The organism is Mycobacterium sp. AMU20-3851 (assembly GCF_043974665.1).
GTDB lineage: Bacteria > Actinomycetota > Actinomycetes > Mycobacteriales > Mycobacteriaceae > Mycobacterium.
The window spans coordinates 1871564-1929234 of record NZ_CP146371.1 but is presented as its reverse complement, the minus strand read 5'-3'; the positions used below and the strand labels follow the sequence as shown (position 1 = coordinate 1929234).

Below are 57671 nucleotides of genomic sequence, written 5' to 3'. Positions count from 1 at the left end.
GTACTCCAACCTGCCGCGCAAGTTCAAGACCGCGATCTCGGGCCAGCAGGACGTGGTGCACGAGGTCAACGACGTCGCGTTCATCGGCGTCGAGCATCCCGAGCACGGTCCCGGCTTCGACCTGTGGGTCGGCGGCGGGCTGTCCACCAACCCGATGCTGGCCCAGCGGGTCGGGGTATGGGTGCCGCTGGACGAGGTGCCCGACGTGTGGGAAGGCGTGGTCAGCGTGTTCCGCGATTACGGCTACCGCCGGCTGCGGGCCAAGGCCCGGCTGAAGTTCCTGATCAAGGACTGGGGCGTGCAGAAGTTCCGTGAGGTGTTGGAGACCGAGTACCTCAAGCGTCCCCTGATCGACGGTCCGGCGCCCACCCCGTCCACCCGGCCCATCGACCACGTCGGCGTGCAGAAGCTCAAGAACGGGCTCAACGCCGTCGGTGTCTCCCCCATCGCCGGCCGGGTCACCGGCACCATCCTGACCAAGATCGCCGATCTGGCCGAGGCAGCGGGCTCGGACCGGATCCGGTTCACGCCCTACCAGAAGCTCATCGTCCTGGACGTCCCCGACGACAAGCTCGACGAGCTGCGCGCCGGTCTGGATGCGCTCGGCCTGCCGTCCACCCCGTCACACTGGCGGCGCAACCTGATGGCCTGCACCGGCATCGAGTTCTGCAAGCTCAGCTTCGCCGAGACCCGCAGCCGGTCCCAGGTGCTGGTGCCGGAGCTGGAGAAGCGCCTGGAGGACCTGAACGCCCAGCTCGACGTCCCGGTGACCATCAACATCAACGGCTGCCCCAACTCGTGCGCCCGGATCCAGGTCGCCGATATCGGGTTCAAGGGACAGATGGTCGACTCAGGCGAAAATGGCAACGATCCTGTAGAGGGCTTCCAGGTGCATCTGGGCGGCAGCCTCGGCCTGGACAGCGGTTTCGGCCGCAAGCTGCGCCAGCACAAGGTGCTCGCCACCGAACTCGGCGACTACATCGAGCGGGTTGTTCGCAACTTCGTGAAACAACGTGAGGACGGCGAGCGTTTCGCTCAGTGGGCGGTCCGTGCGGACGAGGCCGACCTGCGATGAGCATCGACGCGAAGACCGGAAATCAGGTGATTGTGTGACTGTGCGGACCGAAGAGGATCTGATCGCGCTCGCCGAGCGCGGCGCGGCGGAGTTGGACGGCGCGAGTGCCGAGGAACTGCTGCGCTGGACCGACGAGCATTTCGGTGGCCAGTATGTGGTGGCCTCGAACATGCAGGACGCGGTGCTCGTCGAGATGGCCGCGAAGGTGCGCCCCGGCGTGGACGTGCTGTTCCTGGACACCGGCTACCACTTCGCCGAGACCATCGGCACCCGGGATGCGGTCGAGGCGGTCTACGGCGTGCGCGTGGTGAACGTCGCCCCCGAGCACAGCGTGGCCCGCCAGGACGAACTGCACGGCAAGGACCTGTTCGCCCGCGACGCGGCGGCCTGCTGCCGGATGCGCAAGGTCGAGCCGCTGGGCAAGGCGCTGAGCGGTTACTCGGCATGGGTGACCGGCATCCGTCGGGTCGAGGCCCCGACCCGCGCGAACGCACCGCTGATCAGCTGGGACGCCGCGTTCGGCCTGGTGAAGATCAATCCGATCGCCGCCTGGAGCGATGAGGACATGCAGGCCTATATCGATGCCAACGGCATCCTCGTCAATCCGCTGGTCTACGAGGGCTACCCGTCGATCGGGTGCGCCCCCTGCACCACCAAGCCGGCCGAGGGCGCCGATCCGCGCTCCGGACGGTGGGCCGGGCAGGCGAAGACCGAATGCGGGTTGCACGCCTCGTGAGCCACCGGTGATGTCGCCGGTACTGGTGTTGACCGCGCACGGCAGCGCCGACCCGCGCTCGGCGGTGACGACCCGCGCGGTGGCCGACACCATCCGCCGGCTGCGGCCGGGCCTGGACGTGGTACCCGCCTTCTGCGAGCAGACCGCGCCCAACCTGGTCGACGTACTGCGCGAGGTCGGCGACCGGGCGGTCGTCACCCCGCTGCTGCTGGCCGACGCGTTCCACGCACGCACCGACATCCCGGCGATGATCACCGCCAGCGGCGTGCGTGCCCGCCAGGCCGAGGTGCTCGGCGAGGACGACCAACTGGTGGCGGTGCTGCGCCGCCGCATCGCCGAAGTCGGTGTGGCCGTGGATGATTCGAATGTCGGTGTGATCGTCACCGCGGTCGGTTCATCGCGCCCGGCGGCCAATGCCCGCACCTCGACGGTGGCTCCTGCGGTAGCCGTCGGAACCCGCTGGGCCGGTGTCACCACCGCGTTTGCGACCGGGCCGAAACCGTCGCTGGCCGCGGCCGCACATCGCCTCCACCGGCTCGGGGCGGACCGCATCGTCATCGCGCCGTGGTTCCTGGCGCACGGCAGGATCACCGACCGGGTCGCCGATTTCGCTGCCACACATGATATTCCGATCGCCGCACCGCTCGGGTCGCACCGCCTGGTGGCCGAGACGGTGCTGGACCGCTTCGACGCGGCGCTGACGCTGGCCGCCGCCGCGTAAACACACCCCCGACGGTTATCCCCTCCCCGGAACGCGGTTCGGCCGGGCAACGGCACTCCGCCGCCCCACGCCGACATCTCTGGCAAATTTGGATGACCTCAAACCGCTGCCGGAATGTGACATCAGACTCATTTTTCAGCAAACAATTGACCTGATGATCGAGACCTCGAAGGATTGAGCGACGTCGCGCCGCGGTTCGCGGATCCGCGACGGACGGACATGGGGAGTCGGAGTTCTTCCCTGATGGCGGCGGGGACAATCGTGGCAGGCAAGCGGCACAACGGGGTGGTATCGGCGACCATTGACGGGTTCAGATCCCTGTCTGCCACCCGCCGGTTCTGGACGTTGACGATCGCACTGGCAACCAGCCTCACACTGCTCGCCCTGACCATTTTCAACACCACATCGTCAATTTCAGCAAATTTCTCTTCGCAAGGACTCCACATCGACCCCGGGCATCCCGGCAGTGTTGTGGAGATCAGCGCGCTGGCCTCCGTCAACCCCGAGATCCGTGCCGTCAGCACTACCTCCGTCCGCATCGTGTACCGCTCGACGGACGCCACGTCGGGGGAGCTCGTCGACGTGTCCGGGGCGTTCTTCCTCCCGGCCGGCCGCGCGCCCGCCGGTGGTTGGCCGGTGGTGGCCGTCGCGCATCAGGGCGAGGGCATCGACGAGCCATGCGCACCGTCGCGGACCAGCAGCCTGCTGGGCAACGCGCCCATCGTGGCCACGCTGCTGCAAAAGGGTTATGCCGTGGCGGTCACCGACTATGCCGGGCTCGGTGAACCCGGCCGGCCCAATGACTACCTCGACGTGACAAGCGCCGGACGCAACGTCATCGACTCGGTCCGGGCCCTGCGCGGGGTGTTTCCCGATATCTCGGTCCGGTGGGCGGTTTTCGGTATCGGGCTGGGCGGTGCGGCGGCGTGGACGGCCAATCAACAAGCTGACGGATACGCAGCCGAGATGGATCTGGTCGGCGCGGCAGCGCGTTCGCCGATGAGTGATCTCGGTCCGCTGCTTGAACGGGCCCAGACCGGGCCGCTGACCGTTGACCAGCGCAAGGTACTGCTCTGGTCGGTGGCCTCGTTGGCCCGCCGGCACCCTGACCTCGACCTCGACGATTACCGACACGGGATCGTCGCCCAGAACTGGGCCGATGTGACGGCGTGCTTCGGTGCCGGCGTCCGACGCGGCGAGATCGCGATCGCGGCGATGACTCCGGCAGACCTGACGCCCAAGACGCCCGAGGCCGCCGCCACCCTCGGCGACCTCATCTCGCGTCGCGCACTTCCGGATGCTCCCTTGAGTGCACCGCTGTCCGTCGTCAACGATGCCGAAGACACCGTCGTCGAACCTCAGTGGAACAACGAGGCAATAACCAAGGCATGCGGTCGGGGCGGCAGCGTCGCCTGGCGCACCAATTACGCCACGGGACGACAGAACACCATCGGCTACCACATCGAGCACTCGGTGGCAGACCAAATAAAGTGGCTCGCAGACAGATTCAACGGGCGACCGGCCTACAACGGGTGTGCCTCAATCGCAGCGAGCAGTGCCGGCGCCGGCACTGTGCTCTCGGCCGAGGACATGCCCGGCGTCGCCGCCGCATTCGGATTGCCCACTGGTTCACGGGCGGTGCGGGTGCTGTACCAGTCGACGAACGGCGACACCGGAGCGCCGACCACGGTCTCCGGGACCGTCTTCGCGCCGGCCGGCCACCCACCGCCGGGCGGTTGGCCGGCCCTGGCTTTCGGCCACGGCACCACCGGCATTCGCGAAGAGTGCGCTCCCTCCCTGTTGTTCCAGGGACCGGGATCCTGGTTGGCGGCCGCGGTCGGGCCCGCTGTCGCCAAGCTTCTCGAGATGGGTTTCGCCGTCGGCTTCTCGGACTACGAGGGTCTGGGTGCTCCGGGTATCCATCGATACGTGGACTTCCGCACGGCCGGACTGAACATGATCGACTCGATCCGGGCACTCCGAGCGACCTTTCCCGGTGTCTCGACGCGCTGGGCCGCCATCGGTACATCCCAGGGCGCCGGTGCTACATGGGCCGCAGATGAGCAATCCGACAGTTACGCACCAGAACTCGAGCTCATCGGCGCCGTCGCCTTGGCACCGCCGACCGATCTGACCGGTCTCGTCGACAAAGCCATCAGCGGTGACATCACCCAGAACCAACTCGGCGTCCTGCAGACCATTCTGGCCTCGTTCGCCCGTGCCGACCCCGGCTTCGACATCGACGAGTTCCGGCGCGGATCTGCCACCGGGAACTGGGAGTTGCTCAGCTCGTGCGACACGTCAACCACAGCGGCCCGAGCCGTCGCGCTGGAGTCGCTGACTGCCGAAGACCTGAAACCGGCAACGCCGTCGGCCGCTGGCCGACTGCGCGCGATGCTGGAGCAACGTAAGCTTCCGCAGCACCCGATGTCGGCCCCGATATTCATCGTGTACGGGGCCGAGGATCGTCTCATCGATGCCACCTGGACCTCGACTGCGATCACCCGCGCCTGTGCGCTCGGCGGCATGATCGCCTTCGAGGCACAGAACGGTCGAGGGCACGACGACCTGGACGCGAGTTCTGCGATCGGCTGGTTGCTCGACCGGTTCGCCGGAAAACCGGTCGACAGCGAGTGCCCCAGGCAGACGTGACACAGGTCGGCCGGGCCGTCCTTCAGGGTTGGACCTGGAACACCGCGTTGAACGGGGTCCGCGCAGCCTCGCGGAACCGGGTGAACCCGGCGCTGGTGACCACCTCACGGATGCGTGCCGGGCCGGCCTGGGTGCCCAGCGCCAACCCGACCGGCTGGGCCAGCGAGGACGGTGTGCACAGCAACGTCGAGAACCCGTAGTAGGCGCGCCCGACCGGCGTGAAGTTGTCCTCGACGCGGTCGCCGGCCGCCGGCTCCACGATCATCCAGGTGCCATCGTCGTCGAGCACGCTGCGCACGTGCCGGGCGGCCCCGACCGGATCACCCATATCGTGTAGGCAGTCGAACATGGTGACCAGATCGTAAGGGCCACCGGTGAACCCGTCCGCGGGTGCACATTCGAAGGACACCATCGCATCGACTCCGGCCAGCCTGGCCCGGTCGCGGGCGGTGTCGATCGACCCCGCGTGCACGTCGGTGCCGGTGAACTGCGACTGCGGAAAAGCCTGGGCCATCAGGATTGTGGAGGCGCCGTGCCCGCACCCGACGTCGGCCACCCGGGCACCGCGGGTCAGCTTCGCCGGGACGCCGTCGAGCGCCGGTAGCCATTCCGAGACCAGGTGCGCCGCATAGGTGGGCCGGAAGAATCGTTCGCACCCGATGTGGACGTCGGAGTTGTGGTCGCCCCACGACACGCCGGCGCCGGTCGCGGCGGCGTCGAAGATCTTCGTCGCGTCCCGCGCGGTGCCGTGCGCGGTCTGGAACAGCCCGATCACGAAGGCCGGACTGCTCTCATCAGCCAGCGCGGTGGCCTGCTCCGGCCCCAGCGAGTACCGACCCGACGACGCGTCGTAGTCGACGAAGTGTCCCGCAGCCTGGGCGTTGAGCCACTCCCTGGCGTAATGCTCATCGGTACCGGTGCGCTCGGCCAGTTCGGCCGGTGTGCTCGCGCCGTGACTGCTCAGCGACCGGTAGTAGCCCAGCCTGTCCCCCATCACGACCAGCGCGCAGTTCAGTGCGGCGCCCGCCTCTTCCACCGCGCGCATGACGAAGGCCATGAGCCGGTCCTGGTCGACGGCGGGGCTGCTGATGATGTCCATTTGACCTGTCCTTCCACTCGACTGCCGGAGGCCGGTCGGTCACGGAAGAGGTCGGAACATCGTGTCGGCATGCTGCGGCCCCATCACACGGCCGCCACCACCGATCAGGTCAAAACTACGCCGATGACAGCACCCACAGCGCATATCCACTCCGAGATAGTGGACCAAATTCCGATAACGGCTACTATTTGGATATGAACGATGATCCAAAACCGCGTCGCCTCACCCGTGCGGAGAGCAAGGAACTCACGCGGCGCCGACTGCTCGACGCCGCCGCCGGGATGTTCGCGCGCCGCGGGTATTCCGCCGCCACCGTGGACGAGATCGCCGAATCCGCCGGGTTCTCCGTGGGCGCGGTCTACTCCAACTTCGCCAACAAGGACGAAATGTTCGCTGCCCTGATGACCGACCGGGCGGTCGATCGGATGGATGCGGTCGGTGACATCATCCGGTCCGCCCAGGCCGAATCGGCCGATCCGCTACACGCCCTGGGCCGGATGCTGATCGAGATGGCCGACAAGGAGATCGACGCCGCGGTGCTGCGCACCGAGTTCTGGCTGCATGCGGTGCGCAATCCCGACCTGATGCAGATCGAGGCCGCGGCGTCTGCCAAGACTCTCGACGCTTTGCGCGGGATTCTGTCGAACATGTTGGAGCGCAACGGTGTCGATGTCGAGCAGGTCTCGGTCGACGACTTCGCCACCACCACGCTGGCCATGTTCGGCGGCCTGATCCGGCAGCGCCGCATCGAACCCGAACGCGTAACCGAGGAAATGTTCGGCCAGGCCCTGCGCTGGCAGCTCGCCGGCATGCCGCGCAAGCAGGACAGGGACCGCTGACATGGAATGGATCGGCAACATCGGCCTCTACGCGATCCCCGCGTTCCTGCTGCTGCTGAGCATCGAGTTCCTCGGCGACTGGCTGGAACGGCGACGCGATCGCAAGGCCGGCCGCGCACCGGACACCCGTGCGCGCGTGGGCTTCTCGGGTCGCGACACGTTCGCCAGCCTCGGCGTCTACGGGCTGGGCCGGTTCGCCAATCTGGTCGAGGATTTCATCCAGTTCCCCATCGTGCTGCTCGCCGCGGCACTGGCCCCGATGGCGCTGTCACCGACGGACTGGTGGGTGTGGGTACTGGCCATCGTCGGCGCCGATCTGGCCTACTATGCCCAGCATCGGATGCAGCACCGCGTCCGATTGTTCTGGGCGGCACACAGCGTGCACCATTCCAGCCAGCACTTCAACATGTCGACCGCGGTGCGGCTGCCATGGCTGATCCCGGGCCGGTTCCTGACCTCGGTGGTGTACGTCCCGCTGGCGCTGGTGGGTGTGCCCGCCTGGATGATCTTCCTGTCCCAGGCGGTCGTATTGCTCTACCAGTATCCGCTACACACCGAGCGGATCGGAAAACTGCATCCGGCAATCGAATTTGTCTTCAACACGCCATCGCACCATCGGGTGCACCACGGTTCCAACAACCCGTATCTGGACAAGAACTACGCCGGCATCCTGATCATCTGGGATCGGATGTTCAACAGCTATGCCGACGAGATCGAACGGGTGCGCTACGGACTGACCCACAACATCGACACGTACAACCCGATCAAGGTGAACTTCCACGAGTTCGGGTTGATGGTCCGCGACGTCTGGCGGGCCAGGTCCTGGCGGGCCCGCGTCGGCTATCTGCTGCGCCCGCCCGGGTGGACCGAGGAGCTGCCGACAGCGAAAGAGCTCTCGACCGTAGGCAACTCCCCCGGTCCCGGGCATGAAGGCTAGGTGAGGGCCTCGGCACGCACCTCGGCGCTCTGCAGTTCACCGGCGATCGGCGGCACCCGGGTGGCCCGCACGTACACCGTGTCGCCGGCGCGCAGTCCGAGCGCCTCGGCGTCGCCGCGGGTGATCTGCGCGGTGAAGGGGGTGCCGTTGACTGCGCTGGTCAGCTCGACGCGCACCTCGAAGCCCAGCGTGACGATCCGGTCGATGATGGCCTTGGTGACACCGGTGGACTCGCCCGTCCCGTCGCCGGCCGCGATGGCCAGATCCGGGTTGCGTCCCACCCGGATGTCGTGCGGGCGCACCAGGATTCCGTTCAGCAGCGACACCGTGCCCAGGAAGGACATCACGAACGGATTCGCGGGCGCGTCGTACACCTCGGTCGGCGATCCGACCTGCTCGATGCGGCCCTTGTTGAGCACCGCGATGCGGTCGGCGACGTCGAGCGCCTCGGCCTGATCATGGGTGACCAGCACCGTCGTGACGTGCACGTCGTCGTGCAACCGGCGCAGCCAGGCCCGCAGGTCCTCTCGGACCTTGGCGTCCAGCGCACCGAACGGCTCGTCGAGCAGCAGCACCTCGGGATCGACCGCGAGCGCCCGGGCCAGCGCCATACGCTGGCGCTGCCCACCGGACAGCTGGGCCGGATAGCGGTTCTGGAAACCGGCCAGGCCCACCACCTCGAGAAGGTTGTCGACCTTCTCCTTGATCTCGGGCTTGGGCTTCTTGCGGATCGACAGGCCGAACGCGACGTTGTCGCGCACCGTCAGGTGCTTGAACGCTGCGTAGTGCTGGAACACGAAGCCGATGCCGCGCCGCTGTGGCGGCACCCCGGTCACGTCGCGGCCGTTGATGGTGATCGACCCGGTGTCGGGCTGGTCCAGGCCGGCGATGGCCCGCAGCAGCGTCGACTTCCCCGACCCGCTGGGGCCTAGCAGCGCCGTCAGGGACCCCTTGGGCACCACGAAGTCGATGTTGTCCAGCGCCGCGAACTCGCCGTAATGCTTGTTCGCGCCCTTCACCGAAATGGCGTAATCGCTCACGGGCATCGGGCCTCCTTATCAGTCTTGAGTCTTGACACGCGAACGCTGGGCGTCAAACAGAATCTGGGCGACCAGCACGATCAACGCCACCGCCATCAGCACCACCGAGATGGTGTACGCGCCGTATGGGTTGCCCAGGGTGTATCGGTCGTGCACCAGCAGGGTCAGCGTCTGCGACTGGCCGGGCAGGTTGGACGACACCATCAGGACCGCACCGAACTCGCCGAGCGTGCGGGCCACGGTCAGCACCACTCCGTAGGTCAGCCCCCACCGGATCGAGGGCAAGGTGATCCGCCAGAACGTCTGCCAGGTGTTGGCGCCCAGGGTGGCGGCCGCCTCCTCCTGGTCGGTGCCCACCTCGTGCAGCACCGGTTCGACCTCGCGAATGACGAACGGGATGGTGACGAACAGGCTGGCCAGCACGATGCCGGGGAAGCCGAAGATGATCTTCAGGCCCCAACTGTTCTCCACGAACCCGAGCAGGCCGGCGGTGCCCCACAGCACGATCAACGCCACACCGATGACCACCGGGGACACCGCGAACGGCAGGTCGATCACGGCCTGCAGGGCGCTCTTGCCGCGGAACTTGCGCCGGGCCAGCACGATGGCCGTCGGCACACCGAAGATCACGTTCAGCGGCACCACGATCGCCACCACGAGTAGTGAGAGTTGCAACCCGGATTGCGCCGCGGGAGTGCTGATCGATGCCCAGAACTCCCCCAGCCCAGGGGCCAGCGCCCGCCACAGAATGGCGCCCAGCGGAATCACCAACAAGGCGAAGATGTACACCGACGCGATGAGCCGCAGGATCAGCCGAGTGGTACGGGACAGCTTCATCGGGCCGACTCCTCCCGCTTGGCGGCCCGTGCACCGAAGTAGCGGAGCACGAACAACACCACGAACGAGATCAGCAGCAGCACGATCGAGATCGCCGCCGCGCCGACACGGTCGTCGTTCTCGATCAGGGTCCGGATCCACTGCGAGGACACCTCGGTCTCGCCGGGGATGGCGCCGCCGATCAGCACGATGGACCCGAATTCGCCGATGGCGCGGGAGAAGGCCAGCCCGGCGCCGGACAGCAGCGATGGCGCCAACGCGGGCAATATCACCCGGAAGAAGATGGTGGCGTTGTTGGCACCCAGCGAGGCGGCCGCCTCCTCCACCTCACGGTCGAGTTCCAGCAATACCGGTTGCACGGCACGGACCACGAACGGCAGCGTCACGAACGCCAGCGCCAGCGCCACACCCCAGGCGGTGTGCTGGATGTGGATGCCCACCGGGCTGCCCGGCCCGTACAGCGAGAGCAGCACCAGGCTGGCCACGATGGTCGGCAGTGCGAAGGGCAGGTCGATGATGGCGTCCACCACCCGTTTGAACGGGAAGTCGTCGCGGACCAGAACCCAGGCGATCAGCAGTCCGAAGACCACGTTGACCAGCGTCACGCCCACCGAGATGGTCAGCGTCACCTTGAAGGACGCCAGCGCCGACGGGGAGGTCACGGCCGACCAGAACGCGCCCCAGCCGCCCTCGGCCGAGGTCCACAGGATCGCGGCCAGGGGCAGCAGCACGATCAACGACAGCCACAGGACCGCCACCCCGATCTGCAGGGTGGCGCCGCTGGGCCGGCGCGGCAGCCGTCCCGCAGCCGAGTCGCCCGGAGCAAGCTCCGGGCGGCTGGCCTCAGGGTTGGCGGTGCTCATGCGCGATTCGCTTCGCTTCTCGCTTGCAATGTCTCTAACCGGTTGCCTGCTTGTAGATCTTGGTGATCTCGCCGTTGTCCTTGTCGAACAGCTTCGGGTCGACCGCGGACCAGCCACCCAGATCGGCGATGCTCCACAGCTTCTGCGGTGCCGGGAACTTGTCGGCGAACTCGGCGGCCACGGCGGGATCGGACGGCCGGAAGCCGGCCTCGGCCCACACCTTCTGTGCCTCCGGGGTGTACTGGAAGTTCACGAACTCGGTGGCCTTGTCCAGGTGCTTGCTGGTGTTGACGACCGCGACCGGGTTCTCGATCTTGAACGTCTGCGGCGGGTTGACGTGCTCCAGGTTGTAGTGCAGCGCCTCGTTCTCATAGGCGAGCAGCACGTCGCCGGTGCCCTGTCGGAACACGTCGGTGGCTTCGCGGCCCGAGCCGGGACGCAGCTTGACGTGCTGGCTGACCAGTTCCTCGACGTAGGCGATGCCGGCCGCGTGGTCCTGGCCGCCGTTGCTCTTGGCGGCGTACGGGGCCAGCAGGTTCCATTTGGCCGCACCCGAACTCAGCGGGCTGGGCGTGATGACCTCGATACCGGGCTTGAGCAGATCGTCCCAGTCACGGATGTTCTTCGGGTTGCCCTCACGCACGGCGAAGGTCACCACCGAACCGAACGGCAGGCCCTTCTGGGCGCCGGCGTTCCAGTCCTCGTCGACCAGGCCGGCCTTGACCAGCCGGGTGACGTCGGGTTCGACGGAGAAGTTGACGACGTCGGCGGGTTTGCCGGATTCGACACCGCGGGATTGGTCCCCGGACGCGCCATAGGACGCCGTGATCCCGACGCCCTCGCCTTCCTGGGTGGCCGCGAACGCCGGACCGATCTTCGACCAACCCGGCTCCGGCACCGCGAAGGCCACCAGCGTCAAGGTCGTTTCGGCCTCGATGGTGTTGCCCTCGCCCGCGACATCACTGGCACCACCACTGCAGGCGGCGACGAGCGTGCTGGACAGTGCCAGAGCGGTCAGCGCGCTCCAGCGTTTGGTGGACGTACGTGCTTTGGCTTTTCCGAGGACACTGCGCATTGATGGCCTTTCCGGGCGGATGACGGGGACAGGGCTCCCGTACGTACGGAAAGGAGACGGATCAGTGCGCGACGCTGGGACATGCCGCTACCGACGCCAAACCGCAGACGGGTATGGGTCAGCGACAACAACAGACATCTGCAACAGCGGAAAAACCCACGGCAATGAGCGCCAACACATGGCTGCTCTTGTTGCCGGTCGCTGCGTGCATGGGGCGAAGAGTACCAGAATTGGCCTCCACCGCCCGTCGGGGCTACAGCGCGCGGGCCCGGCCTCTCAGCGGGTCAACAGCCACATCACGATGACCAGCAGCATCAGCGCGACCAACGCCAGCGTCACCCGCGACCGCGGCATTTGGTTCACGACGGCTCCTCATCCTGGTGTGCTGCCCGGCGCAGCAGCCGGATGCCGTTGCCGAGCGCGCCGTCGAGGACCACGGCGATCCCGTAGGCCAGCAGCAGCACGACAGGCATCACTATTGCGGTTTGAGCGACGAACCCCAGCCCGGACAGCCACAGCTCGACGCCGTCCCACCAGCTCAGAAATCCGCCCACCGAACCAACAGTAGTGCTCGACGGATCGGTGCGACCATGGAGCCATGCCGACCAGCGCCGAGCAGGACCCCTCGACCGGATGCATCGTCGCCGGCGGCGGGCCGGCCGGGATGATGCTGGGCCTGCTGCTGGCCCGGGCCGGGGTGCACGTCACCGTGTTGGAGAAGCATCCCGACTTCCTGCGTGATTTCCGCGGCGACACCGTGCACGCCAGCACCCTGACCCTGCTCGACGAACTCGGGCTCGGGGAGAGTTTCGCCGCCATACCGCACCGGTTGATCCGGTCGTTGCGGCTGTCCGTGCAGGGAGTCCCGGTCGAGATGGATCTGAGTCGGCTGCCCGGCCCGCACAAACACATCGCGCTGGTCCCGCAGTGGGATTTCCTGGAACTGCTGGCCCGGGCCGCCGAGCAGGAGCCGACCTTCACCCTGCTGCGCAGCAGCGAGGTGCTCGAACCGCTGCGCGACGGCCCCTCGGTCACCGGGGTGCGCTATCGGGACGCAGACGGCGCAGTGCACCGGCTGCGCGCACCGCTGACCGTCGCCTGCGACGGCCGAGGGTCCACGTTGCGTGAATCAATGACACTGGCGCCCAAGAGTTTCGGTGCGCCGATGGATGTCTGGTGGTTTCGGGTGCCGCGTGGCGAGGGCGACCCGGAGGGACTCGCCGGCGCGATGGGAGCCGGCCACGTGGTGGCCATGATCGATCGCGGCGACTACTTCCAGTGCGCGTTCGTCATCCCCAAGGGAGCTGACCGGAAACTGCGCGCCGAAGGCATCGAATCGTTGCACCGGCGGGTCACCGCGGTGGTGCCCTGGGTCGCCGACCGGATCGGCACCCTCACCTCATTCGACGAGGTGAAACTGCTGGACGTGCAGTTGAATCGGTTACCGCGCTGGTATGCCGACGGTTTGTTGTGTATCGGCGACGCCGCGCATGCGATGTCCCCGGTCGGTGGGGTGGGCATCAACCTGGCGGTGGCCGACGCGGTGGCCGCCGCGCGACTGCTGGCCGAACCGCTGCGGGCGGGCTCGGTGACGACCCGGCAGCTGCGCCGGGTGCAGATCCGGCGGTGGCTGCCCACCGTCCTGGTGCAGGGCCTGCAGAAGCAGGTGCACAACCGAGTGATCGCCGTCGCAGTCTCCGACGACGCCCCCGCCCAGGCGCCCGCCGGGGTCAAGCTGGTCAGCCGGATTCCCGTGCTGCGCAGGGTCATCGGATACGGCATCGCGATCGGTCCGTTGCCCGAGCATGCGCCCGAATTCGCCCGGCGTGCCCCCGAGGGCGCGCGCGACTAGACGTCGGCCCGTTCTGCACCCATGATGGGCGGCATGGTTTTGGAGCACAGCGAGCCCAGTCCGACGCCGACACCTTTCACGACGACGGCTCCCATCGCTTACGCGCCCTCCGCAGCCCTGCGAAACCCGTTCCCGCCCATCGCCGATTACGCATTTCTCTCCGACTGCGAGAACACCTGCCTGGTGTCCGCGGCGGGTTCTGTCGAATGGCTGTGCGTGCCACGTCCGGATTCGCCGAGCGTGTTCGGCGCCATCCTGGACCGCGGGGCCGGTCATTTCCGGCTCAGCCCATACGGGGTCTCGGTACCCTCGGCCCGGCGCTACCTGCCCGGCAGCCTCATCATGGAGACCACCTGGCAGACCCACACCGGCTGGATGATCGTGCGGGACGCGCTGGTGATGGGGCCCTGGCACGACACCGAGACCCGCTCGCGCACCCACCGCCGCACCCCTACCGACTGGGACGCCGAACACATCCTGCTGCGCACCGTGCGCTGCGTCAGCGGCGTGGTGGAACTGGTGATGAGCTGCGAACCGAACTTCGACTACGGGCGCAGCCCGGCCACCTGGGAGTACTCCTCATCCGCCTACGGCGAGGCGATCGCGCGGGCACGTACGGACCCTGAGGCCAACCCCACCCTGCGGCTGACCACCAATCTCCGGATCGGCCTGGAGGGCCACGAAGCGCGGGCCCGCACCCGCCTCACCGAGGGCGACAAGGTGTTCGTGGCGCTCAGTTGGTCCAAACATCCTGCCCCGCAGAACTTCGAAGAGGCCGCGGACAAGATGTGGAAGACCAGTGAGTCGTGGCGCCAATGGATCAACATCGGTGACTTCCCCGACCACCCGTGGCGGGCCTATCTCCAGCGCAGCGCGCTGACGCTGAAAGGACTGGTGTACTCGCCGACCGGCGCACTGCTGGCCGCCAGCACCACGTCGTTGCCGGAAACGCCTCAGGGCGAACGGAACTGGGACTACCGCTATTCCTGGATCCGCGACTCCACGTTCGCGTTGTGGGGCCTGTACACGCTGGGTCTGGACCGCGAGGCCGACGACTTCTTCTCCTTCATCGCCGACGTGTCCGGGGCCACCAACGGTGATCGCCATCCCCTGCAGGTGATGTACGGCGTGGGCGGGGAACGCAGTCTGGTGGAGGAGGAGTTACACCACTTGTCCGGGTACGACAACTCCCGGCCGGTCCGCATCGGCAACGGCGCCTACAACCAGATGCAGCACGATATCTGGGGCACCATGCTGGATTCGGTGTATCTGCACGCGAAGTCGCGCGAGCAGATGCCCGAGGCATTGTGGCCGATCCTGAAGAATCAGGTGGAGGAAGCCATCAAGCACTGGCGGGAACCGGACCGGGGCATCTGGGAGGTGCGCGGCGAACCGCAACACTTCACCTCCAGCAAGATCATGTGCTGGGTCGCGCTGGACCGCGGATCGAAGCTGGCCGAACTGCAGGGTGAGAAGTCCTACGCCCAGCAGTGGCGTGTGATCGCCGAGGAGATCCAGGCCGACATCCTGACCCACGGTGTCGACTCCCGCGGCGTACTTACCCAGCGTTACGGCGACGATGCGCTGGACGCCTCTCTGTTGCTGGCGGTGCTCACCCGGTTCCTGCCCTCGGATGACCCGCGCATCAGGGCCACCGTGATGGCCATCGCCGAAGAGCTCACCGAGGACGGGTTGGTGCTGCGGTATCGCGTGGAGGAGACCGACGACGGGCTGAGCGGCGAGGAGGGCACCTTTACCATCTGTTCGTTCTGGCTGGTGTCCGCGCTGGTCGAGATCGGCGAGGTGGCCGCGGCCAAACGGTTGTGTGAGCGGCTGTTGTCCTTCGCCAGTCCGCTGCACCTGTACGCCGAGGAGATCGAGCCGCGTACCGGACGCCACCTGGGCAACTTCCCGCAGGCGTTCACCCATCTGGCGCTGATCAACGCGGTGGTGCACGTCATCCGCGCCGAGGAAGAGGCCGACAGCACCGGCACCTTCCAACCGGCCAACGCCCCGGTCTGACACCGGCGCGCGCGGGGTTTTGATTTCCGGGTGCGCAAAACTATGGGCAGGACGCCCCGGGCCCGTCATCATGGCGGCATGACGCACGCACCCCGACCGCGACCGGAAGCCGATCTCCCGGCGGGGTTGCGTGGGTGCTGCCAGCGCACCGAGTTCGACCTGCTGCTCACGGTGGTCAACCGGACCGGGGCCCGGACCGCGGACCGCACCGGCAGCCACCCGGCCGCCCGGGGCGGCAACTCGACCGACTGGGGCGCCCTGTTCACCCAGCGGCAGCCGGTCTCGGTCTGATTCACCGCTTCCGGGCCCACGGCCAGGCCTGCGCCCCCCGTTCGCGTTCCACCACAGTTCGAGGAGATCGACGGTGGCCGCTGTTTCGGGCGAACATCGGCCATTTGCGTCTGCTCGCGCCTAATTCTGGGCACATCTCGGCTTCGGGAGCACCATGACGGCATGGGTTCACCCAAGCCGATCGTGCTCAACGGCTTCACGATGGATGCCGTCTCCCATGTGAACTACGGGCTATGGCGGCACCCCCGCGATCAGACCCACCGGTACAACACCATCGAGTACTGGACCGAGCTCGCCCGCATCCTCGACGACGGTCGTTTCGACACGCTGTTCATCGCCGACGCGCTCGGGTTGCTGGACACCCATGGCGGCACCGCCGACGCCTCGCTGCGCACCGGCACCCAATCCCCGGTCAGCGATCCGCTGCTGCTGGTGTCCGCGATGGCCGCGGTGACCACGCACGTGGGGTTCGGGGTCACCGTCTCGACCACCTACGAGCACCCGTATCTGCTGGCTCGCAAGTTCAGCACGCTGGATCACCTCACCAGGGGCCGGGTGGCCTGGAACATCGTCACCTCGCAGCTGGACAGCGCCGCACGGAACCTGGGGTTCGACCGGCAGATCCCGCACGATGAGCGCTACGAACGTGCCGACGAGTTCCTCGAGGTGACGTACAAACTGTGGGAGGGCTCCTGGGAGGACGGCGCCGTCGTTCGTGACCGCACCGCCGACGTGTACACCGACCCGGCCAAGGTGCACGGGATCGGCCACCGCGGGCGGTTTTTCACCGTCCCCGATGCGCACCTGTCCGAGCCGAGCCCGCAACGGACCCCGGTATTGTTCCAGGCGGGTGGGTCCCCACGCGGCCAGTTGTTCGCCGCACGGCATGCCGAGACCGTGTTCGTCGCCGGCGCCGATGCCGCGGGTATCCGCCGTAACGTGGAAACCATCCGGTCGCTGGCCGCAGACCACGGTCGCGATCCAGCGTCGCTGAACTTCGTCAGCGCCCTGTCGGTGGTGGTGGACGACACCGAGGCCGGTGCCCGCGCGAAACTTGCCGATTACCAGTCCTATTTCAGCATCGAGGGTGCGCTGGCCCACTACTCGGCCAGCACCGGCATCGATTTCGCCGGCCAGGATCTGGACGCCCCCATCCGTGCCCAACACACCGATTCCAACCGGTCACTGCTGAGCATGTTCGCCTCCGCAGATCGGGACTGGACGTTGCGCCAGGCCCTCGCACCCGCCACCGGCTTCGGGCGGTCCCGCACCCTGGTCGGAACCCCGGCCGCCGTTGCCGACGAACTCGAACGCTGGCTCGCCGATACCGGCACCGACGGGATCAACCTGATCCACATCCTCATCCCGGACAGCTTCCGCGATTTCGCCGAACTGGTTGTGCCGGAACTGGACCTACGCGGCCGACTGCGCCCCCGCCCGAAATCCCCGGCCACCTTGCGGGAACGGTTGCATGGTCATCCCCGGGTCCGCGATGACCATCCGGCGGCCCGCTACCGTGAGACACTTCGACTGCAATGAGCACACACGACATCCGGGTCCTGGAGTCCGAGGACGACCTGATCCAAGCCGGCAACCTGTTTCGCACCGCCATGATCGGGTTCCCGCCGCTGACCGAACAACAGCGCAGCCTCATCGGCAAACTCTCCGAACCCGAACGCACGTTGGGTGTCTTCGTCGACGGCAGGCTGGCCGCCACCGCCGATTCGACCACCAGCACGTTGACCCTGCCGGGTGGCGCCCGCGTGGGTCATGCGGCGGTGACCCATGTCGGTGTGCTGCCCTCACACACCCGCCGCGGCATCGCCACCGACCTGTTGGAACATCAGCTCCGCGACATCGCCGACGGCGGCGAAGTAGTGGCCTCGCTGCGCGCGTCGGAGGCCACCATCTATGAGCGATTCGGCTACGGGGTCGCGAGTTCCACTGCCACGATCGAAGTTCGAACCCGCCGAGCCGCGCTGCGCCCCGAGGTCGGGTCCGGTGGACCGGTGCGCCTGGTCGAGCCCGGCCACGAATGGGACGTGCTTGCCCGGATCTACGCCGACAACCGGGGTTCCCGGCCCGGTCGGATCGATCGCAACGCCACCTGGTGGCTGAATCAACAAATGCGCGCCGAGGCGAACCCGGCCGCGAGATTCACCGCCGTGCACGGTTCCCCCGGCGCGGAGACCGGGTTCGTGCGCTATCACCCGGTCGACACGGACGCCTGGTTCGTCAGCGAGCAGCGCAGTGTCGTCGTGGACGACCTGTTCGCCCCCACCGACGAGGCCTACCTCGGACTGCTGCGTTTCCTGCTCGACCTGGACTTGGTGGACCGGGTGGTGTTCAGCCTCGCTCCGGTCGATGACCCGCTGCCCTGGTTGCTGCAGGATCGGCGCGCCGCCGTGGTAACCGGGGTGCGCGACGAAACCTGGTTGCGCGTCGTCGATGTGGCCGCGGCGTTACGCGGTCGCAGCTATGCGAATGCGGACACGTTGACCCTGCGGGTCGAGGATCCGGTACTGGCCGCCAACACCGCGACCTACGCGATCTCCCGCGGCAGTGTAGAGACGACCACGGCCCCAGCCGGATTGCAGACCAGCGTGGCGGGCCTGGGCGCGGCGCTGCTCGGGGGAACCCGCTGGAGCGACCTGGCGCTGGCCGGCGTGGTTCGGGTCGATGACACGGCGGCGCTCCGCACGGCCGACGAGTTGTTCGCGGTGAGCCAGGCACCGCATTCCGGTATCTACTTCTAGCAGCCGGCTTGTGACACCGCGATAACTTCCCTGTGAGCCAAACCGGTGGCAGCCCTTGATGGTTGGGTCATCATGATCGCGTGATGGTGCACGATGGCTCTGTTTGAGGTCACCGACCTCGCTGTCACCCTGCACAGCGGCACCCGCGCCACCGGTCGACGGGCCGTCCGCGCGGTGGAGTCGTTCAGCTTCTCCGTAGACGACGGTCAGACGTTGGCCATCGTCGGCGAGTCGGGTTCGGGTAAGAGTGTCTCGTTGCTCGCCGCCACCAGCTTGCTCGGCCCCGGAGCGGATGTGTCGGGCACGGTCCGATTTCGGGATCGCGACCTGCTGGCATCGAGTCCGGGTGAACTCAGACGAATTCTCGGCAAAGACATCGGATTCGTGTTCCAGGATCCGCAGAGCAACCTTCACCCGTTCAAGACCGTCGGCAGCCAGATCGACGAGGTTCTGCACATCCACGGTTTCGGCGACCGCCGCGCACGACGCCACCGTGTCACCGATCTGCTCGACGAGGTCGGTATCGCCGACCCGCACAACGCCTATGACAGCTATCCGGCCGAGTTCTCCGGCGGGATGCGGCAGCGGGTGATGATCGCCATGGCGGTCGCCCTGAACCCGGCGCTGATCATCGCCGATGAGCCGACGACCGCGCTGGATGTCAGCGTGCAGGCCGGCATTCTGCGTCTGCTCACCAGGTTGCAGCGTGAACATGGCACCGCGATCGTGTTCGTCAGCCACGATCTCGGTGTCGTGCACCAGATCGCCGACACAGTGGCGGTCGTGCGCGACGGCAGGGTCGTGGAGCAGGGCCCGCGGGACCGGATCTATCACTCGCCGCACGAGGACTACACCCGGCAACTGCTGGCCGCCTCCCGCCTGCGGGACGTTTCCGATGTCCCGTGCCGTGCACCGGTGCAAGCCGAGCCGCTGCTCCAGGTGACCGGCTTGCGGAAGTCCTACCGGGGCAGGGCCGGTCAGGCCCGCCGCACCGTGATCGACGGACTGGACTTCGCGATCGCCCGCGGCGAGATCGTCGCACTGGTCGGCGAATCGGGGTCGGGCAAGTCAACCGTCGGCAGGATCGTGGCGGGCCTGCAGTTCGCCGATGCCGGGGAGATCGTGCTGGCCGGTACCCGCTACCCCACTGCCGTCGCAGACGGAGTGCCCGCGCTGTCCCCCGCGAGCCGCCGCGCGGTGCAGCTGGTGTTCCAGGATCCCTATTCGAGCCTCAATCCGAGCCGCACCGTGTCCCAGACGCTGGCCGAACCGCTACTGGCGCAGAAGGTGAACCGCGCAGAGATCGCGTCGAAGGTTGCCGCGGCCGCCGATGCCGCCCGGCTGCCCGGTGCACTGCTGAACCGCCGTCCCGTCGAATTGTCCGGTGGGCAACGCCAACGTGTGGCGATCGCCCGCGCACTGGTGCTGTCCCCGCAGCTGATTGTCGCCGACGAGGCACTGTCCTCGCTGGATGTCACCACCCAGGCCGAGATCATCGATCTCATCGGTCGGCTCACCACCGAACAGCACACCGCCTTCCTGTTCATCACCCACGACCTCGGTGTGGTGTCCTCCCTCGCCCGAAGCGTCATCGTGCTGGGACCCGACGGTGTCGAGGAAACCGGTGACACCGCAGACGTGTTCACCGAGCCACGGTCGGCCTACACCCGGGCGCTGCTGGATGCGGTGCCGCGCGCGGATGCACGCGCCTCGTGAGCCAATTGCTGATGGGGCCGTCCACCGGAGCGGCCCCGCCGCCCGCCGGACGGGGACACGTGCGGTCCTTCATATCCGATCCCGGCCTGGTCGCCGGATCGGTACTGGTGGCCTTCGTGGTACTGGCGGCACTCGCCGCACCGTTGGTCGCCGCCCTCGTCGGGCACGGCCCCGACGAGCAGTTCCCCGACGAAACCCTGGACGCCGCGGGGCTTCCCATCACCGGCGGCAAAGGTTTCCTGCTGGGTGCTGACGGCAGCGGCCGCGACGTGTTCATCCGGACGCTCTACGGCGCCCGCGTCTCGCTGGGTATCGGCATCCCGGCCACCACCATCGCGATGCTGGTCGGTGTCACGATCGGGCTGATCGGCGGCTACTTCGGCGGCCGCGTCGACGCCGTGCTGTCCGAGTTGACCAATGTCGCGCTGGCGTTCCCCTTCCTGGTGACGGCGCTGAGTGTGGTCACCCTCAATCGAGGCACCGCGGGCAGCACCCTGATCGACCCGGTCTTCGTGGTGATCGGCGTCGTCGCCCTGTTCTCCTGGACCTATTTCGCGCGCCTGGTGCGCAATTCGGTGATCGAGATCAAATCCAAGCCGTTCGTACTGGCCGCGGTGGGTGCCGGTGGTTCGCACGCCCGCGTCATCGTCAAGGAGATCCTGCCCAACATCGCACCGACGGTGATCGTCTACTGGGCTGTCCAACTTCCGATCAACATCATCGCCGAGGCATCGCTGTCCTACCTGGGTGTCGGCATCAAGGCACCGACCCCGAGCTGGGGCACGATGATCGCCAACGCGCAGGATTCTGCGTTGTACCAACCGCAGCCACTGATGCTGATCGCCCCGGCCGCAGCCCTGTTCATCACGGTGCTCGGCTTCAACGTGCTGAGCACCCGCCTGCGCAGCCGCGTCGATCCCGGATCGGGAAGCTGATATGACGCAGACCCGCTTCGTTGCCTGGAGGCTCTCGCGGATGGCGCTGACCGTGTTGGCGGTCGTTCTGATCACCTTCGGGCTCACCAAGGTCGCTTATCAGAACCCGGGCCGAATGCTCGCTCCCGAGAACGCCTCTCAGGAGACCGTCGATGCGATCACCCGTAGCCTCCGCCTCGACGACCCCTGGTATGTGCAGCTCTGGTACTACACCGTGCGCGGCCCCGACATCAAGGGCACCGCGAGCGGGCTGCTGAACTGGCCGCCGAGCCTCGGCTATTCCTACCGTGAGCAACGACCGGTCACCGGACTCATCCTGGAGAAGCTGCCCGTCACGGTGAGCCTCGCGGTCGGCGCGTTGATCGCCTGGGTGGCACTGTCGGTGCTGTTCGGGGTGTACGCGGCTCGGCGCCCCGGCGGCTGGTTCGACACCGTCACCTCCGGTATCTCCTACCTGTTCTTGTCCGTCCCGACCTTCGTCACCGGTGTCATCCTGTTGTTCGTCTGCTACTACCAGCTCTCGCTGGCCGGGGTGAAGTTCTTCCCCAGCGGAGGGTACGTACCGCTGACGACGTCACCGACCGAATGGGCCCGGCATCTGCTGCTGCCGTGGCTCACCTTGGTGATCGCCCAGGTGGGCCTGTTCCAGAGGGTGGTGCGCGCCTCGGTGCTCGAGGTCGCCGGCAAGGACTACATCCGCACGGCACGCGCCAAGGGTGTCGGCCCGGGCGGTGTGTACTTCAACCACGCGCTGTCGGCCGCGCTCAATCCAATCCTCACCCTCGGCGCAATCGAGTTCGCCTCGATCCTGGGCGGCGCCATCATCACCGAGCAGATCTTCGGCCTCGACGGGATCGGGCGACTGGCGGTCAGTGCCGCCAACAACGGCGACGCACCGGTCGTCATCGGTTGCACCCTGCTGGGCGCGGTCATCTTCGTCGTGGCGACATCGGTCGTCGACATCATCACCCACGCCCGCAGCGGCAAATAACCCCCACCGCCACACACACAACGAGGAGCACCCACTGTGAGAACGTCCAAACGGAGTATCGCCGCGATCGCGGCGGCTGCCATGCTGGCACTTGCCGGATGCAGCACCGACGGCGAGCAGGCACCGCCCGGTGACCCGACCCAATTGTCCGGCGGCACACTGAAGGTCGCCTCGGTGGGCGATGTCGACGCACTCGATCCGCTGATCGCCTACTCCGCCGAGTCCTGGCAGGTCATCCGCGCCACCACCCGCCAGCTGGTGACCTACCCCGGCAACAAGGAGAGCATCGGCGCGGACACCGAGGTCGTGCCCGACCTCGCCGAGAGCTGGGATATCAGCCCGGACCGGAAGACGTACACCTTCCACTTACGGGACGGTATCAAGTTCTCGGGTGCCAGCACCCGCCCCATCACCGCGCACGACTTCGTCTACGCCGTCAAGCGTTTCCCGGATCCCAACGCCCAGGTGAGCGCCATCACCTACTACAACGCCCTTTTCGACGGATTCACCGAGTACGCCGACGAGTTCGCCAAGGTACCCACCGGAGATCTGGTCGCAGTCAAGGACTTCATCGATACACATGAGATCCGGGGCCTGAAAGCCTTGGACGACAGAACCTTACAACTCACGCTGACCCAGCCGGCAAGCGATATCCTCGACATTTTGACGCTGAACTTCGTCACCCCGCTGCCTGAGGAAGTGGTCTCGAAGTACTTCGCCGACAGTCTGGATTTCCGTAAGAACTATGTCTCCAGCGGCCCGTACTTCATCGAATCCTATGATCCCGGCCGCCAGCTGACCCTGGCCAAGGTTGCTGACTACAACGCCGAGGGGGATCCGCGAAAGGCCTACGCCGACAAGATCGTCTTCGACACCACGGTGGCCTCCGCGGACGCCGCGTCCCAGCAGCTGCAGACCGGGACCGCCGACATCGGCCTCTACGTCCGCGCGTACCCGGCGAACGTGATCGCCCAGTACAAGCAGACCGATCCCGAACACCTGCACAAATCGGCGAGTGGATCGGCCATCTTCATCAGCTGGAACAACCCGGCCGAGCCGAAGACGCCGGCCCAGGAGGCGTTCAAGGATCTGAAGGTCCGGCAGGCCTTCAATTACGCGCTGAACAGGGCTGATGTGGTGCGCGGCCTCGGCGGCCCGGATTCGGCCATCCCCAGCAATGAGATCCTGACCTCCACGATCGTCGGCTACAACAACGAGAACCCCTATCCGACACCGGAAGACAAGGGTGACCCGGAGAAGGCGAAGACGCTGCTCGCCGAGGCCGGCGAATCCGATCTGAGTGTCAACGTGGCCTACCGCAACACCCCGGAGTTCGAGAAGATCGCCACGTCGGTGCAAACCGCGGCCGCCCGAGCCGGAATCGACGTCAAGCTAACCCCCATCCCCGGTGACGGTTGGGGTGCCTTCAGCTCGTTCCTGGCCGATACCTCCAAGCTCGACCAGTGGGATGTGGCGATCACCAACTGGACCCCGGACTGGCAAGGCAACAGCGCCCGCATGACGCTCGGCGGCTGGCTGGATTCGGAGTTCGCCCCGGGTGGCACCTGGAATGGCGTGACCTACGACAACCCGGCGCTCAATGCCGCCGTGACACGGGCGTTCGCCGCCCAGGACCCGAAGGCTGACTGGCAGGAAGCCAACAGGATCGCCACCGAGGACCTGGCCTGGTTCCCGCTGATCGAGCGGGTCAAGTCGGTACCCACCTCGGACAGGGTCACCAACTGGACCTGGCAGTCGCTGGGCAACAGCGGCGATATCACCAATATCGCGGTGACGGGTTAGGCATCGCCCGATACCCGTCTGCTCGGAACTCGATGCGCGGTCACCGGCGGCGGGCAAGCAACCAGGCCTGGCCCTCCCCCTCCCCCGCTGCCAGCGCACCGAGTTCCGCGAAGGCCGCAGGCAATTCACCCGGCACTGCCCGGAACCGACCGGGTGCGGCACCGACTTCGCTGAGCACACAGATCGCCAACAGCCCGCCGGGCTTCAGGCGGGCGGGCAACGTGGCATAGAGGCCGGGATCACGAAACTTGTGACACAGCACCAGATCGGCCGGACCGCCGGGCGGTAGCCCGCCATCGAGATCGACTGCATCGAAACGCACTGTGACACCGTGTTGTTCGGCCAGCGCACGGGCCTGCCCGATGGCCACGGCGGAAACGTCGACACCGTGTACGTCGAGCCCGCGCTGCGCCAGCCATACTGCCGCCGAACCGTCACCGCAGGCGATCTCGAGTGCGCTGCCGTGGCGCGGGAACACGTCTTCATAGCCGCCGAAAACGGCAGGCACCGCCGGCGCGGACGCGACGGCACGCGCGGCGTACGCCGCGTCCCAGCGGGTGCGGTCCTGCTCGGTCACGGACCGCACCCTAACGGCGCGATGGCAGCCGGTCTAGTTCCCCTGCCCGCCGCGGCCCAGCGCGGCCAGGTTCGACACCGGGTCCTTGCCATTGATCAGGTAGTCTCCGAGGATGCGCGCCTTGTAGACCCGCGGGTTGTGCGACGCAAGGGTACGCGCATTGCGCCAGTGCCGGTCCAACCCGCGCTGCTCGGACACTCCGGAGGCGCCGAGCGCATCGAACACGGTGGTGGTGGCCCGCAGCGCGGCCGCGATGATGACCAGCTGCGCCTGGGTCACGGCCACTTCGGCGTCGACAAGGCGTCGTCTGACCTCCTGCGCATCGCCGTGGATCCGGTCCAGCGCCGCGCCGGCCTGGGTGAGTGCCGCTTCGGCGGCGAAGGCGTCCGCGGACACCTCCCCGATCACCGCCAGCAGCTGTGCATCGTCCGATGGCACCTCGGCCAGACCCTGCGGATAATTGCGCTTGCGGCCGCTCAGTGCACTCGAACCGTCCCGCAGGGCAGCCCGGGTGATGCCGGTCAGCACCGACAGCATCGCGGTCTGGTAGAAGTGGCCCTGGTAGGGAAAACGTTCCGCCGCCGGGAAGACGTCGCCGCGATCGGCGCGGGCCTTGTCATAGCGAGCCGTACCGCTGGCGGTGGTGCGCTGCCCGAAACCGTCCCAGTCATCCACCAGGGTGACGCCGGGGTCGTCGGCCCGCACCAGTGCGGTCAGCAACTCGCCGTCGTCGCCGCGCCCCAGGACGTCCAGCCAGTCCGCATACAGGCTGCCGGTGGCGTAGAACTTGGCCCCGGTGACGGCGTAGTGATCCCCGTCGGTGGCCACCGTGGTGACCAGGTTGGCCAGCGTGACGTTGTTGGCCTCGGTCCACCCTCCCCCGATGAACTGACCGTCGAGAAAGCGGGTGATCCACACACCGTTGGCCGGGGACACCGGCGCGTTGAGCCGGTCCTCGACGAAGGCCAAGTGGTTACGCCAGATGTGGGCGACGTTGGCGTCTGCGGTACCCAGGTCGGCCAGCAGCAGGAACACCTGCTGCAACGAGGCCCCGAATCCCCCACGCTCGGCCGGGATGCGCAACGTGCCGAAGGCGGCCTCGTTGAGCAGCCTGACCTGCTCGCGCGGGAAGACACGATCGCGTTCGCGTTCCAGATTCCCCTCGGCGACCTTGGCGAAGACCGGCTCGAAGTGCGCCCGAAGCTCACCGAGGTCTGCGGTCGGGGTATCCAGATAGTTGGTCGCGGTGCTCATTCGGTTCCTGTCGGTGCATCGATACGGTAGGCGAACTGGTGCTCGACGGCCCGGTAGCCGAGCCGTTCGTAGAGGACGTGGGCATTGCTGCGGTTGTGTATGTCGGTGCCCAGCGACGCCAGGCTCAAACCGCGCCGCAATGCGGCCGACCAGACCTTTCGCAGCAGGAACTCCGCGATCCCGTGCCTGCGCAGATCCCTGCGCACACCGATGTAGTCGGTGTGCGCGCTGCGCTCCTCCACGCCCTGGTTGATATAGGTGTAGGTCGACCCCAGCACGTACCCCACTGCCGCGCCGCCGCCGTCCACCACTGCGATGCTGAAATCAGGTGTGAAAGAACGGCTTTCGATGTGTTGTGCGAAGATTTCCGGTGTCTTCGACATGTTGCCGAAGTGCTCCTGGAAGGTGTCGAATTGCAGTTGGCGCACCTGTTCGAGGAGTCCGCGTTCGATCACCTCGGGCCAACTCAACAGCGCCAGCCCGTCGATACGGAGGGCCTCGAGTTCTTCGGTGTCTTCTCCGGAGAGGTCCTTGCGGGTGCGGATGAACTGCCCCTCCTGCCGCGCACCGTGCCCGATCAGCGCATCGATGGCCGACTGCTGGTCGGTACCGATGAAGGTGCGCAGATAGGCGCCCGGGATCGACGCGGCTTCGGCCCGAAACCGTTCGACGGTCCCGGCGACGACGTCGCCGAGCACCCGTGCCGGTGCGGCGGGGTCGAAAAGAAACTCCGCGACCACCTCCGGTTCCAGGCCGTGCGGCCGGTGCAGGACCGCATAGCCGCGGACCCGTCCCGACTTGTCCAGCATCAGGTGCACGGCGTCCGGGAATGCGCCGGCAAGCTGTTCGGCGATGTCACGGGAGTCCGCGGCGAACTTGCGTCCGGCGATACCCGCCGTGGTGGCCAGGAAATCCGCGATCTGCGGGTGGTGCAGTGGGGTCGCCGGGTGGATGGTCCAGCGGGCCAGGGCGCTGTCCTGTACGAGCGTCATGAGTCCTCCGTGCTGAAGCGATGTGTCACGGGGCGACCGGTTCCCTGTCCCGTCTGGTCTGCGCACCACCGTCGTTGTCGGGATCTGCACCATCTTGGTGGGCCAGCACATCGACGATGCCCGCGTCGACCAATCTCTGCTGCTCGGACTCCGACAGGGTCTGGATGGTGCCTACGCGCTTGGCGACCTCGGGGTTGGTGAGTTTCAGGAACCAGTACCAGAGCAGACCGATCAGCAGGATGCCGCCGAAGATGAACGGCAGGATGTTGAACGGGAACTCCGGCACCGGGTAGAAGTTGCTGAAGATCACGTATCCGAGGGCCAGTGTCGCAGCGGCCGAGGTGATGAACCGCAACGGGGTCAAGGCCTTGATCTTGTAGAGCCAGATCGGCGTGGCGATCACCACGAGCAGGTAGCTGATCAGGAAGCCCCAGGTGGCGACGTAGCCGCCGTAGACCTCGAAGACCAGCCGGCCGGCCGAACTGACGGTGGCCACCACCGCGAAGATGAATGCCAGCACACCGATGAACACGATGCCGACCCAAGGGGTGCGGTGCTCAGGGTGCACCTTGGCGAACACCTTGGGCAGCGCGCCCTCATGGGCGAAGGTGAACAAGGAGCGGGCCGCGGCGGTGGTGACGGCGGTGACGAAGACGATGAACGCGATGGCCACCGCACCGCTCATGACGTGGTTGATCCACGGCACCCCGCTGGATTCGGCGAGCTGCGGCAGCACGGCTTCGTCACCGTTGATTCCGTCGAAGAACAGCACCTGAGGGTACGTGGCGATGATGTAGAGCACGCCGAGCAGGAGCACCACCCGCAACAGCGATCGGGCGATGGTGCGGTGCGCGTCCTTGGCCTCGGCACCGAGGGAAGCGACGCTCTCGAAGCCGGCGTAGGAACCCACCGCCGACACCGCGGCGATGAAAGTCGTACTGCTGGTCAGGTGGCCGAGATCCCACTGCTCCCAGTCGATCCGCCAGCCGTAAGTGGCGTAGGAGGCGACGATGATGACGAGGATCGTTGCCACGGCGACAATCTCGAAGATCAGTTCGTAGCGCGCGGCAAGTGAGGCACCCCGGTAGGGCAGGTAGATCCCGACCCCCACGATGAGCACGACCAGTATCAGCTTGAACCAGGTGGCCTGCGATCCCACGCCGAAGGATTCCAGGAAGGAGTCCAGGTACAGCACACCGCCGAGGGTTCCCGTGACCGCGAAGCCGATGTAGCCGACCAGCAGACTGAAGCCGGCGGCATAGGCGAAGCCGGGGCCCAGGCCGTTGCCGGTGTAGGTGCCCAGCGAGCCCGAGGACACCGTCCGTTTGGCCTGGAAGCTGATGGTGGTGGCAATCAGGATTACGATCACCAGACCGATGATCACCGCCCACGCCGCGCCCTTGCCGGCTGCCAGGAAGAGCATGAACGGCACCGAGGCCACCGCCACGCTGGGCGCCGCCGCGGCCAACCCCTGGGCGAATACCCCCCAGAAGCCGAGTGCGTCACGTTCCAGGCCGTACCCTTCGGCCGATGATGAGAGCCGGCCCTCCGGCCGGACCTGATTCGGTGTGGCCATGATGCCGCCCTCCTGCCCTGCGCGTCACCAAATCATGTGAAGCGCAGTCATTTAACGATAAGTTGATGTGTCGATAACACTGCCTGAGAACGTTCTCAACCGTCAGCTATCGGATCGACGCGATTCTTTTGCCAACCGGAAGCCGGCCCCCGGATGGTCGTCGGGCAACAGTGCCGACCCCGAGAACAACCGCTCCCGCAACGTGGTCACCTCGCCGACTTCACGGGCTCGGCCCCGCCGGCGCAGTTCGGGAATCAGATACTCGGCGACATCGGCGAAGCTTCCCGGTGTCACGTGGTAGGTGATGTTGAATCCGTCGACACCGGTGCGCTCGGCATAGGTCTCCAGATCCTCGGCTACCGTGCGGGCAGAGCCGACGAATAACTGCCCGCCGAAACCACCGAGCCCACCGACGTAGTCACGCAACGTGATCCGGTGACGGTCGTCGGCATCCTGCACGGCGGCCAGGATGGATCGGCTGGCGTCGGTGTCGAACTGCTCGATGGGCCGGTCCACCCCGTACTCGGACCAGTCCACCCCGCTGAGCGCGGACAGCAGCACCAGGCCACCTTCGAGATCGTGGTACTCGGCCAGTTCGGCCTTCTTGGCGTGAGCAGCCGAATCCGTACTGTCGGTGACGATTTCGACCGACGTCAGGAATTTGATCGAGTCCGGGCCGCGACCGTGACCGACGGCCCGCCGCCGGATGTCCTCGATGTTGGCGCGCAGCACATCGGGGCGCGGATCGCCGGCGAAGACGAGTTCAGCGTTGCGCGCCGCGAACTCGCGCCCCGCAGTGGAGGTCCCGGCCTGGAACAGCACCGGGGTGCGCTGCGGCGAGGGCTCGACAAGGTGCGCCCCGGGCACGCTGAAGTACTTGCCCTCGTGGCCGATCGCGTGCACCTTCGACGCGTCGGTGAAGACGCCACGGGCCAGGTCCCGCCGCACCGCGTCGCTCTCCCAGGACCCCTCCCACAGTTTGTAGGTGACTTCCAGGAACTCCTGGGCGATGGCGTAGCGCTCGTCGTGCGGGATCTGGCGGTCGCGGCCGATGATATTGCGGGCAGCGCTGTCCAGCAGCGAGGTGACGATGTTCCAGCCGATCCGCCCACCGGTCAGATGGTCCAGTGTGCTGAACTTGCGTGCCAGCAGGTAGGGACTCTCGTATGTGGTCGACACGGTGATACCGAAACCCAGATGGGTTGTGGCCGCGGCCATCGCCGAAACCGCCAGCAAGGGGTCGGTCACCGGTGTCTGAACCGCGCGGGTGAGCGCCGCATTCGCGTCACCGCCATATACGTCGAGTTGCCCGACGGCGTCGGCGATGAACAGCGCATCGAACCCCCCAGCGTCCAACAGCTCGGCCAGCTCGACCCAGTAACGGATGTCGGTGTACCGGGCGGTCTGGTCGGCCGGGTGCCGCCACAGACCGAAGTTGCCGTGCGACACGGTGGACATGGTGAACGCGGCCAGAACGAACGGTGTCATCACCCAGGCACCTCCAGTCCCAGATGCGAGCGCAACGTGCTGCCCGCGTACTCGTGCCGGAAGAGACCGCGCTTGCGCAGCACCGGAACCACCTGCTCCACGAACAGCTCCTCCTGGCCCGGCAGCCCGCTGTCGCGCAGCACGAACCCGTCGGCGGCACCGTTGACGAACCAGTCCTCGATCTCGTCGGCGATGCGCTCCGGCGTGCCGACGACGGCGGCACCCCAACCGTTGACGGTCTTGTACAAGAACTCCCGGACGGTCGGATTGCCGTCCGCGGCCAGCGCGCGGTAGCCGGCCAGGGCCGTCTGATGGGTCTCGGTGCTCTCCGGGAACGCCGACGCGGGCACCGGGCCGTCCAGATCGGCACCGGTGACGTCGACATCGACCTCCAGCAGCCAGCCGGCCTGGTACTCCGGGCTGAAGTAGTGGTATTCCTCGCGTTCGGCCCGGCGGGCCTCGTCCTCGGTGGACCCGATGACATACCGCAGCGACGGCGTGATCAACGGTGGCCTGGCCCGGCCGAGTGCCCGGGACTGCGCGTGGACCTGCTGGTAGAACTCGCGCCCGCGAGCGATGTTTGCGTGACTGGTGAAGATGACCTCGGCGTGGGCGGCCGCAAAGGTCCGGCCGGTACTCGACGATCCGGCCTGGAAGATGACCGGCCGGCCCTGTGCCGAACGGGCCGCTCCGATCGGACCCTTCACGTCGAAGTACCGGCCATGGTGGTCGGGCACCACGATCTTGCTGACATCGTTGAAGACTCCGCTGGCACGGTCCTCGACGATGGTGTCCGCGGACCAGGAATCCCACAGCTTCTTGACCACCTCGATCGCCTCTTCGGCGATCCGATAGCGTTCGTCGTGCTCCACCACTCCCCGGGCGCTGAAGTTGTCCGCGGCCGCCGCGGCAAAGCTGGTGACCAGGTTCCAGCCGGCTCGACCGAGACTGAGATGGTCCAGCGAAAGAAGCTGGCGGGCAAGGTGATAGGGGTGCTGCAGAGTCGCCGACCCGGTGACCACCAGGCCGATCCGCTCGGTGACCGAGGACAGCGCCGCGGTCGCGGTCAGCGGTTCGAAATCCTCGGTGGTCTTGTAGGCCCAGGTGGCCGGCGGCCCATAATTCAGGCCGTCGGCAAAGAACAGGGCATCGAACGTTCCGGCTTCGGCGTTCTGGGCGTGCCGGATGAGACGTCGGCGCACACCCGCGGTGCTGTTGTCGAGGTCGGGATGGCGCCAGGGGCCCGCCGACCGGGTGTTACCGAAAGCCAGCAGGTGCACTTCACGAGTCACCGCGATGACGGTACTGACGCGGCCGTCGTCTGGGAGGGGTTAAAAACGGGGAGAACTCAATCCCGGTACACGGCCGAAAGTTCGACGGTGGCTACCCGGCCGCGTTGTCGACCATTCGGGCGGCGATGTCGGCCGCCTCGTCCCCGGCGCCGTAGCTGCACGCCCAGGCCTCCACCACGATGTTGGTGACCGTGGACAGGGCGTGCTGGCACTCCCAGCCATCGGCGTCGTCCTGGGTGGTGATCTGCGTCAGCGCCCCGTCGGTGACGGCCAGGTCCTCGATCTGCCAGGTATAGCTGTCGGCGCCGTCACTGATGTCGATCGACGTCCCACCGCACGCCTCCCAGGCCGACTCGGCATTGCCGAAGAACCGCTGCGCCCGGGCCGCCGAGGGGTAGAGCACGGCGGTCTGTTCCACCCAGTGCGCGTTGTCCTCGTCGGGTTCGCGCGACACCTGGTCTCGCACCGCGGTGTAACCACTGTCCCCGTAGACCGGTTCCTCCGCACCGAAAATCGAACCGAGGCAATCGGGTTCGGATACGTCACCGGAGTGGTCCACCATCCGGTCGAGTTCGCCGGTGACCTCCATGGTGTCCGAACCCATGATCTCGTTGATGTCCTCGATGGACAGCAACACATCGTCGAGTTGATTCTCGCGCAGCGGCGCCGCGTCGGCGGGGGCCGCGTTGTCGTCGCGGACCGCCTGGCCGGTGACCGTACTGGAACATCCGGTCAGCAGCGCGCATCCGATCGCCGTGGCAAGCAGGGCACGGCGGGCATGCCGCACGCGCGGCGTAACGGCACTGTTCACCGCGTAATTGTGACCGATGATGGGCTGGGCGTCACTTCTTTGGTTTGTCCGCCGCCGCATCCGTGGAAAGTGCCGCCACGAAAGCTTCCTGCGGGACCTCGACCCGGCCGATCGTCTTCATCCGCTTCTTGCCCTCCTTCTGCTTCTCCAGCAGCTTGCGCTTACGGGTGATGTCACCGCCGTAGCACTTGGAGAGGACGTCCTTGCGGATGGCGCGGATGTTCTCGCGGGCAATGATTCTCGACCCGATCGCGGCCTGCACCGGCACCTCGAACTGCTGGCGCGGGATGAGCTCCTTGAGTTTGGTGGTCATCTTGTTGCCGTACGCGCTGGCTCCATCCTTGTGGACGATGGCGCTGAACGCGTCGACCGGCTCGCCCTGCAGCAGGATGTCCACCTTGACCAGGTCGGCCTCCTGCTCGCCGGCCTCCTCGTAGTCGAGGCTGGCGTAGCCGCGGGTGCGCGACTTCAGCGAGTCGAAGAAGTCGAAGATGATCTCGCCCAGCGGCATGGTGTAGCGCAGCTCGACGCGTTCCGGGGACAGGTAGTCCATACCGCCGAGCTCACCGCGGCGGGCCTGGCACAGCTCCATGATGGTGCCGATGAATTCGCTGGGCGCGATGACCGTCGTCTTCACCACCGGTTCGTAGACGGCGCGCACCTTGCCCTCGGGCCAGTCCGACGGGTTGGTGACGATCATTTCCGAGTTGTCTTCCTTGACCACCCGGTAGACCACGTTGGGCGCGGTGGAGATCAGGTCCAGGTTGAACTCGCGCTCCAGGCGCTCCCGGGTGATCTCCATGTGCAGCAGCCCGAGGAATCCGCAGCGGAAGCCGAAGCCCAGCGCCACCGACGTCTCCGGCTCGTAGGTCAGGGCGGCGTCGTTGAGCTGCAGTTTGTCCAGCGCCTCGCGCAGCACCGGGTAGTCCGAGCCGTCCACCGGGTACAGCCCCGAGTACACCATCGGCCGCGGCTCGCGGTAGCCGGTGAGCGCCTCGGTGGCCCCGTTGCGCGCCGTGGTGACGGTGTCACCGACCTTGGACTGGCGCACATCCTTCACCCCGGTGATCAGGTAGCCGACCTCGCCGACCCCCAGCCCGTCGGAGGCCTTGGGCTCCGGGGAGACGATGCCGACCTCCAGCAGCTCGTGCGTGGCGCCGGTGGACATCATCTTGATCTTCTCGCGCGGGTTGAGCTTGCCGTCGACCACGCGGACGTAGGTCACCACACCGCGGTAGATGTCGTAGACGGAGTCGAAGATCATCGCCCGGGCGGGGGCGTCGGCGTCACCGACGGGTGCCGGGATCAACCGGACGACCTCGTCGAGCAGCTCACGCACACCGACGCCGGTCTTGCCGGACACGCGCAGCACATCCTCGGGCTCACAGCCGATGATGTGGGCGATCTCGCCGGCGTAGCGGTCCGGGTCGGCGGCGGGCAGGTCGATCTTGTTGAGCACCGGGATGATGGTGAGTTCGCGGTCCAGCGCCAGGTACAGGTTGGCCAGCGTCTGCGCCTCGATGCCCTGGGCGGCGTCCACCAGCAGCACCGCACCCTCACAGGCCTCCAGAGCGCGCGACACCTCGTAGGTGAAGTCGACGTGGCCGGGTGTGTCGATCAGGTGCAGCACATAGTCTTCACCGTCGACCTGCCAGGGCAGGCGCACGTTCTGGGCCTTGATGGTGATGCCGCGTTCCCGCTCGATGTCCATCCGGTCCAGGTACTGGGCCCGCATATCGCGGTCGGCGACCACACCGGTGATACCCAGCATCCGGTCGGCCAACGTCGATTTGCCGTGGTCGATGTGGGCGATGATGCAGAAGTTCCGTATCTGCGCCGGCGCAGTGAACGTCTTGTCGGCGAAGGTGCTGATTGGGTTTCTCCTGGTCCTGGCGTGATCGTGTTGTCCCAGGGTATCGACTGCGGGCCTGCCCGACACAATCGAGGGACCTATGCTCGTTTTCATGGCGTCGCAGTGGAAGGCGTTTCAGAGATTCGCCGAGAACCTGGTGTTCAATGAGGCCCCCAAGCTCATCCGCCAACTTCCGACCCCGGAGCGGGTCATCCAGCAGGGACTGAAGATCGGCATGGACGCACTCGCGGGCAGCGCCGCGCAGCCCCCGACCGCTCTGCCCAGTGGGCGACCGGTGACCAGCGCGAGCGTGCCCACCGCGCAGCGCGCCCGCAGTATCTCCTACGCCCCCGACCTGGATGGCCGCGCCGATCCCGGCGAGATCGTCTGGACCTGGGTGGTCTACGAGGACGATCCGACCCGCGGCAAGGACCGACCGGTGCTGGTGGTCGGTCGCGACCATCGCACGCTGCTCGGCCTCATGCTCTCCAGCCAGGACCATCACGCCGACGACGCCGATTGGATCGGCATCGGCACCGGCAGCTGGGACTACGACGGCCGGCCCAGCTGGGTGCGGCTGGACCGGGTGTTGGACGTGCCCGAGGACGGCATCCGCCGCGAGGGCGCCATCTTGGACCGCGTCCGGTTCGACCTCGTCGCGGCCCGGCTGCGCGCCGAGTACTCCTGGCGCTGAGTTCTCTTCCCTGCGAGCGTGCGTGTCGGTCGGCGACACGCCGCAGTATGGACGGAGTCCGCGCACGCTCGCGGCACGAGCCCTCGTGTTCAGACCGGGACGGCCACCGGCGCCGCGACCCGCAGCAAGGGCAGCACGCCCTCGCCGACGTACCGGATCTCCTCGATCTGCGGGTAGCCGGACAGGATGAACTCGCTGATGCCCAGGCCCCCGTACTCCTCGATCACCCGGGCCACCGTCTGGTAGCTGCCGATCGCGGCCGTCCCCGCACCGTCCCGCAACAGGCTGGGGCCGGCCCACAGGCCGGGGTGTACCTGCAGGCTGCGGGCGTCGCCGAGTTCACCGGTGGTCAGCGCCGCCATTCGCCGCTGCCCCTCCGAGGCGCTGTTGCGGTAGCGCTCGTGTGCCCGGCGCACCTCGTCGGGGCTCAGCCCCGCGATCAGTTCCTCGGCCCGCTGCCAGGCCTGCTCCTCGGTCGGCCGGGCCACGGTGTGCATCCGCAGACCGAACCGGATGGTCCGGCCGCGGCGCGCCGCGGCGGCCCGCACCCGTTCGATCTTCTCGGCCACCTGCGCGGGCGGCTCCCCCCAGGTGAGGTAGACATCGGCGTGCTCGGCGGCGATCTCGATGGCCTCCGGGGAGGATCCGCCGAAGTAGATCGTCGGCGGTGTCTGGACCGGGTAGGCGGTGCGCGCGTTCTCGACGTTGTAGAACTCGCCGTGGAAGGAGAACTCCGGGTTGCTCCACGTCCCGCGCACGATGGTGAGGAATTCCCCGGTACGCCGGTAGCGGGCCGCCTTGTCGATGTCGTCGCCGAACCGGCGTGCCTCGTCATCCGCGCCGCCGGTGACGACGTTGAGCGCCAACCGATTTCCGGTGAACCGCTGGTAGGTGCTGACCTGCTGGGCGGCCAGGGTCGGGGATGCCGCGCCGGGCCGGAAGGCAACCAGGAACTTGAGCCGCTCCGAGTGCTGAGCCAGCGCGGCGGTGGCCAGCCAGGAGTCCTCGCAGTGCGACCCGGTCGGCGTCAGCGCGGCCTCGAAGCCGAAGTCCTCGGCGGTACGGACCAGCGTGGTCAGATTCTCCAGCGTCGGCTGCAGGTGTGACTCCAGCCGGGTCGCCGCGCTCACCCGGTTGTCGGCGATCGTCGAGGTATCGCCGTGGGTGGGCAGGTACCAGTGGAATTTCACGATGCCACCTCCTGGAGTTGCAGCAGCCGGTCCACCCGCGGTGCGATCTCGGCGGCGAAACGTTCCATTTCCGCTTCGAAAGGCTGGAATGCCAACATGAATGTCTCGATCCCGTCGCCGTACCAGTCGACGATGCGCTGCGCGACGGTGTCGTAATCGCCGACGAGCCCGGCCGCGGTGCCGCCGTTGGGACCGATGTGCGGGAGTGCCCGTAGCCGCTGCCACATCGGTGACTCCGGGTCGGTGTCGCGACCGAACGTGGCGGTGACGTCGTCCGTCCTGCTCTGGTCGGCACGCTGCAGTTCCCAGTGCTGTTGCATCAACTCGGCGGCCTCGCGCTCGGTCGGTGCGGTCACCACGAACGCCGCCATCCCGAAGCGCAAGGGGTCCAGCCCGGGGCGCGGGCGGCGCCGCACATCGTCGATCAATGCGCGGGCCTGTTCGGCCGACTGACCGTTGAGGAACAGCACGTCGGCCTCGGCCGCGGCCAGATCCCGCGCCGGCTGCGATTCCCCGCCCAGATAGATCCGCGGACGAGGACGGTGCGTGCCGACCGGGTGCAGTTCGAAATCGTCGATGTGGAAGTACTTGCCGTCGAACGTCGTCCGCTCCCCGGCGAGCAACCGGCGCACCACGTGCAGCCACTCGGCGCCGTAGACGTAGCGCTGTCCGTGCTCCAGCATGCCGATCCCGGACCGCTCCAGATCCGGGATCCACCAGGCATTGACGACGTTGACGGCGAACCGGCCTTCGCTGATCTCCTCGATGCCCTGGGCCTGCTTGGCCAGGATCGTCGGGTGGATGACCGACGGTTTGATCGCGGCGATGATTTCGATGCGGTCGGTCAGCGCCGCCAGCGCCGCCGCGGCACTCCACGCGTCCAGTTGGTCGAGCTGCTCGCCCAGCGGGTTCATGGTGTGCTGAGCGATCAGGGTGGTGTCGAATCCGAGTTGCTCGGCCAGCAGCACCTGATCGCGGACCCGCTTCCAGGAGGCGTCGACGGGATCGTCGGGGTGGCCGAGCGCGGCCATGGTGCCGTGCACATTGGCCCACACCCCGAACCTGGGACGAGCGGTCATGTATTGCGTCCACTTTCAATCGAATTCAACACTGCGGTCACCGACCCAGCTGATCCTTGCACCGGGCTCCGGACACCGGCGGACGCGTCGAGCCCTGACCGAGCAGAACCCGCAGGCCGGTAGTTCAGATCAGCTCGATTTCTACGCTGTCGGGCCGCTGAACAGGTGCGTAGGTTCGCTCACCCGCTGTAGTGCCGAACGGACCCGCCGCCCGTGCTGTGAGATTTGCGTGGCCCGCACTCCGGTGCACCCGGCGGGCATCCGTTCGACTGAGAGAGCCTTTCGTGATCGAGATCGAGAACCTGACCAAGCGATTCGGTGACCGCACCGTGCTCGACGACATATCGCTGTCGGTGGGCAGCGGCGAGATCCTCGCCGTGGTCGGCCCCAGTGGCGCCGGTAAGAGCACGTTGTCTCGCTGTGTCAGTTTCTTGGAACGTCCCTCCAGCGGCACCGTCCGTGTCGACGGCAAGGATTTCACTCGTCTCGACGGTGCCGAGTTGCTGGCCGCCCGACGGGGGGTGGGTGTCATCTTCCAGACCGCCCCGCTGTTGCGTCGGCGCACGGTCGCCCAGAACATCGCGCTGCCGTTGCGGTACCTCAACGCCACCGAGGATTCGGTCGGCAAGCGGGTCACCGAACTGCTTGAGCGGGTGGGCCTGTCGGATCGCAGCGAGTTCTTCCCGGCTCAGCTCTCCGGCGGCCAGAAGCAACGGGTCGGGATCGCCCGGGCGCTGGCGCTCGGCCCGTCCAACCTGCTGTCCGACGAGGCAACCTCGGGGCTGGATCCGGCCACCACGAAGTCCATCCTCGGTCTGCTCAGCCATCTGCGCGACGAGTTCGGTCTGTCCATCATCCTCATCACCCACGAGATGGAGGTGGTCCGGGAGATCGCCGACTCGGTGGCACGGATCGAGGACGGCCGCATCATCGAGAGCGGTTCGGTGCAGGACATCATCCTGAACCCGACCTCCGCGCTGGCGCACGAACTGCTGCCGGACCGGCCCGGTGTCCCGCATGACGGAACGGGTGAGGTCTGGGAGGTCTCGCACGCCTCGCGCAACGTCCCGCTGGACTGGCTGACCTCGATCCAGTCCACTCCCGGCCTGGCCGACGCACAGGTGAGCGTGCTGAGCGCCAGCGTCGAGGCCATCCGCGGTGTCGCGGTGGGGCGGGCCGTGCTGGCCATCTCCCCCTCTGCGCCTTCCGGTTTCGCCGAGCACCTCACCGCACGCGGCCTGCACGTGCGGCCCGTCGAAAAGGCCACCGCCGGAGCTGCGGGGGCAGCGGCATGACGTATCTGGCTGCCGAGGACTTCAACACGCCGTGGCTGAAAGTCCCCGAACTCCTGCTGCCCGCCTACGGCGAAACGTGGGTCATGGTCGGCGTCACCATGGTGCTCGTCGTGCTCATCGGCACCCCGGCCGGAATCGTCCTGCACAACACCTCGAACCTGGGCCTGTTCCCGAACGCGCGGGTGTTCACGGCACTGAACACGATCGTCAACATCGGCCGGTCCCTGCCGTTCCTGATCCTGATGGCCGCCATCATCCCGGTGACGCGGTTCATCGTCGGGACCACGATCGGCATCGCGGCGGCCATCGTGCCCATGACGGTGGCCGGCGTGCCGTTCTTCGCTCGGCTCGTGCAGAATGCGTTGCGCGAGGTGAGATCCGACGTCACCGATATGGGTCTGGTCTCCGGCGGGTCCCACGTGCAGGTTATCCGTTCGGTGCAACTGTCCGAAGCGCTGCCCGCCCTGGCCGGGGCGTTGACGGTCAACACCATCGCGATGATCGAGTACTCGGCGATCGCCGGATCGATCGGCGCCGGCGGTGTCGGTCATCTCGCGATCACCTACGGCTACAACCGCTTTGACGACAACATCATGATCGCCACGGTGATCGCCCTGATCCTCACCATCCAACTCGTCCAGTTCACCGGTGACCGCGCCGTCCGCGCACTGACCCGCTGACCCGCACCCCGAAGAAGGAAAACCCATGGCAGACCACAACAACCCGGCCATCGACATCGAGATCAAGAAGCGCAAGCGCTGGCCGTGGGTGGCCGGCGCGGCGGTGGCCGTGGTGGCCGTCGCCGGCGGCATCACCTATGCGCAGGTGTCCAACCAGGACAAGGAGTTCGGCACCACCCTGGAGGTCGCCACCTGGAGCACCGATATCGCCGCCGAGAACCTGCTGGCGTTCATCGCCGAGAATGTCGCGCCCGATCACGGCATCACCATCAAACCGGTCCAGATCGACAACCTCATCGAGATCAACCGTGCCGTCGACGCCGGCAACGTGGCGGGCAACTTCTTCGAGCACCAGCCGTTCCTCAACGACGCCATCGCCGCCAACGGATTCGAGCTGACCCTGGCCGCGCCGACCTTCACCTGGGATCAGGCCACCTACTCGGACAAGTACGACAGCTGGGGCGAGGTGCCCGACGGCGCCAAGATCGCGCTGCGCGATGATCCGGCCGGGCAGGCGATCGCGCTGCTCGACCTCGCCGAGGCGGGTCAGATCACCCTCAAGCCGGGCAAGACCGATCTCAAGGGTCTGCCCCAACTCAGTGACGTGGAGTCGAATCCGAAGAACTACCAGTTCATCCAGGTGCCGATCGGTCAGCTGGCGCGCAGCCTCGCCGACGTCGACGCCGTGGTCGTGCACATCTCCGATGTGTACGCTTCCGGGCTCACCGAGGAGCAGATCCTGGACCGGCATCCCGCCCCGGTGGGCAGCGAGGGCGGCCTGGTGGTCAGCAACAAGCACCTCGACGACCCGAACGTGCAGAAGCTGATCGCCACCTTCGAGGATCCGAAGATCGCCGAGTTCCTGGAGACCACCGACAACGCGCTGATCCGCGACACGCTGGGCCCGATCGGCGCGTCCGAGGACGCCGAGACCCCGTCCGCCACCTCATGAGCACCCCCGCCAAGAAGCCGCTGTGCTACTCGGCGTTCGTGATGAACACCGCATCCCATGTGCTGCACGGGTTGTGGCGGGCGCCGGAAGCGCAGAACCACAAGTTCAACTCGCTGCGGCACTGGACGTCTCTGGCGGCCGAGGTCGACCAGGCCGGCTATGACCTGTTGTTCTTCGCCGACGTGTTCGGGCTGCGGGCCCCGTGGAACGGCAACTGGCGCAAGGCTGTCGAGGCCGGGATCCAGATCCCGGTCAACGATCCGTCGGTGCTGGCCTCGGCCCTGGCCGCGGCGACCGAGAACCTCGGCATCGTGTTCACCAGTTCGATCGTGCAGGACCATCCGTTCAACTTCGCGCGGCGGATGTCCTCGCTGGATCACTACACCGAGGGCCGGCTCGGCTGGAACATCGTCACCAGCTTCAACGCGAACATGTTCCGCAGTTTCGGTCATGATGGCACGCTGGCCCACGACCAGCGCTACGAGTGGGCGAACGAATATGTCGATGTCGCCTACAAGCTGTGGGAAGGCTCCTGGGACGACGATGCGTTGGTGCAGGACAAGGAGCGCAGCCTGCACTCGGACCCGTCCAAGATCCACAAGATCAACCACGTCGGTGCCCGGTACAGCGTGGAGGGGCCGCATTTCACCTCGCCGTCCCCGCAGCGCACCCCGGTGCTGTTCCAGGCCGGCTCCTCCCCAGCGGGCCAGTTGTTCTCGGCCCGCCACGCCGAGGGCGTCTACATCAGCAGTCCGACCCCGGAGGCGGCGCACGCGCTGACCACCGAGACCCGGGCATTGGCCGCGGCCAACGGGCGCGACCGCCACGACATCACCTTCGCCCAGGGACTGTCCTTCGTGATCGGCGACACGCACGCCGAGGCGGTCCGCCGCAACGACGAGCTCAAACGGTTCCTGGATCTGGAGGGCATCGCACTGCACGCCCTCGGCGACGCCGGCGTGGATGCCGGCAACCTGCCGCTGGACACCCCGATCAGCGAACTCGACGAGTTCACCGGGGTGCAGAGCTTCAAGCGTTGGGCGGCAGAGGCTTCCGGTAACGAGGAGCCGACCATCCGGGACATGGCCTGGGTGCTGGAGGGCGCCAACCGGGTGGTGGGCACCCCGAAGGAGATCGCGGATCGCCTGGAGGAGTGGCGCGAGGCCGGGGTGGACGGCATCAACGTCTACCACGCCACCGTGCCGCAGTCGTTCCGGGAGGTGGCCGACCGGTTGTTCCCGACGTTGCGCGAGCGCGGCCTGATTGCCACCGACAAGTCGGGCACGTTGCGGCACAAGCTGCTCGGCCGTGGTGACCGGCTGCCGGATCGCCATCCGGCGGCCAAGTACCGTGGTGCGTTCACCGACAACTCGCTGGCCGACGAGGTCGCCGCAGTGGTGGGCACCGGCGCCTGATCAGCGCCGGGGGTCCTCGAACCGGACGTGCGGCACGGCCCCGACCACGCTGACCCGGCAGCGCACCCCGTACACCTCGGCGATCAGATCCTCGGTCAGCACCTGTCCCGGGACGCCGGCGGCGACGACGGCGCCACCTGCCAGCACCACGAGGTGATCGCAGAACATCGCGGCCAGGTTCAGGTCGTGCAGGGCCACCACCGTGGTGACGTCCAGTTGCCGGACCAGGGCCAGGATCTCCAGTTGGTGGGCGATGTCGAGATGGTTCGTCGGTTCGTCGAGCAGCAGATGCTCGGGCTCCTGCGCGAGGGCTCTGGCGATCTGGACACGCTGCCGCTCGCCGCCGGAGAGCGTGTGCCAGTGCCGGTCCGACATGCCGTCGAGACCGGTCGCGGTCAGCGCCGCATCGACGATCCTGGTGCCGTCGCGGTCCCCGCCCAGCATGGGCGTGTACGGAATCCGACCGAGCCGCACCACGTCGCGCACCGTGATGTGTAGGTCCGTCTCGTTGTGCTGGGCGACCATGGCCACCCGCCGCGCGACGCTGCGGCGCGGCATCGCCGCCACCGGTGACCCATCGAGGTGAACGGTGCCCCCATCGGGGCGGTCCACTCCGGCAAGGAGTTTCAACAGCGACGACTTGCCGGATCCGTTCGGTCCGAGCAGGCCCACGGTTGCTCCCGGTTTCGGGGCCACCGTGACACCGTCGAGTACCAGCCGGCCGGACCTGGCCCATCTGACGTCTCGCGCATGAAGGCTCACGACGGGACCCCCCGGCGGCGCAACAGGATCAACGCGAACGCCGGGACACCCAGCAGCGCGGTCACCACCCCGGTGGGCAGCTCCTGGGGCGCGAACACGGTGCGGGCCAAAGTGTCCACCCACACCATGAACACCGCGCCGAAGATGACCACGGTCGGGAGCAGACGGACGTGTGCAGGCCCCACCACGAAACGCGCGGCGTGGGGCAACACCAGACCGACGAACCCGATCGCCCCGGCCGCGCTGACCAGCGCAGCTGTGATCAATGCAGTCAGCACCAACAGCACGATCCGCGCCCGCCGCACCGACACCCCCAGCGCCGCGGCTGCCTCGTCGCCGAACGCGAACGCGTCCAGGGCACGTGCATATCCCAGGCAGCAGACCAGTCCGACCGCGACGACTGCGCTGCAGACCGCCACGTCGGACCAGGACACCCCGGCCAGCGAGCCGAGCAACCAGAACAGCACTCCGCGCGTCTGCTCGGCGTCGGCCGAGGACAGCACGATGAACGAGGTCAACGCCGAGAAGAGTTGCGTCGCGGCCACCCCGGCCAGCACCACCCGGTCGGTGCCGCCGCCCGCGGCGTAGGCCAGCAGCAGCACCACCCCGAAGGACATCACCGCGCCGACGAACGCGCCGCCGGACAGCGTCAGCGTCCCCGCGCCGACCCCGAGCACCGCGATCAGCACGGCCCCGGTGGATGCACCCGAGGACACCCCGAGGACGAACGGGTCAGCCAACGGATTGCGCAGCAACGATTGCAGGATCGCCCCGCTCAGCGCCAACCCGGCCCCGCACACCGCCGCGAGCAACACCCGCGGCAGACGCAACTGCCAGACGATGCCATCCTGAATCCGGCTGGCGCCCGACGACCCGGCGCCCAGACGCTCGCCGACGACGCCGTAGACGTCGCGCACCGACAGCGCCGCCGGGCCGATGGTGATCGCCACGGCCGCCGAGATGACCAGCAGCGCCAAGCCCACCACCCAGAGCACGAGCAACGACCGCGTACGGGTGATCAACGGTCGGAGCCGAACCCGAGTCGGCGCAGGCCGTCGGCCAGCTTCTCGGCCCCGTCGACGGTGCGGATCGACGGGTTGAGATCAGCACCGTTGACGACGACGTACTGCTTCGCCTGGACAGCGGTCAGACGCGAGGTCACCGGGTTCGACTCCAGGAAGGCGATCTTGGCCGCCAGCGCGTCGCCGTCGATGGTGCGCCTGCTCAGATCGGCCAGAACCAGCACATCGGGATCACGGTCCGCGATCACCTCCCAGCTGACCTGGGGCCATTCTTCGGTGGTGTCGACGAAGATGTTGCGGGCGCCCACAGTGTCGGTGATCACCCCGGGTGCCCCGCAGCAACCCCCGAAGTACGGTGCCCGGATGTCGGAAAACCAGAACGCCAAGTCGGCATCCGCGCTGATGCGATTGGTCTCCATCCGCTGCTGCAGCTCGCCGATCAGCGCCTCCCCGCGTTCGCTGACATCGAATATGCGTGCCAGGTCCCGGATTTCGTCGTAGATCGCGTCCATCTTCAGCGGTTCGGTGCGCACGCCGTCCGAATTGACCGACACCTTGCCGACACAATCGCTCGGCGCAAGGTAGCTGGGCACGCCCAGCGCCTCGAACTGGTCCCGGTCGGCGACACCCCCGGGACCGAGAGTCCCGCTGAACGACGCCGACACGAAGTCGGGTTGGGCGTCCAGCACGGTTTCCAGTGCCGGTTTGTCGACCGCGAGTCGCGGCACGGTTGCGTTGGCCTCGGCGAGGTTCGCACGGACCGGGTCCGTCCACGTCGCGGTGCCCACCATCCGGTCCGCCAGCCCCAGTGACAGCAGGACCTCGGTGGAGCCCTGGTTCAGGGACACGGCCCGTTGTGGTGGCGCGTCGATCACCACGTCGCGCCCGCAATTGTGCACGGTGAGCGGGAAGCCCGGCGTGACATCCGGTCGATCGGCCTCGATGCCGGACTGGCCGCAGCCGGCCAGCGTCAGAATCGCTGCCGCAGCGAGGATTCGGCGCGCGATCATTCGGTCTCCCCCGTCTGGGAAAAGCCGGCCAATGCTTCGGCGAGTTTCTCGACGGCGTCGATCTGCCGGATACCCGGATCCAGTTCGGAGCCGGTCAGCACCACGTAGCGCCGGTCACGCACCGCCGACATGTTGCGGGTCACCGGATCGGATTCCAAGAATTCGATCTTGGTGTGCAGTGCGTCGCCGTCGATCCGTTTGCGACTCAGGTCCGCAAGCACCAGCACGTCCGGATCGCGGTCGGCCAGCGCCTCCCAGCTGATCTCGGGCCAATCCTCGCGGGCGTCGGCGAAGACGTTGGTAGCGCCGATCTCGCGCGCATACAGGCCCGGGGCAGAGCAGCACCCGGCCAGGTACGGGGTCCGTAAACCGGCGAACCAGAAGGCCACGGTGACATCCTGCTGCGCGTCCTCCGGAACGTCGGCCAATCGTTTCCTGAGCTGGTCGACCAGCGCAACGCCACGGTCCTGAACATCGAAAATTTGTGCCAACTCCGTGATTTCACGGAACAACGTGCTCATTTCCAGCGGACCGGTACGGGTGACGGTCTCACCCTCGACCACCGCGTCGGTACACACCGACGGTGACTGGTAGGTGGGGATGCCCAGTTCGGCGAGCCGGGCCCGTTCGCCGGCCACCGCCGGGGTGAAGGTGTGTGCGCTCGCCGAGGTGATCAGGTCGGGCTCCAGGTCGAGGACGGCCTCCAGGCCCGGATCGTTGTCCGCCAGCCGCGGTACCCGGGCGTTGTCGGCGGCCAGTGCGGGAAGCACCGGGTCGAACCAGGTCGAGGTGCCCACCATCCGGTCGGCCAGTCCCAGCGACAACAGGATCTCGGTCGAGGCCTGATACAGCGAGACCGCACGCCGCGGCGCATGCTCGAAGGTGACCTGCACCCCGCAGTTCTGCAGGGTCAGTGGGTAGCTGGTCCCCCGGGTGGTGTCGGACGGCGGTGCGGGTGCCGCCGTGTCGGTTCGGCCACATGCGGTGGCCAGGAGCGCAAGCGAGACGAGCACGATCAATGCACGCACGGCGGAACTTCCTTCGGTGCAGGGCTCAGGCGCGGAGCCGTCGACAGTTCACCGGCCGCAGGCATTCGGACTCGGAGGCCATGTCGGGAGTGGCAGGCCTCATACCGTTGCGCGTCAGTTCCGGATTCTCACCGGATTCCCCTGCAGGTCAGCTCCCGCACTCTACCGCGACAGATTCACTGTGGCTGTCGCCACATCACCCGCGCCGAGGCTCCCGCCACATGGGGTACATGATCGGACCTGCGTCCGGTAGGGCGATCTCCCCGGTGACCTCGAAGCCGAACCGTCGGTAGTAACCGATGTTGTCCGGGTTGCTCGACTCCAGGTATGCCGGTGCGTATTCGGCGTCGCACCGGTCCAGGCGTGACTTCATCAGCGCCTGCCCGAGACCGGTGCCGCGCACCTGCGGGTCACTGCCGATCACCGCGAGATACCAGTGCGGCTCCTCCGGGTGGTGACGCTTCATCAGGTCGGTGATCCGCATGCCGCGCCGCACGGCGGTGCCGAAGGTGAGGAGCATGCTCGGCGCAGCCCGCAGTTCCTCACCGGTGGTGTGCTGCCATTGGCCGGGCGGATCCCACAGCGCCGCAGCACCGATCCCGGCTGTGCCCGGCGCGGCGACCTCCACCCCGCCGCGGGCCAAGTGGTGATGACGGGTCAGCGCGGCAAACAACTTGTGCAGTTTGAGCCGGCGGGCCCGCGCGTCGGGCAGCAGCCAGCACATCACCGGATCGTCGAAAAAGGCCCGCCCCAGCACACGGGACAGGGCAGCGGTGTCGGCCGGCGTCGCGGGCCGTATGTCGGGGGCGCTCATCGGCGTCCATTCAGCCCTGTGTGATGTACGCCTGCAAGTGTTCGGTGCTGGATTCCAACTCCTGCATGCGGGTCTTGACCACATCACCGATGCTGACGATGCCGGCCAGCCGACCGTCCTGGATCACCGGGATGTGGCGCACCCGGTTGTGCGTCATCGCGGCGCTGAGACTGTCCACGGTGTCCTCCGGCGAGCAGAAGACCAGGTGTTTGGTCATGATCTCGCTGACGGGCCGGGTCAGCAGATCGGCACCCAGTTCGTGCAACTTGTGCACCACGTCGCGTTCGGACACGATGCCGACCGGCCCCTCGGGACCGACCACCACCATGGCGCCGATGTTGCGGTTCACCAGGCCGGCGAGGAACGCGGCCACCGAGGTATCCGGGGTGGTCGTCGTGACGGCCGCGCCTTTTGCCTTCAGAACGTCGGCGATACGCATGACAGCCTCCGGGAACAGAATGTGATGCCGAACACATCAAGGCTACGTCGCATGGGCTTCCGATCCGTACCGGTTTGCCCGAATATCCACCGACGCGGACATCCGGGCGCGTATATGTGGGCCATGATCGAGGTGACCCTGCTGGGCACGGGCAGCCCCATCCCCGACCCCGACCGGGCCGGCCCCTCCACACTGATCCGGGCGGGCGGCCAGACGTTCCTCGTCGACTGCGGGCGGGGAGTGTTGCAGCGTCTGGCCGCCGTCGGGTCCGGTGCCAATGCGCTGACCGCCCTGCTGCTGACGCACCTGCACAGCGATCACATCGCCGACCTCGGCGACGTGATCATCACCCGCTGGGTCACCACCTTCACCCCGGATCCGGCACCCCTGCAGATCATCGGCCCGCCGGGCACCGCGCAGGTGGTGAACGCCATGCTGGCGGCCTTCGGTCACGACATCGGCTACCGCATCGCCCATCACGCCGACCTGACCGCACCGCCGGCCGTGCAGGTGCACGAGTACACCGACGGCGAGGTGTGGGCGGCCGACGGGGTCCGGGTGCTGGCCGCACCGACCGATCACCGACCGGTCGCCCCCACCATCGGCTTCCGGGTCGAGCACGCCGGGGCATCGGTGGTGCTGGCCGGTGACACCGTGCCGTGCGACAGCCTGGACGCGCTCGCGGACTGCGCAGGTGCATTGGTGCACACCGTGATCCGCCACGACCTCGTCGAGGCCGTTGGGCTGCAGCGCATCCGCGACATCTGCGACTACCACTCGACGGTGCAGCAGGCCGCCGACACCGCGGCCCGCGCCGGGGTGGGCATCCTGATCCTCACCCACTACGTGCCCAGCCCGGCGCCCGGACAGTACGACGAGTGGCGGGCCCTGGCGGCCGGTATCTTCGACCGCCAGATCGAACTCGGCGACGACCTGCATCAAGTGCAGGTGCATCCCGGTGTCGGCGTCAGGCCAGCCGGGTGATCTCCACCACGACATCGAGATCGGTGGACCCCTCGCCGGAGTAGATGCCCTTCAGCGGTGTGACATCGGCGTAGTCGCGACCCACGCCGACGCTGATGTACTGCTCGTTGATGTCCTTGTCGTTGGTCGGGTCGTACTGCCACCAGTCGCCGGTCCAGGCCTGAATCCAGGCGTGGCTCTGCCCTTCGATCGTGTCCCCCACCGTGGCGGAGCGCTCGGGATGCAGGTACCCCGACACGTAGCGCGCCGGAATTCCCATGCCGCGCAGCACGATCAAGGTCAGGTGCGCGAAGTCCTGGCAGACGCCCTTACCCTCGCGCAGCGCATCCAGTCCGGAGGAGTGCACCCCCGTGGTCCCCGGCACGTACTGCAGTTCGCTGTGCACCCAGCGCGCCGCCTCGATGACGGCTTCCTGCGGTTCGTGGTTCTTGGCGAGCTGCCGGCCGACGCGCTCCAGCCGCTTGCTCGCCGGGGTGTACAGCGTCGGGGTGAGGAACTCGTCGAAGCGGTCGATCACCGCCTCGGACTTGAGGTCTGCCCACGACACCGTGGACTCCGGGGGCGCGGCCTCCTCGGTCTCCACCACCGAGGAGGCGGTCACCTCCAACTCGGTGTGTGGGGCGTGCAGGTCGAAGGTCGTCACCGCGGTGCCCCAGTAGTCGACGTAGCGGTACTGGCGGGTGGCCGGCACGGTCTCCACCCGGTTGAGGATCACGTTCTGCCGCGAATCCGACCGCGGTGTCAGGCGCGCCTCGTTGAAGGAGGCCGTCACCGGCGATTTGTAGGCGTAGCCCGTTGCGTGCACCACCCGCATGCGCCACATCAGATCTCTCCTTCTTCGATCACCGCATCACCGGTGCGGCCGGCATCCGTCCAGGCAACCCACGGGGCGGAGTGGAAGTACTGCAGCGCCAACGCATCGCTGACCTGGATGCAGGTCTGCTGCAGGGCGGCCAGCTGATCCTCCAACGACTCCAGCAGTGCCCCCGGCGGGAGGAACTCCAGCTCACTGCGCGCCCTGCCGAGCAGTCGCTGGGCTTCGGCCGTCGAACCGACCCGGTTGTGCCTGCGGTGCAGCAGCTCGTCGAGGCTGTGCTCGGCCAACCGCAGCGAGTAGAAGACCGAGCGCGGGAAAAGCCGGTCCAGCAACAGGAATTCGACCACCCGGCTGGCGTCCAGGACGCCGCGGTAGGTCCGCAGGTAGGTGTCATGGGCACCCGCGGACCGCAGCACAGTGACCCAGGCCGGTGATGATCCGCTGTCACCGACGCGGGAGAGCAGCATGCGCACCGTCATGTCCACCCGCTCGATGGCCCGGCCGAGCACCATGAAGCGGTAGCCGTCGTCGCGGGACAAGGTCGAATCGGCCAGGCCGGCAAACATTGCGGCGCGGCCCTCGATATAGGCCAGGAACTCGTGCGGGCCCAGCTTGCGGGCTGCGCGTTCCCGCTCGGCGAGCGCGTTGTAGGTGGTGTTCAGGCACTCCCACATCTCGGTGGAGGTCACCTCGCGGGCACCGCGGGCGTTTTCCCGGGCCGCGGTGATCGACTCGACGATCGAGCAGCCCCCGGCGGTGTCCCGGCCGAACGCGACCAGATCGGTCAGCGACCACACGTCCAGCTGGTGGTCGGGCGGCTCGATGTCGAGCACCCGCAACAGCACCCGTGAGGTCTGGTCGGGGTCGACGCTGGAATCTTCCAGGAGTTGGTGGACCACGACGTCGAGGATGCGGGCGGTGTCGTCGGCGCGCTCCACGTAGCGACCGATCCAGTACAGCGATTCTGCGTTGCGTGCCAACATCAGTCGATCACCACCTGCTGTTGCTGCTGCTGTTGTTGCTGTTGCTGTTGCTCGTTGGAGGAACGCACCTCACGGCTCTGCTGTTGCTGCGACGTGGTCGCGCCGTCACCGCGGGCGTCCCGGGCGGACTTGCCGCGGGAAACCTTCTCGGCGACCGAGGGTTTCCCGGTCTTCGGGGCGTCCGGCAGGGACCGCACCACCTCGGCGGCGGCCAGCTCGCGGTCGGCGGCCGATGTCCGCGAGGCGAGCACCCAGGTGTCCTTGGAACCGCCGCCCTGACTGGAGTTCACCACCAGCGACCCCTCCGGCAGCGCCACCCGGGTCAGCCCGCCGGGCAACACCCACACGTCGTCGCCGTCGTTGACCGCGAAGGGCCGCAGGTCCACATGGCGGGGCACCAACTGGTCGCCCACCTTGGTGGGCACCGTGGATAGTTGCACGACGGGCTGGGCGATCCAGCCGCGCGGGTCGGCGCGGATCTTCTTGGTGATCGCCGCGAGTTCCTTCGGTGAGGCATCGGGCCCGAACACGATGCCGTAGCCGCCGGACCCCTCGACCGGTTTGATCACCAGTTCGTCGACCCGGTCCAGGACCGCCTCGCGCTCGTCGTCCAGCCAGCAGCGGTAGGTGTCGACGTTGGCCAGCAGGGGCTTCTCCCCCAGGTAGTACTGGATGATGGTCGGCACGTAGGTGTAGACCAGTTTGTCGTCGCCGACCCCGTTGCCGATGGCGCTGGAGATCACCACGTTGCCGGCGCGCGCGGCGTTGAGCACCCCGGCCACCCCGAGCATCGAATCCGGTTTGAACTGCATCGGGTCCAGGTAGTCGTCGTCGATACGGCGGTAGATGACGTCGACCTGACGCTCCCCCTCGGTGGTGCGCATGTAGACGGTGTTGTCGCGACAGAACAGGTCGCGGCCCTCGACGAGTTCCACGCCCATCTGCCGGGCCAGCAGCGAGTGCTCGAAGTAGGCCGAGTTGTAGACGCCCGGGGTGAGCACGACGACGGTCGGGTCGGCCTCATTGGTGGCGGCGGCCTTGCGCAGCGCGCGCAGCAGATGCGAGGAGTAGTCCCCCACCGCACGGACCCGGTGCGAGGCGAACAGGTTCGGGAACACCCGCGCCATGGTGCGCCGGTTCTCCATGACGTAGGACACCCCGGACGGTGAACGCAGGTTGTCCTCCAGCACCCGGAAGGTGCCCTGCTCGTCGCGGACCAGGTCGATCCCGGCGACATGGATTCGCACCCCGTTGGGCGGAACGATGCCGACGGCCTCGCGGTGGAAGTGTTCACACGAGGTGACCAGGCGCCGCGGGATGACCCCGTCGCGCAGGATCTCCTGCTCTCCGTAGATGTCGTCGAGGTACATCTCGAGCGCCTTGACCCGCTGGGCGATGCCCTTTTCCAGCCGGGACCATTCGGCCGCCGAGATCACCCGGGGCACCAGGTCCAGCGGGAACGGGCGTTCCTGCCCGGACAGCGAGAAGGTGATGCCCTGGTCGACGAACGCGCGGCCCAGCGCATCGGTGCGGGCTTCCAACTCCTCGGCGTCCGACGGGGACAGTTCGGCGAAGATGCCCTTGTAGGGCGCGCGGACGTTTCCGTCGGCATCGAACATCTCGTCGAAGGCGCCCGAATAGCTGCCCAGATCGTTGTAGCCGTCGAAGATCCCCACCCGGCGTTTGGCGGCACGCGATTTGGGCCGCGTCGTACGGGCGGATTCGGTGGGCAGGGTTCGTAGACTCACCGCAGCCATGCTGCCGTAAGTCCGGCATTTCGGCAGGCCAGTCCATCCGCTTTGGGCTATCGGCGCCTCCGCTGGTAACCTGAACCACTGCTGCCCAGCGGATCGCTCCGTCGGGGCCCGAGACTTACGTATCCCAACTGACGTTTACGAAGGAACAACACGCGTGGCCAACATCAAGTCGCAGGAAAAGCGCATCAAGACCAACGAGCGCCGTCGACTGCGCAACCAGTCCGTCAAGTCGTCGCTGCGCACGGCTGTCCGCGGGCTCCGCGAGGCCATCGACGCCGGTGAGAAGGACAAGGCGGGCGAGCTGCTGGTCGCCACCAACCGCAAGCTGGACAAGGCTGCCAGCGCGGGCGTCATCCACAAGAACCAGGCCGCGAACAAGAAGTCCGCGCTGACCCTGGCTGTCAACAAGCTCTGATTCTTCTCGCACACCCGCGCGTCGACGACATCTGGTCGCGCGCGGGTTTTTGCGTGTCCGGGTAACGGACGCTGCTGGTGATCGGGGCTCGATGCGCCGTCTACGCGTCGGAAGCCAGCTGGGCCACCTTGCGCACCGCCGACTCCAGGGCATAGTCCGCATCCGCGGCGGCACCCTTGACGTCGGCGTTGAGCGCAGCCACCACCCGCAGCGCCTCGGCGACCCGGTCCTTGGACCAGCGTCGCGACTGTTTCTGGGCCTTCTGGATCCGCCACGGCGGCATGCCGAGCTCCCCGGCCAGCCGGTACGGATCGCCCTGCACCGGGCCGACCCGGGCAATGGTGTGCACCGCCTCGGCGAGCGCGTCGGCGAGCACCACGTGCGGCTCCCCGCTGAGCATGGCCCAACGCAGCGCCTCGGCCGCCCCCGGGACATCGCCGAGGACCGCCTTGTCGGCGATATCGAAGCCCTTCACCTCGGCCTTGCCCTGGTGATACCGGCCCACTGCGGCGGCGGTGACCGCGCCGTCGGTATCGGCGACCAGCTGGGAGCAGACCGCCGCCAATTCCCGGATGTCCGAGCCGACCGAGTCGAGGATCGCGGACACCGTGTCGTCGTCCACCTTGACCTTCAGGGCGCGGAACTCGCGGCGCACGAAGTCGGCCCGCTCGGCGGGTTTGGCGATCTTTGCGCACGGGTGCACCTTGGCACCGAGCTTCTTGAGCTGATCGGCCATCGCCTTGGCCCGGCCCCCGCCGGAGTGCACGACCACCAGCTGGGTGCCCGGCGGCAGGTCACCGGCCGAGCTGACGATCAGGGCCGCAGCGTCCTTTCCGGCCTCCCCGGCGGACTCCAGCACGACCACCCGCTCATCGGCGAACAGCGACGGGCTCAGCAGCTCGGCGAGCTCGCTGGTGCTGACCTCGCCAGCCCGCAGCCGGTCGATCGGAATGTCGGGGGTGCCCGCCTGTTTGCGGGCCGCCCGCAGCACCGTGGCGACGGCGCGCTCGACGAGCAGTTCCTCGTCGCCGAGGACGAGATGCAGGGCCCCGGTGTCATCGGTCACCGGCCAATCGTTTCACGCCGACCCGACAACCCCCGACAGGGTCCACGCCACCAGGACGCACACCGCGGCGCCGCACACCAGCCTCGCCCAGCGCCGGTGCCAGGCCACGACGACCGCCACCGTCACCACGGCGACCAGGGCCACACCGGCGACTCCGGAGGGCACCGTGATCGATGCGCCCGGCACCGCCGCGATCCACCGGGACACCGCCAGAAGCCACCACAGCTCGGGCCCGGTGAAGCGGATCAGCAGCCCCGCCCCCGCCGGCCAGCACGCCGCCAATGCCGCCGACGCCGTCCCGATCACCGTGATCGGCGGGATGACCACGGCGACGAGCAGGTTGGCCAGGACCGCGAGCACACTGAACCGGCCCGAGATCCCGGCGATCAGCGGGGCGGTGACCAGTTGGGCGGCCAGCGCGATACCCACCGCATCCCCGAGCGGCTTCGGCCAGCCGCGCTGCACCAGCCACCCGGACCACACCGGCGCGATGACGATCAGCGCCGCGGTCGCCACCACCGACAGGGCGAAACCGGCGTCGACGGCCAGCTGCGGCGCCACCACCATCAGCGCGATCACGCTCGCCGAGAGCACCGGGATCGCCTGTCGGCGGCGGTGCGTCAGCACCGCGAGCAAGGCAATCCCACCCATCAGCGCGGCGCGCAGCACACTGGCCGACGGCTCCACCACGATGACGAACCCGATCAGCACCACCAGTGCCAGCACCGCCGCCAACCGCGGGCCGACCAGCGCCGCCGACATCAGCGCGGTGCCACACACGATGGTGACGTTGGCCCCGGATACCGCGGTCAGATGGGTCAATCCCGCGACCTTGAAATCGTCTGTGGTCCTTGCCGTCACCGCCGAGGTGTCACCGAGCACCAGTGCGGGCAGCATCGCCGCGCGGTCGGCGGGCAGCACTTCGCGGGCGGTCTCGGCGAACTCCGCGCGGATGTGCCCGGTCAACCGCCGAGCCGCCGGGATGTCGCCCAGCGTGGGTTCACCGACAGCGGTGAGCACCGCGACGCTCAGATCTGAGCGCAGTGGACGGCCGATGCGGGCGCGGAAGGCCGCGGGGCGGCCCACGGACAGTCCGGTGAAACCCGTCACCGGAGCGAACACCAGCACCATGCCGGTCACCTCGGCACCGTCGAGTTCGCGTATTCCGGCGCGAAACATGATGCGCCCACGCCCAATCGAGCGCGGTGATTCGGTGGGCGCCACGCTGACAGTGGCGGTGTCTCCGTGCCGGTCGGCGATCGGATGGTGGCGGGCGTCGTGTGCCCGAAGAGCTATCGACAACCCGAACGCCGTGCCGATCACCGCGACGGCGGCCACCCCCGCGACACCCAGCCGGATCGCGCGCCGCGCACACCAGCGGTCGGCCAGCGCCGTCGCCGCAACGGATCCGAGCGCCACCGCCACCAGCATCCCCGAGGGCCATACGATGCCCGCCGCGGTCACCACCCAGCTGGTCAGCGCCGCGGGTACCAACCGGATATCGATATGGCGCTCTTCGGGATCCACGCTCACGATTCACGCGACGACCAGGTCTCGTAGCTTCTCAAGGCGGGCCGGGCCGATCCCGTCGACCTCGCTGAGCTGGTCGACATTGGTGAAACGTCCGTGCGCCTCCCGCCAGGCGATGATCGCCGCTGCCGTGACCGGTCCGACCCCGGGCAGCGCGTCGAGTTCCTCGGTGGTTGCGGTGTTCAGGTCGACCGGTGTACCCGGTGCCGCACCGGAGGCCTGCCCGGACGACGGTGCGGTGGTGGGATTCGGGTCGGCGGGACCGGCCGAGCTCACCGAACTCCCCATCGGTGACGGTGATCCCGGTGGGGCCGCCAGCCCGACGATGATCTGTTCGCCGTCGGCCACACGGCGCGCCAGGTTCAGCCCCACGAGGTCCGCTCCGTCCACGGCGCCGCCGGCGGCCTCCAACGCGTCGGCGATCCGTGCACCGGCCGTGACGGTCACCAGTCCGGGTGTGTGCACCAGCCCCACCACGCTGACCACCACCGGCCCATCCGGTGGCTGCGACGGTGCCGGTGTCGCGCTCGCGGACGAAACCATCTGCACAGCAGGCAGGTTCGCCGACGATACGGGCGGCCGGGAGTCCCGCATCACCGTGAACACCGTCACCAGCACTGCGATCACCCCGACCACGAGCAGCGCCATGACCCCGGCCCTCCCCGGGTCGGCGCGCAGACCGGCGAGCCAGTCCTTGGCAGCGTGCTCACCGGTATCGGGCAGCCAGCGGGCCAGCACGGTGTCCGCGTCCTCGTCGGTGTCGTTCCCGGGATCCGGGTCGGTGCCGATGCGCCGTGACAGGCGTTGCGCGGGCGATTCGGTGTCCATGAGCCGACGGTAGGCAGCGGCCGCGACTCTTCTGTCCTGTCGCAGTGGCCGGTGATGAAAGCTGTGGATGAATCCTCGTTTGTGGATAACTGCGCCGACGGCGAGGCGGTGACCGCAAACGTGTCGGACTCGATCGGAAGAATGTCGGTATGCCGCCGCCGACAACACCCTTCGCCGAGCACTACGTGACACCGCGCCTGGAGGTGTTGTTCGACGAGATCGCCGAGCTGACCGGGCAGCGCAACGCCATCGATGGCCGGTTGGTGGAGATCATCGCCGAGATCGACGGCAGGAACACCGCCGACGGAAATTCCTTGTGGGGTGCCACCGGGTGCCGGTCGATCGAATCGCTGGTGGCCTGGAAGGCCGGGGTGAGTCCGCGCAACGCCGAAACCATGGTCGCGGTAGCGCACCGGTTGGACGAGCTACCCCGGCTGGCGCAAGGATTGCGGGAAGGCCGGCTGTCGCTGGATCGGGTCGGGGTGATCGCCGAGCGCGGCGGCCAGGGCTGCGATGAGCACTACGCGAACTTGGTGCAGTACGCCACGGTGACCCAGTTGCGGACCGCGGTGAAACAGGAACCCCGGCCCGAACCCGAGCACCAGCCCGAGCCCAAGCGCGGGTTCACATCGCATGACAGTGACGGCTACACCACCTACACAATTCGGCTACCGAAACTGGAGGCCGCGAAGTTCGATGCTGCGGTCGCCTCGCACCGGGACGCGTTGGTCGCGGACTGGAGACGCGATCACGACGCCGGAGACAGCGACGATGAGCAGCCCGGCGAGCGGACCAGCGTGCAGGCGCCGCCATTCCCCAACACCACCGATGCGTTCATGAGTTTGGTCGAGGCCGGCTGGGACACCGACGTCGCCGCGCGCCCGCACGGGGCGCGCACCACCGTGGTGGCCCATCTCGACCTGGACCGACACGCCCACACACCCATCGCCGCCCTGCATCTGGGGCCCGCCCTCACCGACGCCGAACGCCGGTTCCTGCTCTGCGATGCGACCTGCGAGGTGTGGTTCGAACGCCACGGCACCCCGATCGGGGTCGGGCGCACCACCCGCACCATCAGCCGCCGCCTGCGGCGCGCTCTGGAGTACCGCGACACGACCTGTGTGGTGCCCGGTTGCGGGGCCACCCGCGGCCTGCATGCGCATCATCTGGTGCATTGGGAGGACGGCGGGCGCACCGACCTGTCGAACCTGGTGCTGCTCTGCCCGTTCCATCATCGACTGCACCACCAGGGTGGGATCACCCTCACCGGGCCGGCCGACCAACTCACAATCACCGACGAAGAAGGCCGACCGATGACCGGCGCGGCACTGGCCCGCCCACCCACCACACAGACCCACCAGACGTACCACCGTGCAAAGAACCCACCGGCGAACGCGCCCAATGGTGGTGGTACACCCCATTCGAACCGAAGCCGGCGAACTGACTAATCGCCGTGCGAGGCGAGCACCGCGATCTGGGCGCCGTCGGCCCCTTCGACGAGCAGATAGGTGACCGCGACCCGGCCGAGTTCCGCACCGCCCACGTCGCGGCGGACGAACGCCCCGCGGTACACGGCCGAGGACGCGTTCAGCTCGGTGACCTCGGCGCTGATCAGGGCCGTGGACCGATAGCGCTGTGCACGCAGACCGTCGATCTGACTCTGTATCACCGCCGCGAGCTCGTCACGGGTGGACAGGTTGATCGCGCCTTCATCGGTGGTGAGCAGCAGCGGAACCGCATAGCAGTCCAAGAGCTGCGCCACCGGCCGATCCCCGCGGGTGGCCGCGGCGAAGATTTCCAGATAGTCGTCGAACCAGCGCTGCACCGAGCCGGTGTCCATAGCCATCGTGGAATCATTTCACCTTTTCCGACCGTGGTGAACACCGCACGAATAGTGTTCACCCATGAGTGCTTCGCGCCCCCTCCGGGTCATCCAATGGACCACCGGCAACATCGGCAAACGCTCCCTGCACGCCATCATCGGCCGCGACGACATGGAACTCGTCGGGGTGTACGCGCACGGCGCGGACAAACAGGGTGTCGATGCCGCCGAGCTGGCCGGTTGGCCGACTCCGACGGGGATCACAGCCACCGGCGACATCGATGCATTGCTTGCCCTGAAACCGGATGCCTGTTGTTACAACCCGCTGTGGCCCAGCGTCGACGAACTGGTCACCCTTCTGGAAGCCGGGGTCAACGTCTGCTCCAGCGCAGCCTGGATCACCGGCAGCAAGCAGACCCCGCAGGATCTGGAGCGAATCAAAAAAGCCTGCACCACAGGTAATTCCACCATCTTCGGGAGCGGCGCGCACCCTGGTGTCACGAACATGGTCGGCATGGTGCTATCCGGGTCCTGCGAGCGGGTCGACGAGATCCGGATCACCGAGTCGGTGGACTGCTCTACCTACGAATCGGCGGGAACGCAGACCGCCATGGGGTTTTCGCAGGATCCCGACACCCCGGGTTTGGCCGAGAGCGTGCGCCGCGAGAGTGAGGTGTTCGCCGAATCCGCGGCGATGATGGCCGATGCGATCGGAGCGACGCTGGACCGGATGACCTTCGATGTCACCTTCACCGCCGCCACCGGCGACACCGACCTCGGGTTCATGGCGATCCCGAAGGGCACCGTCGGCGGCGTCACGGGTTACCACCGCGGTTGGGTCGGTGACCGCAATGTCGTCAGCGTGGGCTTCAACTGGACGATGGGCGACCATGTGACCCCACCCAAACCGCTTGAGCACGGCCATGTCATCCAGGTGTTCGAGATGCCCAACATGCGCACCGTACTGCACTGCCTGCCACCGGCGGATTGGACCGAACCCGGGTTCA

General features: G+C 67.5%; 53 protein-coding genes, 1 pseudogene and 1 riboswitch (2 of these 55 running past the window's edge). Of the genes and pseudogenes, 24 read left to right on the top strand and 30 right to left on the bottom strand.

The features are described from left to right. The 4 genes from V4U86_RS09345 to V4U86_RS09330 all read left to right on the top strand — a co-directional run. A protein-coding gene (locus V4U86_RS09345; RefSeq protein ID WP_395310967.1) for a nitrite/sulfite reductase crosses the window boundary here: on the top strand, positions 1-1075 show its 3' portion. 632 nt of this gene lie to the left of the window's left edge; only the last 1075 of its 1707 coding nucleotides appear in the window; its start codon lies off the left edge, out of view; its stop codon occupies positions 1073-1075. A 34-nt stretch (positions 1076-1109) separates the two neighbouring features. Then, positions 1110-1811: a phosphoadenylyl-sulfate reductase gene (locus V4U86_RS09340; protein ID WP_395310966.1), complete on the top strand. Its 702-nt coding sequence runs from the start codon at positions 1110-1112 to the stop codon at positions 1809-1811. 10 nt (positions 1812-1821) lie between these two features. After that, positions 1822-2532 (top strand): sirohydrochlorin chelatase, encoded by a 711-nt coding sequence (locus tag V4U86_RS09335; RefSeq protein WP_395310965.1) that lies wholly within the window; start codon positions 1822-1824, stop codon positions 2530-2532. A 243-nt stretch (positions 2533-2775) separates the two neighbouring features. Further along, positions 2776-5184: a lipase family protein gene (locus V4U86_RS09330; protein WP_395310964.1), complete on the top strand. Its 2409-nt coding sequence runs from the start codon at positions 2776-2778 to the stop codon at positions 5182-5184. Between the two features lie 22 nt (positions 5185-5206). On the opposite strand, the gene V4U86_RS09325 is transcribed toward V4U86_RS09330, so the two are convergent. Continuing rightward, a complete protein-coding gene (locus V4U86_RS09325) occupies positions 5207-6283 on the bottom strand; it encodes a class I SAM-dependent methyltransferase (protein WP_395310963.1) in 1077 nt (358 codons plus the stop codon). 194 nt (positions 6284-6477) lie between these two features. Here V4U86_RS09325 and V4U86_RS09320 point away from each other — a divergent pair, with 194 nt between their 5' ends. Beyond that, entirely contained in the window at positions 6478-7122 is a 645-nt protein-coding gene (locus V4U86_RS09320) for a TetR/AcrR family transcriptional regulator (protein ID WP_395310962.1), read from the top strand. A gap of 1 nt (position 7123) precedes the next feature. Beyond that, the gene (locus tag V4U86_RS09315) at positions 7124-8059 is read left to right on the top strand and encodes a sterol desaturase family protein (protein WP_395310961.1); all 936 of its coding nucleotides are present in this window, start codon (positions 7124-7126) and stop codon (positions 8057-8059) included. Here the strand turns inward: V4U86_RS09315 and V4U86_RS09310 are convergent. From V4U86_RS09310 to V4U86_RS09285, 6 genes are all read right to left on the bottom strand, one after another. After that, complete coding sequence (locus tag V4U86_RS09310; protein WP_395310960.1) at positions 8056-9105, bottom strand: sulfate/molybdate ABC transporter ATP-binding protein; 1050 nt, start codon at positions 9103-9105, stop codon at positions 8056-8058. The two genes, V4U86_RS09315 and V4U86_RS09310, sit on opposite strands and share 4 nt — an antisense overlap. A 12-nt stretch (positions 9106-9117) precedes the next feature. After that, entirely contained in the window at positions 9118-9936 is an 819-nt protein-coding gene (cysW, locus tag V4U86_RS09305; RefSeq protein ID WP_395310959.1) for a sulfate ABC transporter permease subunit CysW, read from the bottom strand. After that, complete coding sequence (gene cysT / locus V4U86_RS09300) at positions 9933-10799, bottom strand: sulfate ABC transporter permease subunit CysT (protein WP_395310958.1); 867 nt, start codon at positions 10797-10799, stop codon at positions 9933-9935. The genes cysW and cysT overlap by 4 nt, the downstream gene beginning before the upstream one ends. Positions 10800-10833: 34 nt before the next feature. Beyond that, on the bottom strand, positions 10834-11874 hold the full coding sequence (locus tag V4U86_RS09295) for a sulfate ABC transporter substrate-binding protein (protein WP_395310957.1): 1041 nt from the start codon (positions 11872-11874) through the stop codon (positions 10834-10836). 118 nt (positions 11875-11992) lie between these two features. Beyond that, the gene (locus V4U86_RS09290; protein WP_395310956.1) at positions 11993-12085 is read right to left on the bottom strand and encodes an Ms4533A family Cys-rich leader peptide; all 93 of its coding nucleotides are present in this window, start codon (positions 12083-12085) and stop codon (positions 11993-11995) included. A gap of 148 nt (positions 12086-12233) precedes the next feature. Next, a complete protein-coding gene (locus V4U86_RS09285; RefSeq protein WP_395310955.1) occupies positions 12234-12428 on the bottom strand; it encodes a hypothetical protein in 195 nt (64 codons plus the stop codon). A gap of 44 nt (positions 12429-12472) precedes the next feature. Between V4U86_RS09285 and V4U86_RS09280 the strand changes: the two genes are divergently transcribed. From V4U86_RS09280 to V4U86_RS09240, 9 genes are all read left to right on the top strand, one after another. After that, positions 12473-13726: an FAD-dependent oxidoreductase gene (locus V4U86_RS09280; protein WP_395310954.1), complete on the top strand. Its 1254-nt coding sequence runs from the start codon at positions 12473-12475 to the stop codon at positions 13724-13726. 33 nt (positions 13727-13759) lie between these two features. After that, on the top strand, positions 13760-15748 hold the full coding sequence (locus V4U86_RS09275) for a glycoside hydrolase family 15 protein (RefSeq protein WP_395310953.1): 1989 nt from the start codon (positions 13760-13762) through the stop codon (positions 15746-15748). Positions 15749-15826: 78 nt separating this feature from the next. Then, on the top strand, positions 15827-16039 hold the full coding sequence (locus V4U86_RS09270) for a hypothetical protein (protein ID WP_395310952.1): 213 nt from the start codon (positions 15827-15829) through the stop codon (positions 16037-16039). Positions 16040-16201: 162 nt separating this feature from the next. Next, positions 16202-17578 carry an LLM class flavin-dependent oxidoreductase gene (locus V4U86_RS09265; RefSeq protein WP_395310951.1) on the top strand — a complete coding sequence of 459 codons (1377 nt, stop codon included), beginning with the start codon at positions 16202-16204 and terminating at the stop codon, positions 17576-17578. Continuing rightward, positions 17575-18795: a GNAT family N-acetyltransferase gene (locus V4U86_RS09260; protein ID WP_395310950.1), complete on the top strand. Its 1221-nt coding sequence runs from the start codon at positions 17575-17577 to the stop codon at positions 18793-18795. Before V4U86_RS09265 ends, V4U86_RS09260 begins: the two co-directional genes overlap by 4 nt. 93 nt (positions 18796-18888) lie before the next feature. After that, entirely contained in the window at positions 18889-20511 is a 1623-nt protein-coding gene (locus V4U86_RS09255) for a dipeptide ABC transporter ATP-binding protein (protein ID WP_395310949.1), read from the top strand. Further along, positions 20508-21446, top strand: a complete 939-nt coding sequence (locus V4U86_RS09250) for an ABC transporter permease (protein WP_395310948.1) — start codon at positions 20508-20510, stop codon at positions 21444-21446. The genes V4U86_RS09255 and V4U86_RS09250 overlap by 4 nt, the downstream gene beginning before the upstream one ends. A 1-nt stretch (position 21447) precedes the next feature. After that, on the top strand, positions 21448-22437 hold the full coding sequence (locus tag V4U86_RS09245) for an ABC transporter permease (protein WP_395310947.1): 990 nt from the start codon (positions 21448-21450) through the stop codon (positions 22435-22437). Between the two features lie 36 nt (positions 22438-22473). Beyond that, positions 22474-24240 (top strand): ABC transporter substrate-binding protein, encoded by a 1767-nt coding sequence (locus V4U86_RS09240; protein WP_395310946.1) that lies wholly within the window; start codon positions 22474-22476, stop codon positions 24238-24240. Positions 24241-24280: 40 nt separating this feature from the next. Here V4U86_RS09240 and V4U86_RS09235 read toward each other — a convergent pair whose 3' ends face one another. The 8 genes from V4U86_RS09235 to lepA all read right to left on the bottom strand — a co-directional run bounded on the left by V4U86_RS09235 (position 24281) and on the right by lepA (position 34196). Then, positions 24281-24817 (bottom strand): class I SAM-dependent methyltransferase, encoded by a 537-nt coding sequence (locus tag V4U86_RS09235; RefSeq protein ID WP_395310945.1) that lies wholly within the window; start codon positions 24815-24817, stop codon positions 24281-24283. Between the two features lie 33 nt (positions 24818-24850). Next, a complete protein-coding gene (locus V4U86_RS09230) occupies positions 24851-26071 on the bottom strand; it encodes an acyl-CoA dehydrogenase (RefSeq protein WP_395310944.1) in 1221 nt (406 codons plus the stop codon). Continuing rightward, complete coding sequence (locus V4U86_RS09225; protein WP_395310943.1) at positions 26068-27063, bottom strand: GNAT family N-acetyltransferase; 996 nt, start codon at positions 27061-27063, stop codon at positions 26068-26070. The genes V4U86_RS09230 and V4U86_RS09225 overlap by 4 nt, the downstream gene beginning before the upstream one ends. A gap of 25 nt (positions 27064-27088) precedes the next feature. After that, positions 27089-28642 carry an APC family permease gene (locus V4U86_RS09220; protein ID WP_395311974.1) on the bottom strand — a complete coding sequence of 518 codons (1554 nt, stop codon included), beginning with the start codon at positions 28640-28642 and terminating at the stop codon, positions 27089-27091. A gap of 99 nt (positions 28643-28741) precedes the next feature. After that, positions 28742-30130, bottom strand: coding sequence for an LLM class flavin-dependent oxidoreductase (locus tag V4U86_RS09215; RefSeq protein ID WP_395310942.1), 1389 nt, complete (start codon positions 30128-30130; stop codon positions 28742-28744). Continuing rightward, the gene (locus V4U86_RS09210) at positions 30127-31419 is read right to left on the bottom strand and encodes an NtaA/DmoA family FMN-dependent monooxygenase (protein ID WP_395310941.1); all 1293 of its coding nucleotides are present in this window, start codon (positions 31417-31419) and stop codon (positions 30127-30129) included. The genes V4U86_RS09215 and V4U86_RS09210 overlap by 4 nt, the downstream gene beginning before the upstream one ends. A 91-nt stretch (positions 31420-31510) precedes the next feature. Beyond that, positions 31511-32230 (bottom strand): sensor domain-containing protein, encoded by a 720-nt coding sequence (locus V4U86_RS09205; protein ID WP_395310940.1) that lies wholly within the window; start codon positions 32228-32230, stop codon positions 31511-31513. Positions 32231-32261: 31 nt separating this feature from the next. After that, complete coding sequence (gene lepA / locus V4U86_RS09200; protein WP_395310939.1) at positions 32262-34196, bottom strand: translation elongation factor 4; 1935 nt, start codon at positions 34194-34196, stop codon at positions 32262-32264. On the opposite strand from lepA, the gene V4U86_RS09195 reads away from it, so the two are divergent. Continuing rightward, the gene (locus V4U86_RS09195) at positions 34195-34776 is read left to right on the top strand and encodes a type II toxin-antitoxin system PemK/MazF family toxin (protein WP_395310938.1); all 582 of its coding nucleotides are present in this window, start codon (positions 34195-34197) and stop codon (positions 34774-34776) included. The genes lepA and V4U86_RS09195 overlap by 2 nt on opposite strands. Positions 34777-34865: 89 nt before the next feature. On the opposite strand, the gene V4U86_RS09190 is transcribed toward V4U86_RS09195, so the two are convergent. Then, positions 34866-35966, bottom strand: coding sequence for an LLM class flavin-dependent oxidoreductase (locus V4U86_RS09190; RefSeq protein WP_395310937.1), 1101 nt, complete (start codon positions 35964-35966; stop codon positions 34866-34868). Further along, entirely contained in the window at positions 35963-37045 is a 1083-nt protein-coding gene (locus V4U86_RS09185; protein WP_395310936.1) for an LLM class flavin-dependent oxidoreductase, read from the bottom strand. The genes V4U86_RS09190 and V4U86_RS09185 overlap by 4 nt, the downstream gene beginning before the upstream one ends. A gap of 284 nt (positions 37046-37329) precedes the next feature. On the opposite strand from V4U86_RS09185, the gene V4U86_RS09180 reads away from it, so the two are divergent. From V4U86_RS09180 to V4U86_RS09165, 4 genes are read left to right on the top strand one after another with little or no spacing between them, the layout of a single operon-like run. Further along, positions 37330-38340, top strand: a complete 1011-nt coding sequence (locus V4U86_RS09180; protein ID WP_395310935.1) for a methionine ABC transporter ATP-binding protein — start codon at positions 37330-37332, stop codon at positions 38338-38340. After that, complete coding sequence (locus V4U86_RS09175; protein WP_395310934.1) at positions 38337-39020, top strand: methionine ABC transporter permease; 684 nt, start codon at positions 38337-38339, stop codon at positions 39018-39020. The genes V4U86_RS09180 and V4U86_RS09175 overlap by 4 nt, the downstream gene beginning before the upstream one ends. 25 nt (positions 39021-39045) lie before the next feature. Further along, complete coding sequence (locus tag V4U86_RS09170; RefSeq protein WP_395310933.1) at positions 39046-39972, top strand: MetQ/NlpA family ABC transporter substrate-binding protein; 927 nt, start codon at positions 39046-39048, stop codon at positions 39970-39972. Then, a complete protein-coding gene (locus V4U86_RS09165) occupies positions 39969-41387 on the top strand; it encodes an NtaA/DmoA family FMN-dependent monooxygenase (RefSeq protein WP_395310932.1) in 1419 nt (472 codons plus the stop codon). The genes V4U86_RS09170 and V4U86_RS09165 overlap by 4 nt, the downstream gene beginning before the upstream one ends. On the opposite strand, the gene V4U86_RS09160 is transcribed toward V4U86_RS09165, so the two are convergent. The 6 genes from V4U86_RS09160 to V4U86_RS09135 all read right to left on the bottom strand — a co-directional run bounded on the left by V4U86_RS09160 (position 41388) and on the right by V4U86_RS09135 (position 46462). After that, complete coding sequence (locus V4U86_RS09160) at positions 41388-42149, bottom strand: ABC transporter ATP-binding protein (RefSeq protein WP_395310931.1); 762 nt, start codon at positions 42147-42149, stop codon at positions 41388-41390. Next, on the bottom strand, positions 42146-43171 hold the full coding sequence (locus V4U86_RS09155) for a FecCD family ABC transporter permease (protein WP_395310930.1): 1026 nt from the start codon (positions 43169-43171) through the stop codon (positions 42146-42148). Before V4U86_RS09155 ends, V4U86_RS09160 begins: the two co-directional genes overlap by 4 nt. Then, positions 43168-44181 (bottom strand): ABC transporter substrate-binding protein, encoded by a 1014-nt coding sequence (locus tag V4U86_RS09150; protein ID WP_395310929.1) that lies wholly within the window; start codon positions 44179-44181, stop codon positions 43168-43170. Before V4U86_RS09150 ends, V4U86_RS09155 begins: the two co-directional genes overlap by 4 nt. Then, the gene (locus V4U86_RS09145) at positions 44178-45209 is read right to left on the bottom strand and encodes an ABC transporter substrate-binding protein (protein ID WP_395310928.1); all 1032 of its coding nucleotides are present in this window, start codon (positions 45207-45209) and stop codon (positions 44178-44180) included. The genes V4U86_RS09150 and V4U86_RS09145 overlap by 4 nt, the downstream gene beginning before the upstream one ends. Before the next feature lie 39 nt (positions 45210-45248). Continuing rightward, positions 45249-45397, bottom strand: a riboswitch (cobalamin riboswitch). A gap of 8 nt (positions 45398-45405) precedes the next feature. Beyond that, positions 45406-46023, bottom strand: coding sequence for a GNAT family N-acetyltransferase (locus tag V4U86_RS09140; protein WP_395310927.1), 618 nt, complete (start codon positions 46021-46023; stop codon positions 45406-45408). 10 nt (positions 46024-46033) lie between these two features. Beyond that, positions 46034-46462: a CBS domain-containing protein gene (locus V4U86_RS09135; RefSeq protein WP_395310926.1), complete on the bottom strand. Its 429-nt coding sequence runs from the start codon at positions 46460-46462 to the stop codon at positions 46034-46036. Between the two features lie 123 nt (positions 46463-46585). On the opposite strand from V4U86_RS09135, the gene V4U86_RS09130 reads away from it, so the two are divergent. Continuing rightward, positions 46586-47446 carry a ribonuclease Z gene (locus V4U86_RS09130; RefSeq protein ID WP_395310925.1) on the top strand — a complete coding sequence of 287 codons (861 nt, stop codon included), beginning with the start codon at positions 46586-46588 and terminating at the stop codon, positions 47444-47446. Here V4U86_RS09130 and V4U86_RS09125 read toward each other — a convergent pair. The 3 genes from V4U86_RS09125 to V4U86_RS09115 are packed head-to-tail and all read right to left on the bottom strand — an operon-like array spanning position 47430 to position 50865. Beyond that, the gene (locus tag V4U86_RS09125; protein WP_395310924.1) at positions 47430-48269 is read right to left on the bottom strand and encodes a transglutaminase family protein; all 840 of its coding nucleotides are present in this window, start codon (positions 48267-48269) and stop codon (positions 47430-47432) included. The genes V4U86_RS09130 and V4U86_RS09125 overlap by 17 nt on opposite strands. Then, complete coding sequence (locus V4U86_RS09120; protein ID WP_395310923.1) at positions 48269-49246, bottom strand: alpha-E domain-containing protein; 978 nt, start codon at positions 49244-49246, stop codon at positions 48269-48271. The genes V4U86_RS09125 and V4U86_RS09120 overlap by 1 nt, the downstream gene beginning before the upstream one ends. Continuing rightward, on the bottom strand, positions 49246-50865 hold the full coding sequence (locus tag V4U86_RS09115; RefSeq protein ID WP_395311973.1) for a circularly permuted type 2 ATP-grasp protein: 1620 nt from the start codon (positions 50863-50865) through the stop codon (positions 49246-49248). Before V4U86_RS09115 ends, V4U86_RS09120 begins: the two co-directional genes overlap by 1 nt. Positions 50866-51157: 292 nt before the next feature. Here V4U86_RS09115 and rpsT point away from each other — a divergent pair, with 292 nt between their 5' ends. Further along, complete coding sequence (rpsT, locus tag V4U86_RS09110) at positions 51158-51418, top strand: 30S ribosomal protein S20 (RefSeq protein ID WP_236440084.1); 261 nt, start codon at positions 51158-51160, stop codon at positions 51416-51418. Between the two features lie 100 nt (positions 51419-51518). Here the strand turns inward: rpsT and holA are convergent, their stop codons facing one another. The 3 genes from holA to V4U86_RS09095 are packed head-to-tail and all read right to left on the bottom strand — an operon-like array spanning position 51519 to position 54842. After that, on the bottom strand, positions 51519-52463 hold the full coding sequence (gene holA, locus V4U86_RS09105; protein ID WP_395311972.1) for a DNA polymerase III subunit delta: 945 nt from the start codon (positions 52461-52463) through the stop codon (positions 51519-51521). A 33-nt stretch (positions 52464-52496) separates the two neighbouring features. Continuing rightward, the gene (locus V4U86_RS09100) at positions 52497-54011 is read right to left on the bottom strand and encodes a ComEC/Rec2 family competence protein (protein ID WP_395311971.1); all 1515 of its coding nucleotides are present in this window, start codon (positions 54009-54011) and stop codon (positions 52497-52499) included. Positions 54012-54020: 9 nt separating this feature from the next. Next, positions 54021-54842 (bottom strand): helix-hairpin-helix domain-containing protein, encoded by an 822-nt coding sequence (locus tag V4U86_RS09095; RefSeq protein ID WP_395310922.1) that lies wholly within the window; start codon positions 54840-54842, stop codon positions 54021-54023. Positions 54843-54991: 149 nt separating this feature from the next. Between V4U86_RS09095 and V4U86_RS09090 the strand changes: the two are divergent. Continuing rightward, a pseudogene (locus V4U86_RS09090) lies at positions 54992-56286 on the top strand (DUF222 domain-containing protein). Here V4U86_RS09090 and V4U86_RS09085 read toward each other — a convergent pair. Then, positions 56287-56688, bottom strand: a complete 402-nt coding sequence (locus V4U86_RS09085) for a hypothetical protein (RefSeq protein WP_395310921.1) — start codon at positions 56686-56688, stop codon at positions 56287-56289. It abuts the pseudogene before it with no gap. Between the two features lie 58 nt (positions 56689-56746). Here V4U86_RS09085 and V4U86_RS09080 point away from each other — a divergent pair, with 58 nt between their 5' ends. Then, positions 56747-57671 carry the 5' portion of an NAD(P)H-dependent amine dehydrogenase family protein gene (locus V4U86_RS09080; RefSeq protein ID WP_395310920.1) on the top strand. The gene runs 125 nt beyond the window's last position, so 925 of the gene's 1050 nt are visible here — the first part of the coding sequence; it begins with the start codon at positions 56747-56749; the stop codon falls past the right edge of the window.

Excerpts from the sequence above, each read along its gene's own strand:
- V4U86_RS09335 (WP_395310965.1), top strand. The coding sequence starts at position 1,822 with ATGTCGCCGGTACTGGTGTTGACCGCGCACGGCAGCGCCGACCCGCGC.
- V4U86_RS09330 (WP_395310964.1), top strand. The coding sequence starts at position 2,776 with ATGGCGGCGGGGACAATCGTGGCAGGCAAGCGGCACAACGGGGTGGTA.
- V4U86_RS09325 (WP_395310963.1), bottom strand. The coding sequence starts at position 6,283 with ATGGACATCATCAGCAGCCCCGCCGTCGACCAGGACCGGCTCATGGCC.
- V4U86_RS09320 (WP_395310962.1), top strand. The coding sequence starts at position 6,478 with ATGAACGATGATCCAAAACCGCGTCGCCTCACCCGTGCGGAGAGCAAG.
- V4U86_RS09315 (WP_395310961.1), top strand. The coding sequence starts at position 7,124 with ATGGAATGGATCGGCAACATCGGCCTCTACGCGATCCCCGCGTTCCTG.
- V4U86_RS09310 (WP_395310960.1), bottom strand. The coding sequence starts at position 9,105 with ATGCCCGTGAGCGATTACGCCATTTCGGTGAAGGGCGCGAACAAGCAT.
- cysW (WP_395310959.1), bottom strand. The coding sequence starts at position 9,936 with ATGAAGCTGTCCCGTACCACTCGGCTGATCCTGCGGCTCATCGCGTCG.
- cysT (WP_395310958.1), bottom strand. The coding sequence starts at position 10,799 with ATGAGCACCGCCAACCCTGAGGCCAGCCGCCCGGAGCTTGCTCCGGGC.
- V4U86_RS09295 (WP_395310957.1), bottom strand. The coding sequence starts at position 11,874 with ATGCGCAGTGTCCTCGGAAAAGCCAAAGCACGTACGTCCACCAAACGC.
- V4U86_RS09290 (WP_395310956.1), bottom strand. The coding sequence starts at position 12,085 with ATGCACGCAGCGACCGGCAACAAGAGCAGCCATGTGTTGGCGCTCATT.
- V4U86_RS09280 (WP_395310954.1), top strand. The coding sequence starts at position 12,473 with ATGCCGACCAGCGCCGAGCAGGACCCCTCGACCGGATGCATCGTCGCC.
- V4U86_RS09275 (WP_395310953.1), top strand. The coding sequence starts at position 13,760 with ATGGTTTTGGAGCACAGCGAGCCCAGTCCGACGCCGACACCTTTCACG.
- V4U86_RS09270 (WP_395310952.1), top strand. The coding sequence starts at position 15,827 with ATGACGCACGCACCCCGACCGCGACCGGAAGCCGATCTCCCGGCGGGG.
- V4U86_RS09265 (WP_395310951.1), top strand. The coding sequence starts at position 16,202 with ATGGGTTCACCCAAGCCGATCGTGCTCAACGGCTTCACGATGGATGCC.
- V4U86_RS09260 (WP_395310950.1), top strand. The coding sequence starts at position 17,575 with ATGAGCACACACGACATCCGGGTCCTGGAGTCCGAGGACGACCTGATC.
- V4U86_RS09255 (WP_395310949.1), top strand. The coding sequence starts at position 18,889 with ATGGCTCTGTTTGAGGTCACCGACCTCGCTGTCACCCTGCACAGCGGC.
- V4U86_RS09245 (WP_395310947.1), top strand. The coding sequence starts at position 21,448 with ATGACGCAGACCCGCTTCGTTGCCTGGAGGCTCTCGCGGATGGCGCTG.
- V4U86_RS09230 (WP_395310944.1), bottom strand. The coding sequence starts at position 26,071 with ATGAGCACCGCGACCAACTATCTGGATACCCCGACCGCAGACCTCGGT.
- V4U86_RS09225 (WP_395310943.1), bottom strand. The coding sequence starts at position 27,063 with ATGACGCTCGTACAGGACAGCGCCCTGGCCCGCTGGACCATCCACCCG.
- V4U86_RS09195 (WP_395310938.1), top strand. The coding sequence starts at position 34,195 with ATGGCGTCGCAGTGGAAGGCGTTTCAGAGATTCGCCGAGAACCTGGTG.
- lepA (WP_395310939.1), bottom strand. The coding sequence starts at position 34,196 with ATGAAAACGAGCATAGGTCCCTCGATTGTGTCGGGCAGGCCCGCAGTC.
- V4U86_RS09185 (WP_395310936.1), bottom strand. The coding sequence starts at position 37,045 with ATGACCGCTCGTCCCAGGTTCGGGGTGTGGGCCAATGTGCACGGCACC.
- V4U86_RS09175 (WP_395310934.1), top strand. The coding sequence starts at position 38,337 with ATGACGTATCTGGCTGCCGAGGACTTCAACACGCCGTGGCTGAAAGTC.
- V4U86_RS09170 (WP_395310933.1), top strand. The coding sequence starts at position 39,046 with ATGGCAGACCACAACAACCCGGCCATCGACATCGAGATCAAGAAGCGC.
- V4U86_RS09165 (WP_395310932.1), top strand. The coding sequence starts at position 39,969 with ATGAGCACCCCCGCCAAGAAGCCGCTGTGCTACTCGGCGTTCGTGATG.
- V4U86_RS09150 (WP_395310929.1), bottom strand. The coding sequence starts at position 44,181 with ATGATCGCGCGCCGAATCCTCGCTGCGGCAGCGATTCTGACGCTGGCC.
- V4U86_RS09140 (WP_395310927.1), bottom strand. The coding sequence starts at position 46,023 with ATGAGCGCCCCCGACATACGGCCCGCGACGCCGGCCGACACCGCTGCC.
- V4U86_RS09135 (WP_395310926.1), bottom strand. The coding sequence starts at position 46,462 with ATGCGTATCGCCGACGTTCTGAAGGCAAAAGGCGCGGCCGTCACGACG.
- V4U86_RS09130 (WP_395310925.1), top strand. The coding sequence starts at position 46,586 with ATGATCGAGGTGACCCTGCTGGGCACGGGCAGCCCCATCCCCGACCCC.
- V4U86_RS09125 (WP_395310924.1), bottom strand. The coding sequence starts at position 48,269 with ATGTGGCGCATGCGGGTGGTGCACGCAACGGGCTACGCCTACAAATCG.
- V4U86_RS09120 (WP_395310923.1), bottom strand. The coding sequence starts at position 49,246 with ATGTTGGCACGCAACGCAGAATCGCTGTACTGGATCGGTCGCTACGTG.
- V4U86_RS09115 (WP_395311973.1), bottom strand. The coding sequence starts at position 50,865 with ATGTTCGATGCCGACGGAAACGTCCGCGCGCCCTACAAGGGCATCTTC.
- V4U86_RS09095 (WP_395310922.1), bottom strand. The coding sequence starts at position 54,842 with ATGGACACCGAATCGCCCGCGCAACGCCTGTCACGGCGCATCGGCACC.
- V4U86_RS09085 (WP_395310921.1), bottom strand. The coding sequence starts at position 56,688 with ATGGCTATGGACACCGGCTCGGTGCAGCGCTGGTTCGACGACTATCTG.